The 57,671-nt window shown below is 65.0% G+C and carries 42 protein-coding genes and 2 riboswitches (2 of these 44 cut by a window edge); of the genes, 15 read left to right on the top strand and 27 right to left on the bottom strand.

Annotated elements, in window-relative coordinates:
• The 5 genes from C9F12_RS19385 to C9F12_RS19365 all read right to left on the bottom strand — a co-directional run.
• A protein-coding gene (locus C9F12_RS19385) for an LEPR-XLL domain-containing protein (protein WP_108449914.1) crosses the window boundary here: on the bottom strand, window positions 1–11,243 show its 5' portion. It extends 18,991 nt beyond the left edge of the window; only the first 11,243 of its 30,234 coding nucleotides appear in the window; it begins with the start codon at window positions 11,241–11,243; the stop codon falls past the left edge of the window.
• 71 nt (window positions 11,244–11,314) lie between these two features.
• Entirely contained in the window at window positions 11,315–12,118 is an 804-nt protein-coding gene (locus C9F12_RS19380) for a SapC family protein (protein ID WP_045994636.1), read from the bottom strand.
• A gap of 50 nt (window positions 12,119–12,168) precedes the next feature.
• Window positions 12,169–13,020: a hypothetical protein gene (locus C9F12_RS19375; RefSeq protein WP_108449913.1), complete on the bottom strand. Its 852-nt coding sequence runs from the start codon at window positions 13,018–13,020 to the stop codon at window positions 12,169–12,171.
• Entirely contained in the window at window positions 13,004–14,371 is a 1,368-nt protein-coding gene (locus C9F12_RS19370; protein WP_108449912.1) for a TolC family outer membrane protein, read from the bottom strand. Before C9F12_RS19370 ends, C9F12_RS19375 begins: the two co-directional genes overlap by 17 nt.
• Before the next feature lie 476 nt (window positions 14,372–14,847).
• Window positions 14,848–16,527 carry a diguanylate cyclase gene (locus C9F12_RS19365; protein WP_108449911.1) on the bottom strand — a complete coding sequence of 560 codons (1,680 nt, stop codon included), beginning with the start codon at window positions 16,525–16,527 and terminating at the stop codon, window positions 14,848–14,850.
• A 171-nt stretch (window positions 16,528–16,698) separates the two neighbouring features.
• Between C9F12_RS19365 and C9F12_RS19360 the strand changes: the two genes are divergently transcribed.
• Both C9F12_RS19360 and C9F12_RS19355 read left to right on the top strand, forming a co-directional pair.
• On the top strand, window positions 16,699–17,487 hold the full coding sequence (locus tag C9F12_RS19360) for a hypothetical protein (RefSeq protein WP_108449910.1): 789 nt from the start codon (window positions 16,699–16,701) through the stop codon (window positions 17,485–17,487).
• A 59-nt stretch (window positions 17,488–17,546) separates the two neighbouring features.
• Window positions 17,547–17,649, top strand: a riboswitch (TPP riboswitch).
• Window positions 17,650–17,729: 80 nt separating this feature from the next.
• Window positions 17,730–19,175 (top strand): sodium:solute symporter family protein, encoded by a 1,446-nt coding sequence (locus tag C9F12_RS19355; protein ID WP_108449909.1) that lies wholly within the window; start codon window positions 17,730–17,732, stop codon window positions 19,173–19,175.
• A gap of 115 nt (window positions 19,176–19,290) precedes the next feature.
• Here C9F12_RS19355 and C9F12_RS19350 read toward each other — a convergent pair whose 3' ends face one another.
• From C9F12_RS19350 to C9F12_RS19340, 3 genes are all read right to left on the bottom strand, one after another.
• Entirely contained in the window at window positions 19,291–20,580 is a 1,290-nt protein-coding gene (locus C9F12_RS19350) for an LLM class flavin-dependent oxidoreductase (protein WP_108449908.1), read from the bottom strand.
• Complete coding sequence (locus C9F12_RS19345) at window positions 20,580–21,389, bottom strand: 3-oxoacyl-ACP reductase (protein WP_108449907.1); 810 nt, start codon at window positions 21,387–21,389, stop codon at window positions 20,580–20,582. The genes C9F12_RS19350 and C9F12_RS19345 overlap by 1 nt, the downstream gene beginning before the upstream one ends.
• 47 nt (window positions 21,390–21,436) lie before the next feature.
• Window positions 21,437–21,535: riboswitch (TPP riboswitch) on the bottom strand.
• A gap of 98 nt (window positions 21,536–21,633) precedes the next feature.
• On the bottom strand, window positions 21,634–22,308 hold the full coding sequence (locus tag C9F12_RS19340) for an SOS response-associated peptidase (protein ID WP_108449906.1): 675 nt from the start codon (window positions 22,306–22,308) through the stop codon (window positions 21,634–21,636).
• Window positions 22,309–22,472: 164 nt separating this feature from the next.
• Between C9F12_RS19340 and C9F12_RS19335 the strand changes: the two genes are divergently transcribed.
• From C9F12_RS19335 to C9F12_RS19315, 5 genes are all read left to right on the top strand, one after another.
• The gene (locus C9F12_RS19335) at window positions 22,473–23,216 is read left to right on the top strand and encodes a thermostable hemolysin (protein ID WP_108449905.1); all 744 of its coding nucleotides are present in this window, start codon (window positions 22,473–22,475) and stop codon (window positions 23,214–23,216) included.
• A complete protein-coding gene (locus tag C9F12_RS19330; RefSeq protein WP_162816534.1) occupies window positions 23,209–24,843 on the top strand; it encodes an AMP-binding protein in 1,635 nt (544 codons plus the stop codon). Before C9F12_RS19335 ends, C9F12_RS19330 begins: the two co-directional genes overlap by 8 nt.
• Entirely contained in the window at window positions 24,840–25,610 is a 771-nt protein-coding gene (locus C9F12_RS19325; protein WP_108131729.1) for an iron-containing redox enzyme family protein, read from the top strand. The genes C9F12_RS19330 and C9F12_RS19325 overlap by 4 nt, the downstream gene beginning before the upstream one ends.
• Window positions 25,598–26,428 (top strand): SDR family oxidoreductase, encoded by an 831-nt coding sequence (locus C9F12_RS19320; protein ID WP_108449903.1) that lies wholly within the window; start codon window positions 25,598–25,600, stop codon window positions 26,426–26,428. Before C9F12_RS19325 ends, C9F12_RS19320 begins: the two co-directional genes overlap by 13 nt.
• 151 nt (window positions 26,429–26,579) lie before the next feature.
• Window positions 26,580–27,359 carry a glutaredoxin gene (locus C9F12_RS19315; protein WP_205254735.1) on the top strand — a complete coding sequence of 260 codons (780 nt, stop codon included), beginning with the start codon at window positions 26,580–26,582 and terminating at the stop codon, window positions 27,357–27,359.
• A gap of 85 nt (window positions 27,360–27,444) precedes the next feature.
• Here C9F12_RS19315 and C9F12_RS22665 read toward each other — a convergent pair whose 3' ends face one another.
• The 7 genes from C9F12_RS22665 to C9F12_RS19280 all read right to left on the bottom strand — a co-directional run bounded on the left by C9F12_RS22665 (window position 27,445) and on the right by C9F12_RS19280 (window position 34,290).
• A complete protein-coding gene (locus C9F12_RS22665; protein ID WP_124802262.1) occupies window positions 27,445–27,855 on the bottom strand; it encodes a hypothetical protein in 411 nt (136 codons plus the stop codon).
• 133 nt (window positions 27,856–27,988) lie between these two features.
• Window positions 27,989–28,759 carry a copper resistance protein B gene (locus C9F12_RS19305; RefSeq protein ID WP_108449902.1) on the bottom strand — a complete coding sequence of 257 codons (771 nt, stop codon included), beginning with the start codon at window positions 28,757–28,759 and terminating at the stop codon, window positions 27,989–27,991.
• Window positions 28,760–28,772: 13 nt separating this feature from the next.
• Entirely contained in the window at window positions 28,773–30,653 is a 1,881-nt protein-coding gene (locus C9F12_RS19300) for a copper resistance system multicopper oxidase (RefSeq protein WP_108449901.1), read from the bottom strand.
• A gap of 68 nt (window positions 30,654–30,721) precedes the next feature.
• Window positions 30,722–32,071 (bottom strand): ATP-binding protein, encoded by a 1,350-nt coding sequence (locus tag C9F12_RS19295; protein ID WP_240184301.1) that lies wholly within the window; start codon window positions 32,069–32,071, stop codon window positions 30,722–30,724.
• Window positions 32,058–32,753, bottom strand: a complete 696-nt coding sequence (locus C9F12_RS19290; protein WP_240184300.1) for a response regulator transcription factor — start codon at window positions 32,751–32,753, stop codon at window positions 32,058–32,060. Before C9F12_RS19290 ends, C9F12_RS19295 begins: the two co-directional genes overlap by 14 nt.
• Window positions 32,754–32,803: 50 nt before the next feature.
• Window positions 32,804–33,292, bottom strand: a complete 489-nt coding sequence (locus tag C9F12_RS19285; RefSeq protein WP_045994127.1) for a plastocyanin/azurin family copper-binding protein — start codon at window positions 33,290–33,292, stop codon at window positions 32,804–32,806.
• A 98-nt stretch (window positions 33,293–33,390) separates the two neighbouring features.
• Window positions 33,391–34,290 carry a LysR family transcriptional regulator gene (locus tag C9F12_RS19280; RefSeq protein WP_045994126.1) on the bottom strand — a complete coding sequence of 300 codons (900 nt, stop codon included), beginning with the start codon at window positions 34,288–34,290 and terminating at the stop codon, window positions 33,391–33,393.
• A 150-nt stretch (window positions 34,291–34,440) separates the two neighbouring features.
• Here C9F12_RS19280 and C9F12_RS19275 point away from each other — a divergent pair, with 150 nt between their 5' ends.
• The 5 genes from C9F12_RS19275 (at window position 34,441) to C9F12_RS19255 (ending at window position 39,904) form a co-directional block, all read left to right on the top strand.
• Complete coding sequence (locus C9F12_RS19275; RefSeq protein WP_108131724.1) at window positions 34,441–35,574, top strand: 4-oxalomesaconate tautomerase; 1,134 nt, start codon at window positions 34,441–34,443, stop codon at window positions 35,572–35,574.
• 127 nt (window positions 35,575–35,701) lie between these two features.
• Window positions 35,702–36,829 carry a tricarboxylate transporter gene (locus C9F12_RS19270; protein WP_108131723.1) on the top strand — a complete coding sequence of 376 codons (1,128 nt, stop codon included), beginning with the start codon at window positions 35,702–35,704 and terminating at the stop codon, window positions 36,827–36,829.
• Window positions 36,830–36,930: 101 nt separating this feature from the next.
• A complete protein-coding gene (locus C9F12_RS19265; RefSeq protein WP_108449900.1) occupies window positions 36,931–38,889 on the top strand; it encodes a tripartite tricarboxylate transporter permease in 1,959 nt (652 codons plus the stop codon).
• A gap of 455 nt (window positions 38,890–39,344) precedes the next feature.
• Window positions 39,345–39,611, top strand: a complete 267-nt coding sequence (locus tag C9F12_RS19260; protein WP_108449899.1) for a DUF4160 domain-containing protein — start codon at window positions 39,345–39,347, stop codon at window positions 39,609–39,611.
• Between the two features lie 11 nt (window positions 39,612–39,622).
• Complete coding sequence (locus C9F12_RS19255) at window positions 39,623–39,904, top strand: DUF2442 domain-containing protein (protein ID WP_108131746.1); 282 nt, start codon at window positions 39,623–39,625, stop codon at window positions 39,902–39,904.
• A 158-nt stretch (window positions 39,905–40,062) separates the two neighbouring features.
• On the opposite strand, the gene C9F12_RS19250 is transcribed toward C9F12_RS19255, so the two are convergent.
• The 4 genes from C9F12_RS19250 to C9F12_RS19235 form a co-directional block, all read right to left on the bottom strand.
• The gene (locus C9F12_RS19250) at window positions 40,063–40,758 is read right to left on the bottom strand and encodes a FadR/GntR family transcriptional regulator (protein WP_108131721.1); all 696 of its coding nucleotides are present in this window, start codon (window positions 40,756–40,758) and stop codon (window positions 40,063–40,065) included.
• Between the two features lie 167 nt (window positions 40,759–40,925).
• On the bottom strand, window positions 40,926–42,443 hold the full coding sequence (locus C9F12_RS19245; protein ID WP_045994120.1) for a tripartite tricarboxylate transporter permease: 1,518 nt from the start codon (window positions 42,441–42,443) through the stop codon (window positions 40,926–40,928).
• Window positions 42,443–42,913, bottom strand: a complete 471-nt coding sequence (locus C9F12_RS19240; RefSeq protein ID WP_108449898.1) for a tripartite tricarboxylate transporter TctB family protein — start codon at window positions 42,911–42,913, stop codon at window positions 42,443–42,445. Before C9F12_RS19240 ends, C9F12_RS19245 begins: the two co-directional genes overlap by 1 nt.
• A gap of 183 nt (window positions 42,914–43,096) precedes the next feature.
• Window positions 43,097–44,062, bottom strand: coding sequence for a tripartite tricarboxylate transporter substrate binding protein (locus C9F12_RS19235; RefSeq protein WP_108449897.1), 966 nt, complete (start codon window positions 44,060–44,062; stop codon window positions 43,097–43,099).
• Between the two features lie 454 nt (window positions 44,063–44,516).
• Between C9F12_RS19235 and C9F12_RS19230 the strand changes: the two genes are divergently transcribed.
• The gene (locus tag C9F12_RS19230) at window positions 44,517–45,293 is read left to right on the top strand and encodes an SDR family NAD(P)-dependent oxidoreductase (protein ID WP_045994118.1); all 777 of its coding nucleotides are present in this window, start codon (window positions 44,517–44,519) and stop codon (window positions 45,291–45,293) included.
• 222 nt (window positions 45,294–45,515) lie between these two features.
• Entirely contained in the window at window positions 45,516–47,096 is a 1,581-nt protein-coding gene (locus tag C9F12_RS19225) for an aldehyde dehydrogenase (NADP(+)) (protein ID WP_108449896.1), read from the top strand.
• Window positions 47,097–47,686: 590 nt separating this feature from the next.
• Here the strand turns inward: C9F12_RS19225 and C9F12_RS19215 are convergent.
• The 4 genes from C9F12_RS19215 to C9F12_RS19200 form a co-directional block, all read right to left on the bottom strand.
• Entirely contained in the window at window positions 47,687–49,216 is a 1,530-nt protein-coding gene (locus C9F12_RS19215; protein WP_108449895.1) for a tripartite tricarboxylate transporter permease, read from the bottom strand.
• 62 nt (window positions 49,217–49,278) lie between these two features.
• Complete coding sequence (locus tag C9F12_RS19210; protein WP_108449894.1) at window positions 49,279–49,806, bottom strand: tripartite tricarboxylate transporter TctB family protein; 528 nt, start codon at window positions 49,804–49,806, stop codon at window positions 49,279–49,281.
• A gap of 190 nt (window positions 49,807–49,996) precedes the next feature.
• Window positions 49,997–51,016 (bottom strand): tripartite tricarboxylate transporter substrate binding protein, encoded by a 1,020-nt coding sequence (locus tag C9F12_RS19205; protein WP_108449893.1) that lies wholly within the window; start codon window positions 51,014–51,016, stop codon window positions 49,997–49,999.
• Window positions 51,017–51,091: 75 nt separating this feature from the next.
• Window positions 51,092–51,838 carry a ribonuclease activity regulator RraA gene (locus C9F12_RS19200; protein WP_045994114.1) on the bottom strand — a complete coding sequence of 249 codons (747 nt, stop codon included), beginning with the start codon at window positions 51,836–51,838 and terminating at the stop codon, window positions 51,092–51,094.
• Window positions 51,839–52,232: 394 nt separating this feature from the next.
• Between C9F12_RS19200 and C9F12_RS19195 the strand changes: the two genes are divergently transcribed.
• A complete protein-coding gene (locus C9F12_RS19195; protein WP_108449892.1) occupies window positions 52,233–52,997 on the top strand; it encodes an SDR family NAD(P)-dependent oxidoreductase in 765 nt (254 codons plus the stop codon).
• Between the two features lie 247 nt (window positions 52,998–53,244).
• Here the strand turns inward: C9F12_RS19195 and C9F12_RS19185 are convergent, their stop codons facing one another.
• The 4 genes from C9F12_RS19185 to C9F12_RS19170 form a co-directional block, all read right to left on the bottom strand.
• Complete coding sequence (locus C9F12_RS19185; RefSeq protein ID WP_108131714.1) at window positions 53,245–54,525, bottom strand: TRAP transporter large permease; 1,281 nt, start codon at window positions 54,523–54,525, stop codon at window positions 53,245–53,247.
• Entirely contained in the window at window positions 54,522–55,133 is a 612-nt protein-coding gene (locus C9F12_RS19180) for a TRAP transporter small permease (RefSeq protein WP_052704555.1), read from the bottom strand. The genes C9F12_RS19185 and C9F12_RS19180 overlap by 4 nt, the downstream gene beginning before the upstream one ends.
• 18 nt (window positions 55,134–55,151) lie before the next feature.
• The gene (locus C9F12_RS19175) at window positions 55,152–56,126 is read right to left on the bottom strand and encodes a sialic acid TRAP transporter substrate-binding protein SiaP (protein WP_045995134.1); all 975 of its coding nucleotides are present in this window, start codon (window positions 56,124–56,126) and stop codon (window positions 55,152–55,154) included.
• A gap of 73 nt (window positions 56,127–56,199) precedes the next feature.
• Window positions 56,200–57,671, bottom strand: the 3' portion of a protein-coding gene (locus tag C9F12_RS19170; protein WP_204249013.1) for a GMC family oxidoreductase N-terminal domain-containing protein. The gene runs 220 nt beyond the window's last position; only the last 1,472 of its 1,692 coding nucleotides appear in the window; its start codon lies off the right edge, out of view; it ends in the stop codon at window positions 56,200–56,202.

Below are 57,671 nucleotides of genomic sequence, written 5' to 3'. Positions count from 1 at the left end.
ATCACCGTGGAGTTGAGGGTACGCGACAGCCTGGCCTCGGCGGTCACATCGCCCCCCGCGATGATCTGCGCACCATCCGCCACACTGACACGGGTCTGCTCGCGCAGCACCATGACGTCCACCGAGGCACCGAAGCCCGCCGCGCCGACGGCGGCAGCGCCGACCCCCTGCAGATAGCCGGCCGGGCCACTGCGCTCATTGACCAGGGTGGTGGTGGATGCTTCAAGCAGCACGTCATTGCCGGCGTTCAGCTCGCTATCGCCGGACACCAGCACCTGCGTCACCGCATCCGCCGTCATCACCGATACCGCGCCGGCTACACCGACCGCACCGCCACCGGCGGTGGCTACGGTGATCCCCAGATCCAGGCGCTGGCTTGCCGACACCGCGATATCATTGCTGGCAGTCACTATTGCCTTGTCCAGCGACACTCGTGCCTCGGGGTTGAGCAACCCCAGCGCCAGCGAGGCGCCAAAGCCGACGGAGCCACCGGCCACCGCACCGACGATAAAGCGGCCGTCCACGTCGTTGTCGGCACGTACCGCCACGTTGGTGCCGGCGACCTCCACGTCCTTGAGATAGGCCAGGGTCTCAAGCGACAGATCGACCACGCTGGCCGATCCCGCACCGGCGACGCCGTTGAGGCCCACCGCCGCCCCCATCACCGTGGACAGGAAGCTCACGTCGGCGCGGGCCTCCACCGCCACGTCGCCGCCAGCCTTGACCATCAGGCCGTCGCTTTCAGCCGAATGGTCGAAGCCGTCACCGCTGATGAAGGCCTCGGTCTTGTGCTGGAAAAGGGTGACATCGACACCAGCGGCGCCGGAGCTGCCTCCACTGACCGCCGCCGCGCCACCGCCACTGTCGGCGTCGCCACGATGCAAGGCCCGCACCACCACGTCCGCGGTGCTGTCGATGCGCGCCTTGTCGATGTAGGCGCGGGTCGCGCCGGTGACACCATCCACCACCACATTGGCCGCCAAGGCATTGCCGGCGGCGCCCGCCGCGGTCACCGCCACGCTGGTGAAGGACACCTCACTGGTGGCCAGCACCACCACACCCTTGTGGCTGTCTGTCGTCCAGCCATTGTTCCAGTCATCGCGCACCGATACGGCCGCACCGCCGGCGCCGGCGCTGACGCGCGCTCCACCACCAATCCAGGCTTCGGAGGTGCTGCCCAGCAGGTCGACCCCGACACCACCGCCCAGCGCCACCGCACCCACGCTGACGGTGCCCAGGGTAATAGTGCTGACGTCCTTGCTGTCGCTGACCACGCTGACGTTGCCGGCGGCATCGACGCTGCCGCCGTCGATGCGCGCGACGCTGGTGTTGTTGATCAACGAGCTGCCGGCGTTGCCGGCACCTGCGCCGAAGGTGCCATAGCTGACACCGGCTATCACGATCAGGTTGGTGGAGCGCGAGCGGGCATCAATGGCGATATCGCCGCCGCTCGAGTCGAGCGTGGCGCCCTGGCTACCGGCCAGGATGCTGTTGTCGATGTCCAGATAGGCCACCGAAAGACCGGCCGCACCACCCTTGACCGCCACGTTGACCTGGGCACTGGCCGCCGAGATCGCGCTGGTGTCGCTGGCGCTTACCGCGATGCCGCCGGCGCCACTCACCTCGGTGGCGCTGTCGCGAATATCGGCGACCACGTCCTTGCGGGTGAAATTGAGCGAGGTGGTACCGCTGAGTGCGGCGAAACCGGCCACGGCACCACCCAGGGAGTAGGCGCTGATGCTCGAGGATGAGACCGCTGAAAGGCTGACCTTGCCGTCGCTGGACGCCACGCTGGCGCCGCCCTTGATCAGCGCGTGGATACGGTTGGCGCTGTCGCTGGTGGGGTCGTCCGGATCACCGCCGATATAGTTGTAGGCCAGGTAACCGGCCAGGGCGAAGGCCCCGGCACCGGACCCCGCCACGGTAAAGGCATTGAGGCCGAGATCATCGCTGGCCGACAGGGCAATGTCTCCCGTCGCCGAGACCGTGGCCTGGTCGATCACCGCCGTGACGCTGCCGCGCAGCCAGTTGAGCGACAGCGCCCCGGCCACCGCCACCTTGCCGGCACCGGCACCGGCCAGCGCAAAGCTCCACACCTGGTCGCCCTGCCCAGGCGTCGCCGGGCGATTCTCGTCTGAGTCTTCTGGCGGTATCAGGCTGTCATCGACCTTGACCGAAGGCACATCGGTGATCCGAATCAGCTCGGCCTTGACGTCGACGCGCCCACCCGCCGTTACCTCGGTGCTCGCCCCGAGGATGCTCGCGCTCACCGCCGACGCCATGTCGTTGGTCGCCGAGGCGCCGGCAAGACCGACGGAGCCGGCACCAGCCGCCGCGCCGGCCACGTTGATCATGATCGGCGCCACCGAGGCATGCACGCTGACGTCACCGGCGCTGGCCCTGACCACGGCGCCATTGCCAATCGATGCCAGTACATCATTCTGCATGAAGTTGATGCCGATGGAGCCGGCCAGGGCCACCGCCCCGGCGCCCGCACCGCCGGCGGTAATGTTGAGCATGCTGGCTTCGGAACGGGCGTCCACCAGCACGTCGCCACTGGTGGCGGTCACACTGGAGGCATCGATCAAGGCGGCGATCTGGCCCACGCTGTAGCCGTGGTCGCTGCGCTCGCCCTGGAGAATGAAGGCGTCTTCGCTGGCGTCGACGTTCTGGTCGCTGGTGTTGTCGACGGTGCGCGAGGGATCGCTGGGGTCGCCTCCCAGATAGTTGAAGGCGATCGCCGCGCCCCCCGCCGCATTGCCGGCACCAGCGGCGCCGAAGGAGAAGTTGACCAGGCCCTTCTTGTCCTGGGCCAGCACGCTGACACTATCGGCGGCGGTGATACTGGCGCCGCCCGAGACTTCGGCCAGCACGCTGGAGCGCAGCCAGTTGAGCCCCACCGCAGCGGAGCCGGCCACGCTGCCGGCGCCCGCACCGGCGATGGTCAGGTTGATCACCCCGGCGGTCCAGTCCATGTTGGACATGTCCCGGGCGGCAATATCCGATGATCCCGTGCTCGGATTGGTCTCGGTGCCCTGGGTCGCCGGGTCCACCTCAAGTCCCAGTGCCGACAATTCCAGCGCGGCGCGACCGCTGCGCTCGGCCAGGCCCGCCCAGACGGCTACGTCACCACCGGCGATCAAGGTGGCCCCCGTCACCCGGGCCACAATGGCGTTGTCGACCTGAACGGTGCCGCTGCTGACCCCGCCGGCCACGGTGCCGGCGCCCGCGGCGCCGATGGCCACGACCACCACCTGGGCACTGTCGGTGGCCTGGATGCGAATATCACCGGTACTGCTTTCGACGCGACCGCCGTCGATCAGCGCCTCCACCTTGCCCTTGATCAGATTGACGCTGACGGCACCGGCGAGGCCCACCTTGCCGGCCCCGGCGCCTCCAAGGGCGACTGACACCACCAGGCTGCTGGCCTCGGCGTCCACCACCACATCGCCACCAGCTGTAACGGTGGAGTTCTGGATCAGCGCCTGGCTGTCGTTGTCGATCAGATTGACCGAGACGCTGCCGGCCAGGGCCACCTTGCCGGCACCGGCTCCTGCACCGCTGATCGCCACCAGCTCGGCGCGATCGCGGGTGGCCACCAGCACCTGGCCCACCGTCGAGACGTTGGCGTTGCTGATTGAACTGCGCAGGGTATTGGCGATCTGGTTGACCGAGACGCTGCCTGACCCGGCGAACTTGGTGCTGGCACCGATCCCCAGGGTCAGCGAGCGCACCAGACCGGTGTTGGCCGCTACCACCGACACCGCGCCGGCGTTGGCGATGACGCCGCCGCTGATCAGGGCCTGGGTCTGATTGGACAGGCTGTTGACCGACACCCCGGCGCCAAAGCCGGCGGTGCCGCCGACACCGACGGCGCCGGCCAGGGTCCAGACACTGCTGTTGTCCTCGGCGTTGATCTCCACTTTCGGCGCCGGCGCAAGGGCGTCACTGCCCTTGTCCAGAAAGCTGTCGACCACACGTGCCTGGGTGGCATTGTCGATCAGGTTGACCGCGGCGGTCCCCGCAAGGCCAACCCCCTTGGGTCCGGTACCGATGCCGGCCGAACCGGCCAGGCTAATGATCAGGGTATCGCTGAGCGCCTGAACCGAGAGTCTGCCGATCACCAGCGACTCGCTGGCACTGCCCAGCGCTTCGACATGGGCGTCGACGTCGTGGCTGATATCGGCGAAGGCCGCCGCCCCGCCGACACCGGCCTTGCCGGCGCCAGCCACCGCGCCGGCGATCAGTACCGCGTTGGCGGCGTCACGCGCCACCACGCTGACGTCCCCGAGATCACCGGACTGGATGTTCAAAAGCCCTGCATCGACGGTGCGAGCGGAGGTCAGCACACTGGCCGCCCCGGCCACACCAAAGCCCTTGGCGCCCGAAGCGACGGCGACACCGGCGGCAGCGACCACCGTCCAGCCCTCACGCGCCGCGCTGAGTGCCAGACCGCCCGTATCAAAGGAAGTGACGCGATCGATCCGCGCCCGGGTGATGCCGCTGTCGAAGGCCAGGGCAGCGGCCCCGGCCACCGCCACCTGGGTGCCACTGCTGCCCAGCGACAGCGCCGCGCCACCTGCCAGCATGCCAAGGTGGCTGCTGTCCTTGGCGGCCACCGACGTCTTGCCGGTAATCTTCAGCGTCTCGATCCCCTGGATCAGGGCTTCGGTACGATAGTCGGCGATATTCACCACCACCGAACCCGAGACACCGAGGCCGAAGCTACCCTTCTGGTCACCGCCGGACGAGGTGGAAGACGTGCCGCCGCTGCCGCCGGAAGACGCCTTGGCGGCACCGCCGAGCTTGCCACTCAACTCCTTGAGCACGCTGTCATAGTTGCTCTGGTTGTTGGGCCACTTGTTGGGGTCGTCCTTGGTGGCGCGGCCCCCAGCCGAACCACCACCAGCGCCCGAGCCGCTGGCGTCACCGGCCGAATCCAGCCCGCTGGTACCGCTGCTGCCCGCCTTGGCTCCGGCCAGGGCGAGGTTGGCTACCACCCCGCCGTTATTGGCCTCGACCAGCAGATCACCTCCTACGGTGATGCTACCGCTGGCGCTGGCTGGCGTGGTCACACCACCGATCACCGCTCGGGTGTCGCGCTCCATCACCGAGACCACCGCCGATACACCGACGCCAGCGCTTTTGCCGGAGGCGACGCTGCCGCCGATACCAAAGGCGTAGGTGTCGTCGTTGGCGCCGACCCTGAGCGCCGGCCCACTGGCCCCGTCCACCGAGACGGCACCAATGTTCAGCGATACCCCGTCCTGAATCTGCGCCAGGGTGGTGTTGTCGACGATATTGGCCACTGAGGTGGCGTTGAAGGCGACCTTGTCGGCCTTGCCACCGGACACCGCCGCCCCGATCAGCAGGGTGTCGCTGTCGGCGCGCACGTCCAGACTGCTGGCGACCAGCGCCACACCTGTCTCGATGACCGCACGGGTATCCGCGCCGAGCAGATGCACGCCGATGGAAGCACCGATGGCGCTGCCGTCGGACTGGATGCCGGCGAACCCGGACTTGATGGTATCGATATCGCTCTTGAAGGCGTCACGCCAGGCCTCGGCGCTGGCCTCGTCGGCGCCGGCAAAGGTCGGCAAGCTGAGATTGCCGACCAGCGACAGCAGGTGGTTGTCGCTGCGAGCGATGACCTCGACCTGCTGCTCGTCGCTGGGTGTGACGCTGGCCACATCGGTGGCGCCCCCCAGATTGATCCGGGCACCCTCGCGGATGCGGGCCTCGCTGTCCTGATTGACCAGGAAGACATTGGCGGCACCGGCGATGGCCAGCTTGCCCCCCTCGGCGGTGGCCACGGTCCAGCTGTCGAAGCTGCCGCTGATCCCCAGATTGCCGGTAGTGAAGGCGTTGAGCGCCTCGACGAATTCCTCGATACGGGTCTGCAACGGCGAGCTCAGGGCAGTCCAGCGGCTGTCGTCGCTGAAGTCTTCACTGGCGAGATCCACACCGCTGACGTCGGCCCCCTCGAACTGATAGATCAGGCCGGCCTCGCCCCCGCGCTGGTGGTCATCGGCCACCAGCACCTTGTCGCCGTTGGCCAGGTCTGCCGTACCTTCCGCGCTTGCATGGTCGTAGGTGCCATCGAGTTCACCCAGGGCCTTGCCCGCCACATACAGGTGACGCCCCCACAGGCTATCCATATCGACGCTGTTGAGGCTCTCGGCGGTGACGCTGATGGCATCGCCGGCGTCCAGGTCCACCAGGCCCTCGACCACCGCATCGGCATGGTTGTTCTGCAGCGCAAAGACGAAGCCGCCGGCGACACCGACATCGGCTACCTGGCTGTCTTCCTTCTGATCCTTGGCGCTGTCGGTGCCCTGGACCTCGGACTCCGCCGCGGCGTCTCGCAGCTTGCCGATCAGGGTGTTGCCCAGCACCTTGTCGGTGAAGCTCTCTTCCTTTTCCTTCTTGTTGGGGTCGACGCCGGTAGCGGAGCCCTCTGCACTGACCGCCGGGCGGTGGGCGCTGGTGGCGCTGACACTGACCGCGCCGGCCACCTCGATGTCGCTGCGCTGGGAGGCGATGGCGCCCAGTCGCGTCACGCTGGTGCCAAGGCGGGCCTCGGCACGATTGATGTCCACCGAGACCGCCAGGGCGGCGGCCACGTCCAGGGCGTTCTTCTGCTGGCCCTGGGATTCCTTGAAGTGCTCGCCGATGGAGGCAGGCCCGCGGTCGGCGATGCCTTCCTTGATCTTGTCACCGATGACGCCGCTGAGCGCCTCCTGAAAGTTGCCGATCACCGATGTCGGCGACAGGTCCTCGGCGCTGGCCGTGGCCCCGTCGACAAGGCTATCGGGGCCACCACCGGGGGCGGTACCGGCGCTGGCGCTGGTACCGCCGTGGTCTTCGCCCTGGGAGGTCTCGGCGCTCAGTGTCAGATCGCCGCCCACACTGACGTCACCGGCCAGTTGCGCCTCGGTGTTGCTGGTCTCGACGTTGATCGCCAGGGCGATGCCGACCTTGCCCTTGTCAGGGGCGGAACTGGCGGAGGTCTCGTTTTCCTCCACGCTGGTCGCCGCAACCACCAGATCATTGCCTGCACTCAGGCTGGCGTCTTCCCACACCATCACCCGGGAATCGCTGACCAGCACGCTGACCGCCACCGCGCCGGCCACGCCCTTGAGGCCATCCGGTTCAGCAGAGACGCTCTGGGCGGTGCTGACACTGCTGCTCAGGTTGATGTCATTGGCGGCGCTCAGGGTACCGTGGACGTGCACACTTGAGCGGGTGATCAGGGTGCTGACCGACACACCCAGGCCCCAGGCCTTGCTGGCGCCCACCTCGGTACTGATGTCGAGCTCGGAGGCGACGGTGATGTCCCCGCTGGTGGCGGTGATGACCGCGTCGGAGCCGATATCGATGGCGACCTCGGCCACCATCACCGAGACACTGCCAAACAGCGACAGTCCCTGAAGGAAGTCCAGCGCCGTATCGATGCCCTGGTCGAGGAAGGCCACGCCGGTGCGCAGGTTGAACCAGTCGCGATCGGGATCCACCAGACGCGCATCGATGGTTACGTCCCCGCCCTTGAGCGTGGCCTTGTCGATATCCACCGACAGGTCGAACAGGCCCACGTCGACCAGGCCATTGGCAGGCGCCAGCAGGGGTTGAAACAACTGCGCGCCAAGGTGCAACTCGCCGCTACCGGCATCGATCACACTATCGCCACCGATCGTCAGCTCACGCGCCAGGATCGACAGATCGTGTCCCAGCGTCGGATCACTCATGCTCAGATCGACGTTGTCCAGGGTCAAGGCACCGTCGGCACGTAACTCGACACTGCTGGAGAACGTTCTGGTCACGTTGGACAGGGAGGCGTCGCCATCCCAGTAGCCCACCAGGCTGGCGCCCTCACTGACGGTCACGTCGTCGAGCCGGGCGAGGCTCCCCGCCGCCAGTTCCACCTCGACCTGATCGCCAGGCTTGGCGTTCACGATGGTGTCGGTCGCCGCCTCGGCGATATCGATGGCCAAAGCGCCGGTAAAGGCAGTGGCCGTCAGGGTCTTGTCGGCGCCTCCGGTCAGGCTCAGGCGCGCCGCCTCGATCCCGGACAGCGTGGTTGTGGCCGAACCAACGACCAACCCGCCATCGGTCAGCGTCATGGAGTCGCCCGCCGCCGCCAGCAGGCTGTCGGTGCCGGCGCCGCCGTCGACACTGGCGGCGCCGGACACGACGACGATACGGTCATCGCCACGGCTACCGATCAGGGCATCGCTGCCGCCGGCACTGGCGTCCAGCACCACGCCGGCCCCGCTCAAGGCGGTGCTCTGCCATTTGTCGCCACTGACGCCCATGCCGAGTGCATCGGTCAGGATCTTCGCGGTGGCGTCGGCGCTGACGGCGAAGCTCGCGCTTCCCGTGGTGGTGTCGGTGACCACAAGACGCCCGCTGGCACCATCGAAGCTCGCGGTCAGGCCCTCGACACTGCCGAGCAGCACCAGCAGGTCGCCGAGGGTGCGGGCGTCGGCCACATTGAGCGCCCGCGTCACGCCATTCTGCAGGGTGAAGCTCAGGTGCGCGCCGGAGTTCTCGAGTTCGCTACCGGTGACGTAACGCGCCAGGTAGGACTCGTACTCCGCCTGGCTGGCAAAGTCTTCTGCACCGGGAATCGCATCGCCCAGCGCCGAGAGGAAGGTCTCGATCTCGGCGTTGGAGGCGCCGCCAGCGGCCATCAGCGCAGTGACCCGGGTCTGTTCGCCGACCCCGTGCCAGCCGCTGGCATCGAGGGTGTTGGCGCCGGCGTTGCCGACCAGCGTCAGCGCCTCGATATCGCGATAGCTCGACGCGGTCCCGCCATCGATGCTGAAGCTGTCCCCACTCACATTGACGGCGTTCTGGCCATCGGCCAGGACGATTTCCAGACGATCCTGGCCGACGCCGCCGCGGATCTCGTTCTGCCCAGCCCCGGCACGAATGACGTTATCCCCGGCTACCGCCACGAACTGGGTCGTGGCCTCGCCACCGATCATCAGGTCGTTGCCGCTGCCCCCCTGGAGATAGACACTGCCGGCAAAGCCGCTGGCGTCGAGCACGGTGTCGCCAAACTCGGCACGCAGCATGCCGTGCTCGATGCCGGCCAGGCTGTCACGCCCCGCTTCCCGAGCGCGCACCTGGGTCGAGGTCACCGTGGCGCTGGCCCCGGAAGCTCCCAGCGCCAGACCACTGCCGACCAGCGCCTTGGCGAAGGCACCATCGTCGGCCACGGCCATGAAGTCGCCGATAAAGCTGATGCGCCAGCGTACCTGCTGCTCACCAGCAGACTCGAACAGCTCGCGGGCCACCTGCAGGTTGCCTTCGCCCACCGCAGACAGCGCCTCGAGCGCCTGCTGTACCGCCAGGGCGTCGGCGTCCCAGGCCAACGCGTCTGTCTGCTCGCCGGCGAAGTGAAAGACCACCGTCTCGCCGGCGCTGCGCGACCACACCAGCTCGCGCTCCTCGGCGACGTCACCGCGCACCAGGGTGGCGCTGCCGCTGCCGCCGAACAGACGCAAGCTGTGGGAAGTACTGCCCAGCACCGAGTCGCTGCCGCTGCCACCATCGAGGCTGTTGCTGCCGCGATTGCCGAACAGCACGTCGTCGCCGACACCCCCGACCAGGGTGTCGTTGCCACTGCCGCCCAGGAGTACCGCGTCGCCGGCGCCGGCCTTGAGGGTGTTGTCACCGGCGACGCCTTCCAGCTGAACCGAACCGCTGAACGCAGAGGCGTCCAGCATATTGGCAGAAGCACCGCCCACCAGGGTGGCGAGTTCGACGTCGCCCAATACCCAGTTGGTCCAGCCGGTCACGCTCAGCGCGGTATCGGTCAGGGTCATGTCGGCGTCGGCGCTGGCCTCGATGCGGTCGTTGCCGCCACCGGCCTGGACACTGCCGCCCCCGGCGCTGAGCACGAATCGGTCATCCTGCGCGCTGCCGACAAGTTGGCTATTGCTGGCGCCATCCAGGCTCTGGAAGGTCACGCCAGAAAGCGAGTAGCCGCTGGCGTTCAGCGTCTGGCCGGTCCCCGCGGCGGACAGCACCAGTTCCACCGGCTGGCGCTGGAAGCTCAGGCTGCCGTCGCCGGTGGTGACCGTCGCGGTGGCGCCAGCGCTGGTCAGGTTGATGTCCCCGGATGCGCGCTGCACCACATAGGTCAGCTCGGCCTCCTCGGGGGTGAACTCACTGCCCAGCTCGCTCTGTTCGAAGCGATCGCTGCCGCTCACCGACACCAGGGTACTGCGACCGGCGCCGGCCTTCAGAGTATCGTCGCCGCCGCCCCCGACGATCAGGTTGTTGCCATTACCCCCGTCGAGGATAGTGTCGATCTGCGAGGTGACATCACCGATCAGGCGGTCGTCGCCGCCGGTCCCAATGATGTGATTGAAGCCGTCGATACCGACGAAGCCGGTGGCCTTGCCGGTCCCCAGATCGACCTCTACCGAGGTGGAGAAGTCGCTGAAGTCGAGGATCTGGCCGGCCCGACCATCGAGTCGGTCGATGCCGTTGAACGCGATATTGCCAAGCCCCAGACTGCCCTCGTCGTAAAGCGACCAACGCGCCCCGTCCTGGCTGCTCGAGAGCCGGTGCCGAGCGGCATCGTCCGTGGCTGACAGCACGCCGTCGTCGCCCTGGCGATAGGAGGCGGCGTTGACCGTCTCGATGCCCGTGAAGCTGAGCCAGCTATCGTTGCGCGCCGCTGTGGTGGTGCTCGACCAGTCCACGCTGCCCGCCCCATCGGCGCTCACCTGCCACTCGGTGTTGCCCTGGATGCCCTCGATGCGATCATCGCCCTCGCCCCCCGCGAAGGTGATGGTCAGCCCCTGGCTATGCTCGAGTGCCAGGACGTCGTCGCCGTCGCCGCCCTGGAAGCTCACCAGCAGACCATCCGCCTGGCCCAGCAGGCTCTGGTCCACGCGCAGGATGTCCTGGGCGTCGCTGCCCTGGATGACCACGCCGCCACTGGCCTTGGCCTCATCGAGACCGCGTGAGGCCACCACCTGACTGACGCCTTGCTCGTCGAGTTCGACCACCTGCAGCACCTGCTGCTGGTTCTCCTCGACCACCCGCAACGTCATCTCGGCGCCACCGGCCACGCTGGCAGTCAGCGGGTCCGCCGACATCAGCATGCGTGGCTCGAGTCCCTCGAACACGAACCGGGACGGCTCTGCCTGGGCACGACGAGCACGCCTGGGCTGGCGGAGAAGACGAGCGATCAATTCGGACAGAGGCTTGCGCTGGTGGCGACTCATGGGGGGACTCCGGTGGCGAAAAACGTCAAGAGGCGCATCGCGGCGACGATACGCCCCCTGATCTCGGTCGATCAGTGAACGGGAGTGTCCTGTTCGGCGTCGGACGCGACCGCCTCCTCGGCGGGGTCGCCCTTGGCCAGAGCACCCAGCCGCGAACCACCCTGCGCCTGACGGCTCAGTCGATTGAGATTGCGCAGCGACTGCAGGTGGACGTAGAGCAGCTCCAGTTCGTCACTGTCCAGCAGCGCCTTGAGGCTGTCCTCGGGCAGCGCCTTGAGCTTCTGACGGTTGACCGCCTGGAAGCCGGTCAGGGTGCGCTGACCACCTTCCGGCAAGCGAATCTGGGCCTCGACCGACTCGAGCAGGTCGAGCTCGACCAGGCGGGCGCAGAAGGCGCGGGTGCGCTGGAAGTGCGCCTGATAGTCCTGCAGGAAGTCCAGCACCTTGCCCAGGTACTGGGTCTGCTCACCGTCGGCGTCGAAGAAGCGCTCGCCGCGACCGTCACGGTTGAGCCCTTCGTAGTCATCATCGATGCACAGGGTGAAAGTCTTGTCGTTGTCGGCGGAGGCAAACACGAAGGGATAGCGGCGGAAGAAGGCCGGTACGTACTCACCGCGCCACTGGCCTTCACGGTCCACCAGCAGATTCTGGTCCTGCTCGAGTCCCAGCACGGCGACCGGCAGCACCCCGTCGTCGGCCTTGGTGAAGACGATCGGCAGGTCGGTGGCGGCGGTCGGAAATTCGGCCGCCATCAACGGCACCGAGTTCACCCCGCTGGCAAAGCCGAAGTCCTTGCCGACCTTGAGCGACAGCTCGCCATGCTTGTCGCGGGTGATCGGCTGAACGTTGCGATAGATCAGAAGTTGAGTCGCCATGAAAGAGTCCTCTAGTACTTGAGTGTCGTCCCTGGGCCTGGACGTCAGCGTCATTGCGCGGCCAGCGCGCCGGTGGAAGTCGGGGAGACCAGAGTCACCCCGTGGTAGAAGGTCACGAAGGGTTCGCCTTTCGCATCGAACCCCAGAGAAAGGTTGCTCAGCGGCTTGTCGCCGTGGGCGGCAATCCACTCGATCGCCTGTGCGCGCGACGTACAGCGCCACTCGCGAGCCAGCGACAACAAAAGGCCCGCCAGTTCGCCCAGACGTATCTCGGCCGGATGTAGATGCAGATTGAGGGAATCGCGGCCGGTATCGCGACCCTGGCGCCGTTCCTCGATCCTCACGGTCAACGGTGGCCAGGGCTTTCGTGCCAGCGCGTGGCTGACCTCGAGCTGTTCGATCACGTCGCCGACGAGCGGGGGCATCGCCGCAAGCGTGCTCGCCATTGCATGGCGCACCGCCTCGGCGCTCTCGAGCAGGACATAGTCGGAGACACTGGCGTCGACGCCAGGGCGCCACTTCCACGCCTGGTACAGCGGGAAGCGACGCCCCGGCAGGGCCTTGTCCGGCAGCGGCGCTTCCCAGTACACCTTGGTGGTCGCCTCCTCCAGCCCGAGATGCAGATAGTGCGCCATCGTCTGCGTCGACAGTCCGGCGACAAAGGCCCTCCGGTCGCCAGGCGCCAGCGCCAGCGACTCCAGCAACCCCTCGAGGCGCACCGCAAGATCGTCGGCGTCAACGCCGTCCAGCGGCACACTGTAGAGCCTGCGCTGATGTGCCCAGCGGGCGGGAGCGCACTTGACCGAGCGCTCGGCACTGTAGGGACGCGCGAGGCTATCGAGCCAGGACTCGATCAACGCCTGACGCTCGGCGAAGGGCCGGGGTTCAGTGCTGGAAGGCAAGGAGGTCCATCCGGTCATTCATATGGGCGTCGATCTCCGCCAGGTCTTCGCCATTGATGACGCCGGCGGCATGCTTCAGCCGCAGCACGCTGATCAGGTAGTCGTAGCGCGCACTGGCAAGTTCGCTGCGGGCGAAGAACAGATCGCGCTCGGCGTCGAGCAGTTCGAGCACCGGCATGACACCGGATTCATAGGCCACCTGGCGGTATTCGACGATGCGCTGGTTGGCGCTCAAGGACTCGCTCAGAGCCCTGACCCGGGACATGGCGGTGACGATACCCTCGAAGGCCGCACGTATCTCGCGGTCGAGTTCTCGCCGCACCTGTTCGAGTCGAGCCTGCCCTGCCTCGATCAGACGGGTTCCTTCGCGCACCTCCGACGACACTCGCCCACCGCTGTAGACCGGCACATCGAGGCCGACCCGAATGGTCTGGGTCTCGACCTCGCTGCCGCCGCCGAACAATGAGCCCTCGGTCTCGTCGTTGTCGTAGTCGAGACTCAGATCGAGGGTCGGATAGTGACCACCACGACTCACCTTGACCTGCTGATTGGCCACTTCCACCGCCAGCCGTGCGGCTGACAGACGAGGATTACGCTGCATCGCCAGCTCGATCCAGGCCTCGACTGACGACGGTTCCGGGCTCGCCAGGGTCAGGTCCTCATCGACCAGGCTAAGCTCCACCGGACGCACGCCGCTGACCTCGGCCAGGGCATTGAGGGCATCGCGCAGACGGTTGGCCACGTCCAGCTCCCGCGCCTCGACCTGCAGAAAGCGCGCCTGGGCGTCGAGCAGATCGATCTCGCGAATCAAACCGTCCTCGAAACGCGCCCTGACCTGCTCGAGATTGGTCTGGACCTGCTTCTTTTCGGCCTGCAGGAAACTCAGGTTTTCCGACAGGGCGAGTACCGCAAAGTAGCGTTCGGCCACCCGCAGGTAGAGATCCTGGCGCGAGACCTCGAGCTCGGACGCGGCCTGCTGGATCTCCAGCTTGGCCTGGCCAAAGGCCGCCCAGCGCGAATAGTCATAGATCGACTGCTCGAGCGAGACACCGTAGACGGTGGTCGGGTAGGACGTGCTGCCGCTGCCGTAGACCTCGTTGTCGGTACTGACGATGTCCTGGGAGATCTCGCTGCGCTCGACATTGACATTGATCTGCGGCAGCAGCGCTGAGCGCGCCTGATAGTAACGCTCATCGGTGGCCTGCTTACCATAAAAGTCGGCCTGAAACTGAGGATCGCTGTCCACCGCGAGCTCGTGAAGTTCCAGCAGACTTTCTGCCAGCACGGACGGAGCAAGCAGGCACGCCCACCCGCCCAACGCCAGGCCGAACGCAAGCTTGTTGAGATGCATGATGATTTTTCCCCTGCGCACCGGTGGGACAAACACCGGCATTACGCAACTGCTTTGTAATATTTTATTAACAACGGATGTACGATATTACCCACATCTTTTGTAGGAACACAGCTCCTATCTACTCTTTTGCAGGCAACATGATCAACGCAGTATCGACGCAGTAGGAAACTACATCGCAAAAGATGAGAAAGTTCATACTCGCTATCGCATTCCGCCACCGAAGGGAATCGGGTAACACATTGAAACCTGGAAAGTTCCGAAATTACGCGGGACAAGAGACCATCTTCAGGTACACGGGAGCGGCGGCAGCCATGCGCCAAGCAGGTTGCTTCAAGGCCTGGCAGCCGCTGTCACCTCAGCCCAGCCACCTGAGATTACCCAACCACTCACACTGATCCTTTCAGACTAGACCGAAAGAACGAGCAAAGTCCTACGTCAGCGATGATAACGCCGCACCTGGCGACACCTGGGCGCTATTCATCCAGGCTGGCAATGCGGTTGCGACCACTACGCTTGGCGCTGTACAGGCGCCGGTCGGCGCGCTCGAACAGCGGTGCAAACCCCTCCCCCTTGCGATACTGGCTGACGCCGATGCTGATGGTGATGCGAATCGTCTGTCCATCCGACAGGGTGATTTCCCCCCCTTCCACCGCGCGACGCACCCGCTCGGCCGCCTTGATCGCCTCGGGCAAGGCGGTTCGCCGCATGACCACCACGAATTCCTCGCCGCCGGTGCGCGCCACCAGATCGCCATCACGCAGGCAGTTGGCTACTGTTTGCGCCAGCCAGGTGAGCACCTGGTCACCGGCCGCGTGACCGAAACCATCATTGACCTGCTTGAAGAAGTCGATATCGACCGCGGCCAGCGAAAACACCATCCCGCCACTGTCGCATTCCTCGATCAGGCGGGTGACGTGGCGATCCAACTGGCTTCGGTTGGGGAGTCCGGTCAAGGCATCGGTCATCGCCTGGTCTTCCAGTTGATCACGTTCGAGGCGAATACGCTCGACCTCCATCTCGTTGGAAATGACACGTTCGACGGCCCCGACCAGTAGCCGGACCAACTCGATGTCGACCTCGCTGAAGGCGTGCCGGCGCACCGACGGACTGGAGAAGTTCAGGGTTCCCCATACCTTGCCCTGGATCCGCAGCGGTGCACCGATATAGGTCTCCAGCTGAAAGTTCTCGTAGCAGGGGTGGCCCTTGACTCGCTCGTCCTGCCCGGCGCGGTGGGTATGGAAGACGTCATCGGCGTCGAGGGTCAGCCGACAGTAGGTGTCACCCAGTGCAAAGCTATCGCCGGCCCCTACTGGCGCATTATCCGAGGCCGCCCAGCGCACCGTGTAACGCTCCCCCTCGACCTGACTGACAAGCGCGATATCCAGCCTCAGGTAGCTCAAGGCGTCACGCAGCAGCATGTCGACGATCTCTGATACTCCGATATCGGTGCGATTTACCCCGGTATGGACATCCCGCAACAACTGGATCATCGAGCGATACTCGGAGACGTCCTGGATGATGGCGTAGAAGCCCATCACTTCATCTTCCACCACGTCCGGCAGATAGTGGACCTTGAAGTAGATCTGGCGACCGTCCTGGAGCACCAGGGAATCCTCGTAGCTGACCTCCTGCCCCGCCAGCGCCAGATCGAAACGTGGCCGGATCTTGGCGTAGGAGTCTGCATCGAGCACCGAAGACACCGGCTGCCCCATCAGCGCCTCGGCAGGCTGGCCGATGAAGTCGAGGTAGGCACGATTGTTGAAACGGAAGCAGAAGTCGCGGTCGACGTAGGCCACCATCACCGGCAGATGGTCGGCCATCCGCGCGATGACACCGCGGCTTGCCTTCTGCCGAGCCGACAGTCGCAGCACCAGCCCACCATCGGCCAGGCGACAGCAGCTACCATCGCCCAGTTGCAGCGGCATCGAAGGCTTGGCAGCGTGAGCGGCACCCCGGGATGCCAAGGCTTCGGCGACCCTGGCGACCTCGCCAGGCAGCTCTGCCAGCCCCCGCCCGATCCAGACCTCTCCAGGCTCGCCCAGCACGCTCACGGCATCACCGACCACGTCGTACACCTGCAACTCCGGCGTCAGGCGTACCAGCACCGTTCCGGACGACACCAATGCCTCTTCCACCCAGGCAAAACGCTCCATGAGGACAACTCCTTGCGTAAGCCCTGCCCTGGACCGGCAGCAGGTCAATACCCTGGCGGCTCGCGTGCCGTCTTCTCTAGCCTATGAAAAGATGCTTATAGATGCCGGGTTATTTCGCTTGCCCGCTTCCACGTTATGCTGGCGTCGCCGACACCGCCGCGGGAGCTGCCCATGAACCACCAGGACCTTGTCGCCATCGAACACGCCCTGACGCTGGCCAATCGCGGGGATACCAGCTGGCTTTGCACGCGTCTGGACACCCTTGCTCCCGCCTTCCCCCACCTGAGCGTCACCAGCGATGCCGATGGCCCCGGGTACGCCGGACAGCCCATCTTGCTGCCCCAGGCCCGGGACGGCGGCGCCTGTCTGGTCAATATCGACAACAACGCCAACGATGGCACCCCCTGCCTGGTCGAGCGCCTGTCACCGAGCAGCGAGACCCTGGTGCACCTGGAGGTCATCCATGCAACGCTCGCCGGCCAGCCATCGCTGATTCGCCGCGTCAGCCTGGGCAGTACGTCCATGAACCTGCAGCGACCCACGCCAACCAGTCCGCTGGTCCAGATCGGCGACGACGTCGTCGAGGTGCTGATCCAGCCGGCCTTGCGTCTGGTGCTGACCGGCCACTCCCCGGTCAATGCCGACCTGGCGCGCCAGGGACAACGGCTCGGCTTCGAAGTCATCCTGTGCGCCCCGGACTACCCCGACACGCATCACTCGACAGCGCCCCTGCCGGCAGGCGTCGAGTTCCAGCGCGCGCCCGCAGCTCCCTTCCTGCGCGGCGGCGGCGGGCACCGACGCACCCTGGTGATGGACGCCACCGACGCCTCGACCATTGCGCGAGCGAGCCGCGAGGCCTGCTGTCATGGCTATCTGGCGATGACTGACATCGATCCAAGCCGAGCGGCGAACTGGCTTTACGATGGCTGGCACAGCCTGCGCACCTCGCCCACCGTCTGACGCCCCGTCGCTGCGGCCAAAGCGCCAATTGACAGCCATCGGAGGCGGTCCTACGCTGTGCGCATTCCTGGGGGAGCCTGACGGCTGAGATTCCGCATCACGCGGTAACCCTTTGAACCTGATCCGGGTCATGCCGGCGAAGGGAAGGATGGTTGCGTTATCTCCTCTTTCTTCCTGTCCGCCGCTCGTCCCGCCTGTCCACCGGTCCCTGCGGACAACGACAAGAAAGAGGTCTTCTTTCGATGATGCTCGATCCCACCTGGACGGCGCTGTGGCTTCTGCTGTGCGCCGCCATCTTTGCCATCCCCGGCCTGATCTATGCCCGACGTCGTCAGGGCGGCCTGGATGACTACATCTCGGCTCGCAACAGCCAGAACACCCGCGCCACGGTGTTGACCCTGGTGGCCACCACCCTGGGCACCTGGATCCTGTTCGGCCCCGCCCAGGCGGCCACCTGGGGCGGCATCGGCGCCGTACTCGGCTATGCGCTGGGTTCCATGGTCCCGCGCCTGGTGATGATCCCGCTGGGACGACGCATGCGTGAGCTGATCCCCGAAGGCCACGGCCTTACCGAGTTCGTGATCCATCGCTACGGGCGCACCATGTACGCCTTCACCCTGACGATCATGCTGTTCTATCTGTTCATCTCGCTGGCGGCAGGCCTCACCGCAATCGCCCATATGGTCACCCTGCTGGCGCCGATCCCGCTGTGGCTGACCGCCTGCGTAGTGATGATCGCGACCCTGCTCTACACCTTCTACGGCGGCCTGCGCACCACCATCTTCACCGACAAGGTACAGATGCTGGTGATCCTGCCGTTGCTGGCGCTGCTGCTGGTGTTCGGCTGGCAGGCCGCCGGCGGCGTCGCGCCGACGCTCGAGGGCCTGCAGGAACGTGCGCCTCAGTTGCTGGATGTCACCGATGCCGGTGGCCTGCGTGCCGGCCTGACGTTCTTTATCGCGGTGATGCTGACCGGCCTGTTCTACCAGGGTACCTGGCAACGCATCTACGCCGCCCGGGACAGCAAGGTGCTGCGGCGGGGCTTCTGGATCGCAGGGCTGTTCAACTTTCCGGTGATCGTGCTGATGGGCCTGTTCGGCCTGGCGTTCGTCGGCCTCGGGCTCGAGGGAGACGGCTCGGTGGCGCTGTTCAGCGTGCTGCTGTCCGAGGTGCCGCTGTGGTTCGCCCTGGCCCTGATTCCGCTGGGTCTGGCCCTGGTGATGAGCAGCGCCGACACCACCGTCAACGCCACCTCCAGCATCATCGCCGTCGACATGCACCGGCTGCTGCCCCAGGCCAGCGAAGCCACCCTGATGCGCCTGGCACGCTGGCTGATCGTCGCCGCAGCGGTGCCGGTGACCTGGGTGGCAGCCCAGGGCTACAGCGTGCTCTATCTGTTCCTGCTGGCGGACCTGCTGTGCTCGGCGGCGGCCTTCCCGGTGTTCTTCGGTCTGTTCAATCGCCGCTACGACGGGCGCAACGCGGTCCTCAGCACCGCTGCAGGGCTGGTCGCCGGGCTGGCGATGTTCCCGTCTCCCAGCGGCGGTACCGCCACCCTGCTGGAATCCTTCCTGCTGGCGGCCTTCGTGCCGGTGCTAGTCTCGCTGGTGCTGATGAAGCTGCTGCCATCCCGCCAGGACTATGACTTCACCCGCATGGGCAGTCTGGTGCGGCGTTTCCAGAGCTGACACCGCCACGCTGACAGCCTGGCAAGGCGTGATAAAAAACAGCGGGACGTGCTGACGCGTCCCGCTGTTGTCGTTTCAAGGCCTGGCGATCAGGGGCCCTGGCAGTTCCGGCTCATCAGCGCTCGGGACGCGCCAGCCCCAGGTGGTCGCGCAGGGTGCGGCCCTGGTACTCGCGTCGAAACAGCCCGCGGCGCTGCAGTTCCGGTACCACTTGTTCGACCACGTCCTCGATGCTGTCCGGCAGCGACGGCGGCATCAGGTTGAAGCCGTCCGCCCCGCCCTGCTCGACCCAGCGCTGCATCTCGTCGGCGATACGCTCCGGGGTGCCGACCATGGTGCAGTGGCCGCCACCGGCGGCGAGCCGTCCCAGCAACTGGCGCAGCGTCGGTCGTTCGCTCTCGATGATCCGCAGAATCGTGGCGTAGCGCCCCTTGGGCCCGCTGAAGGCCTCCAGTGGCGGCAACTCGGGCACCGGGGCATCCAATTCCCAGTCGCTCACGTCCTGACCGATGAACTGACTCAACTGGCGCCGGGAGCTGTCCACCGGCAACAGTTCGTCGAGCTCCCTCTGCTTGCGTCTGGCCTCCTCTTCGGTGGAGCCGACGTAGGTGACAAGCCCCGGCATGATCGCGACCTTCGGTCTGCCCGCGGCCTTTACCCTGGCCTGAAGATCGCTGTAGTAGGCCTGGGCCGAGGGCAGATCGTAGGCCACCGCGTAGATGGCCTCTGCGTAGCGCGCGGCCAGGTCACGGCCCTGATCCGAGGCGCCGGCCTGGAACAGCACCGGGTGGCCCTGGGGCGGACGCGGCACTGTCAGCGGGCCATCCACCAGAAAGTGCTCGCCGTGATGGTGAACGGGACCGACCCGGCTGGCGTCGACGTAATCGCCCTGGCGATCCCTCACCAGGGCGTCGTCACTCCAGGAGTCCCACAGCGCCAGCACGGTATTGGCGAATTCCTCCGCCCGGGCATAGCGCTCGGCGTGGCTTGGCATGGCCTCGAGCCCATGGTTGCGCGCCTCGCTGTCGAACATCGAGGTCACCAGGTTCCAGCCCAGGCGTCCGCCGGAGATATGGTCCAGCGAGGCCAGCATGCGCGCAGCATGAAACGGCGTATAGAAGGTGCTGGAGACGGTCGAGATCAGCCCGATGTGTTCGGTGGCCCGCGCCATGGCCGCCAGCATGGTCAGTGGCTCCAGGGTCCACAGCGGGCCGTCGGCGACGCTGCCCACGGCGTGACCATCGGCGAAGAACACCGCATCGAAGCGACCCCGCTCGGCGAGCCGCGCCAGCTCCTCGTAGTAGCGGATATCGGCCAGGCGCTCGACGCTGGAACGGGGATGACGCCAGGCCGCCTTGTGGTGGCCACAGCCCATGATGAACAGATTGAGGTGCATGCTGGCCATCAGTCCTTCACCAGTCCGCCGTCGACCACCAGGTTCTGGCCGGTGACCGCTCGCGACCAGGGCGAGGCGAACAGTAGCGCAGCGTCGGCAAACTCTTGCGGCGTGGTCACCCGTCTCAGCGGCGTGCTGGCGGCGATCAGATCGAACACCGCCTCCGGCGTGGCGCGGGAGGCATCGGTGGTGCGCAATAGGCCCCCGGAGATCATGTTCACGGTGATGTTGTCCGGGCCCAGATCGTGGGCCAGGGTGCGCGTCAGCGACAGCAGCGCCGCCTTGGCGGCGGTGTAGTCGTGGTAGGGCACCACCGGGTTCTGGAACAGGTTGGTACCGATATTGACGATGCGACCAAAGCCGGCCTCACGCATGCCGGCAAGCGACGCCTGCACCGTGTTCAGTGCTCCCCGGGCGACGCCCTGAAGCTGATGATCGAGGTGCTCCCAGGTCAGCTCGTCGGGACCGGGACGGGCGTCGCCGTTGAAAGCGAAGTCCGGCAGCGCATTGTTGATCAAGGTGGTGACCGGTGCGCCGAAGTGCTCGCGGGCACGCGCGAACATGGCATCGACGGCGCTGCGATCACAGACGTCGGCGGCCACCGCCAGGGCTTGCTCGGGATAGTCGGCTACCAGCGCGTTGGCGCCCTCTTCGCTGCGTCGATAGTTGACCACCACCCGCGCGCCCTGCTCGAGGAAGCTGCGCGCCAGGCTGACACCGAGGCCACGTCCGGCGCCGGTGACGACGACCAGCTGGCGGGAAATAGGAAGCGCGGGCGGGCTTGCGGAGGTAGCGCGTGAGGCGTCGGAAAGGGTCATCTGGCGGGTCCTTGGTCGAGGCGAGGAACGCACGCCGACCCCTGGACTGACGACTGCGCTGACATCCCTTCGCCGGTATGAACTGGATCAGGTTCGACGGGTGTTTCTCAGCCCCGCTATCGTGCGGGACACCCCGTGCCATGCGCCTTCGACCTTAGCCCATCGGCGCGGGGCGGACAAGCCGCGCAGCACCTGGAACATCACCGCAGCCAGGGCATGCAGATGGGCGCTTCAGATCCGACGGTCAGCCCGGTGCCTGGACGGCTTGCATCAAGTCACTTCCTTCCTCTCCCGCCCGATTGACCCTGGTCGAGACCGGCCATGCCTCGAAGGCGCCAGCGGGTAGATGCCGCACCGTCTGGCGCATGACGTCGCGATCACTCAGGGCAGGATCGAGCCAGGGTTCAAGGCTGCCGTCGTCCAGCGCCAGCGGCATCCGAGCGTGCACCTGACTCGCGCAGCCCCGGGCGGGTTCGGTAAGGATGGCAAGGCCCGGCCTGCCGTCGGCCCTTTCACTGAAGATTGCCGCCAGCCACAGCGGCGCGCGATCTTCACGACATAAAAAATAGGGCTGCTTGCCGGCCTCGCCCGGCAGCCACTCGTACCAGCCGTCCGCCGGCACCAGGCAGCGATGGCGAGCAAAGGCCCCACGAAAATAGCGCGAGGTGGCGACCTTCTCCACGGTGGCGTTGATCGGCTCCGGCGCCCCGGCCTGGGCCCAGTGGGGTCGATAGCCCCACCACATCGAGGTAAAGGAAGGTACGCCCTCCCCGTCCATGGCGAGCGAGGTGATCCAGGTGCCCGGCGCGACATTGTAGCGAGGTGGCGGCTCCTGCTCGGGCAGGCGCGGCGCCACCGGCAAGCGCATCAGCGCCGCCAGCTGAGCAAAAGGTGTGTAACAGGCGAAACGGCCGCACATGGATACCTCCTTTACCGGACCCTGCAGGATCAGCCTAGCACCATCTCTTGCGTCCACTCAGGCCACCTGTGCGCGCTACAGGTTAGTCATCTGCGAACGTTAAGTTTTCGCTAAGCTAGGCAGCCTAGCCTTGCCATCAACTCCTCTTTCAAGGACGCGATGACATGGCCCCGGCAATCGCAGCATCGGCCTCGAAGACGACAGCCCACACGGATGCTCCCGAGCCGAACATGCCCTCCGGCCTGTGCTGGGCGTCCCCGGAGCGGCTGGGTGAGGCAAACGCCTTCATCTCCGACGTCTATCGTCTCCATCACAATGCCTCCATCAGCAACCCCTACCAGCGCTTGCTGACACTGCGAGACCCCCATGGCGCGCTGGTCGCCACCACGGGGCTCAGGCGTGCCGATGAAGGCCCTCTCATGGTGGAACACTACCTCGAGGCACCTGTCGAGATGGTGCTCGCCACTCGTGGCCTCTGCGACCTTGCGCCGCCGCGCCACCAGGTCATGGAGGTCGGCGCCCTGGCCAGCGCATCGCCAGGCGCCGGCCGACGGCTGATGCTGTCGCTGGTGGTGGTGCTCGAGCGACTGGGTATCGACTGGCTGGTGGTGACCGCGTCCAGGGACGTGCGCAACGGCCTCGCCCGGCTCGGCATCGAGATGCACACGATCGGTCGCGCCCATCGCCACTGCCTGGACAACCCTGTGGACTGGGGACGGTATTACGAGCGGGACCCCAGGGTCGTGGTGATTCGCCCCCTCGAGGTGGCCAACAGCATGCGCGCCACCCCGCTCGGCGCTTTGCTTCTCGCCGGCGCAGCACAGCTTGCCCCGGAGGCGGCAGATCCCGTACCGGGGCTACCCCATGTCCACGCCTGCTCCGCGGCCGGGGACATGCCCCATGGATAGGCTACACCAGCGCCTGCGCCAAAGGGCGAGGCTGTCGCCGGATGCGGAGAGCCTGATCGGGCAATCCCCGGATGGCGCCGACATCCGACTTACCGCCCGGCAACTGGAGGCCGCCACCGACGCTGTCGCGCACCAACTCGAGCAGTCGGGCGTTTCCCACCTGGGCCTGCTGGGTCACAACTCTCCTGGCTGGCTGGTCGCCCAGCTCGCTGCCTGGCGGGCTGGCCTGCCGATCACCCCGATACCTGCATTTTTCAGCGAACAACAGCTCAACCACCTGCTCGATACCACCGGGCTGGACGGGCTTCTGATCGCGCAGGACAGCCCGCTGGACGCCTGGCTGCCCTCCGACTGCGCAAACGACTTCAAGCGCCAGCCACTCGACGCTCCGGCCGGCCTGTCCATCGCCTTGTTCCGGCGCCCCTCGACACCCGCACCACTGCCGGACGGAACGCGACTGATCACCTTTACCTCCGGTACCACCGGCACCCCCAAGGGGGTCTGCCTGTCCGGGCCTCATCTCGAGTCGGTCATCGAAGGGCTGGAACAGCGCCTTGCAGGTGTTCCCCTCCATCGTCACGGCGTGGTGCTGCCCATGGCGGTGCTGCTCGAACATCTGGCCGGCGCACTCTTCGCGCTCTGGCGGGGAGCCGCGATCGTTATCGATACGCCCGATCTTGCCGGGCTCCATGGCAGCGGTACGCTAGACCCCGACCAGTGGCAACGCTGGCTGGCCAAGCGCCGACCCGACAGCCTGATTCTGGTACCGGCGCTGCTCAAGGCGCTAACTCACCTGGCCTCACATCATTCTGCGGCAAACGGTTGGCAACAGGTGTTGTCGCTAGTCGCCGTGGGCGGGGGCCAGGTGCCCCGCCGCCTGCTCGAACAGGCAACCCAGTTGGGACTCCCTGTCGCCCAAGGCTACGGCATGTCCGAGATGGGCTCGGTGGTCTGTCTAAGCCGCCCGGACGAGCCCCAGGATGGCCGTGTCGGGTGCCCCCTCAAGGGATTGCGCCTAAGCACCGATGAGCAGGGGCAACTGCTGGTCCACGGTCGTCGCATGCTGGGCTATCTGGCGTCCGATCATCAGGTTCCGTCACCCGAGATGCCCTGGCCCAGCGGAGATCTCGGTCACCGCCTGGCGGACGGTCATTGGCGCCTGGACGGGCGTCAGCGCAACGTCATCATCCTGTCGAACGGACGCAATCTCTGTCCCGAGTGGCTCGAGGCGGAGCTCGAGCTCATCGACGGTATCGATCGTGCCTTCGTCTTCGGCGAAGGCTTGCCGGGGGTGCTGGCGCTCCTTAGTCCTTCAGCCGCTATCCAGCCCCCCCGCCTGGAAGCCCACATCACCGCGCTCAATCAGCGCCTGCCCGACTACGCCAGGGTCCGCGGCTGGCAGTCGTTGATGCGGCAACTGCCAGGCGTCGCCGAGCCGCTTTCGATCGCCAGCAACGAACTGACCGCCAACGGACGCCTGCGCCGGGCCAGCATTCAGCTCCGCCGTCGCTGCGACATCGAGCGGCTTGTCGCCAGAACCTTCCCCGGCCATGAGCAGGTGTCAGCAGCGCTTTCCTCCGCCGCCGACGGCCTCCCTTCATACCCACAGGAACCCCCACCCCCATGAACACGCTGACCGATACCCCGATCGTCACCTCGCCACCTGTCGACAACGGCAAGCCCGACGGTTTCTACCGCCACCTGCTCGCTGCCACCGAAGACGAACGCCAAGCCTTGATGGGAGGGGAACTGATCGGGCGCGCCCAGGGCGGCAAGATCACGCTGCCCGAATATCGCGCCTTTCTCGCCCAGGCCTATCACCATGTGCGTCACACCGTCTCACTGATGATGGCCTGCGGCGCCGAGTTGTCCGCTCCGAACTTCGTGCTGCGCGACAACCTGCGCATGGCCATCGCCGAGTACATCGACGAGGAAAAGGGCCACGAACATTGGATACTCGATGACCTCGAGTCCACCGGCGTCGATCGGCACCACGCGCGTTCACGCCCACCGCTGTTCGAGACGGAATGGATGGTGTCCTACGCCTACGACAGCATCAGACGGCGCCATCCGCTGGCCATGTTCGGCATGGTACTGGTGCTCGAGGGTACCAGCACCTCGGCGGCCAGCGCCGCCGGCAGGGCCATCCGCGATAGTCTGGGCCTGACCGATGACGCCTTCCACTACCTGTTTTCCCACGGCGAACTGGACATCTCCCATATGGCCTTCTTCGCCGAACTGATGGACACCATCACCGACACCGAGGAGCAGGCCCAGATCGTCCATTCGGCCCGCGCCTTCTATCGCCTCTATGGCGCGGTCCATGACGCCGCCCTGCGAGACGCCGAGCACTGGACGGACGAAGCGCTGGAGGCAAACTCATGCCATCACTGAGCGAGCGCAGGATTCTGGTGACCGGCGCCACTGGCGGCATCGGCTCGGCGCTGGTGAAGCGGCTTGACGCCGAAGGCGCCAGCCTGTGGCTGGCAGGGCGTGATGAGGGCAAGCTCAGCGCCCTGGCGGGCGAGCTTGGCAAGGCTGCCTCGAGACACACCCTCGTCGCTGGCGTCGATCTGACCACCGCGATGGGCCGCCAGCGGCTACTCGACCAGCTAAGTCAGGCAGCACCCGAGCAGCGCCCTTCGACGCTGGTCCACCTGGCCGGCATCAATCATCTCGGCTGGTTTCGCGAAACCTCGCCAGACGACGTCATCCGGGTGCTCGATACCAATCTGAGCTCGACCCTGCTGCTGACCCAGGCCCTGCTGCCTTTGTTTCTCGGCCAACCCAGCGCTAACCTGCTGTTCGTGGGCTCACTGCTGGGGCATATCGGCCACCCGGGCTATGTCGCCTACTGCGCCAGCAAGGCCGGCCTCAAGGGCTTCGCCGAAGCGCTGTCCCGGGAACTCGAAGACACCTCGGTCCAGGTGCAGTACCTGGCCCCCCGCGCCACCCGGACCGCCATGAACGGCCCCGACGCCGAGGCCATGAACGAGGCCCTGGGCAATACCGTGGACAGCCCCGAGCGCGTGGCAGATGCCATCATCAAGCAGCTGACAAGAGGCCAGCGTCGCGCCGTCCTCGGCGGCAAGGAGCGCCTGTTCGCGCTGATCAACGCCATCACCCCCACGCTCGTCGATCGCGCTATCGCCCGGTCCCGAGCCGATATATCCCGCCAACTGGATCCCCCTGCGCAGGTTGTCCAGGACTGACCAGCAGACGTCCTTATCGCCTTGACCCTTGTGCTGCACAAGGGTTTTAGTCTGTGGTGAAGATGCTCGAACTTGCATAGTAGTGACGGAAGCTTCAGGGGCCACCACCCTGGCCTGTCTGGGCTTTTCTCAACCACCACAGGGAGAGGAAATGAGCACGAACACAGCAAGCCCGGCGCAGCGGGCCTCATCCAGCACTGCCCGCCTCTATCGTATGAAGACCGCGGAGCACCTCTGCCCCTTCGGCCTCAAGACCTTGTCGCTGCTCAAGCGCAAGGGCTACCAGGTCGACGACCACACCCTGACATCACGTGAAGCCATCGACCGCTTCAAGCAGGAAGCCGACGTGGACACCACACCCCAGGTGTACATCGGCGACGAGCGCATCGGCGGCTACGAGGAACTGCGCCGCTACCTCGGCATGAGCGTGCCCGGCGACAAGGAAGTCAGCTACCGTCCTGTCATCGCCATCTTCGCCACGGCCCTGCTGATCGGCCTGGCGGTGGGCTGGGTGTCCGGCCAGTCGCTGGTCTCAGTGCGCACCATCGAGTTCGCCGTCGCCTCGGCCATGGTTCTGCTGGGCCTGCAGAAACTGCAGGACGTGGAAAGCTTCAGCACCATGTTCCTGAACTACGACCTGCTGGCCCAACGCGATGTACGCTACGGCTACATCTACCCCTACGCCGAAACACTGGCCGGCATACTGATGCTGGCAGGCAGCCTGATCTGGATCGCCGCGCCTGTGGCCCTGTTCATCGGTACCGTGGGGGCCATTTCGGTGTTCAAGGCGGTCTACATCGACAAGCGCGAACTCAAGTGCGCCTGCGTCGGCGGCAACAGCAACGTTCCCCTGGGCTTCGTTTCCCTGAGCGAGAACCTGATCATGCTGCTGATGGGCCTGTGGATGCCGGCCAAGGCACTTCTGATGTAGAGCGCGCCTGATCTGGCCGTTCCAGACGCGTAGCAAAAACCCGCCAGGTATTGCCTGGCGGGTTTTCTCTGGCACGATGCAACGTTTATTCGAAGCCGACATGCAGACTGTAGCGACCACTGTTTTCATTGGCGCTGCCAAGCACACTGCCTCGCACTTCAAGCTCATAGTTTCCGGGAGTGACAGGCTCCTCCAGCAGGAAGTGGCCGTTGTTGTCCGCGTCGCTGGCCACCAGCTGCCCCGCGGGGGAATACAGCCTTCCCTCGATACTCATCGACTGACTCGAGTCGCTGGCAAGATGTTCACTGCTGACGACGATCATTCCTTCCTCTTCGATCGGCAACCGGTAACGCACGGGTGCACCACGAAGCTGTTGGGTGGCAGACACACCTTGCCGCAAGATTTCGGCTTCCTGCGAATGGCCCTGCGCAGCCCATACCGGTAGAGAAACGCCCACGAGGACAGCTACACCCATCATGTGTTGCCACAATTTCATAACGATTACCTCCTTTGAATGTTGGCACCTTCATGATGTGTCATCTGGCTTAATCTACGCTGAAACATTGAAAAACGGCGTAGTGAAGCAGATCCCGCCAGCGGCCTGAATGGCAACCGTAGGCGCAGAGGCATCAAAACCAGACGCGCAGCCCGGCAACCACTGCGGTGTCCTCCACTTGATCGCCTTCATCACGCGCCATATCGGCAGTATCACCATAAAGTTTCTGCCAATAGGCGCCGATATAGGGCGCGAACTTGCGATGTAGCTCATAGCGAAGGCGCAGGCCGGTGCGCAAGGAATTGAATCCCTCCCCTACACCGAACTCCTCGGCATCATCGAACGCCACTTCCATTTCCAGGCGAGGCTGCAGATAAAGCCGCTGGGTCAGTCGCAGATCATATTCCTGCTCCAGACTCAAGGAGGTGTCACCATCGTCACTGACACGAAGATCCAGCTCGGTTTCCAACCGGTAGGGCGCCAGCCCCTGCAGACTGATCACGCCGAAATAGCGCTCGGGATGGTCATCGCTGCCAAGCCCGCCCTGGTAGCCAAGCCCTCCCTGTAGCTCCCAGAAGTCGGCGATCAGTCGGCTATACAGCAGATCCAGTGATTCAAATTCCGCATCTTCGCCATCCCCTTGGGTGTTATCCCCTTCCCCCTTCAGGTAGACGCGATGAACGTCGCCTCCGTACCAGGCCTGAAAATCCCAGGTTACTGCCTCGCTGTCTTCAGACGGCCAGACGTATTCCAGACGGTCGACCAGCACCGAGCCACGCAGATGTTCCTGCATCGGCGACGGCCAGTGATCTGGCGCGTCGTAGCCATCCTCAGCCAGCGCCAGCGACGACAACCCAAGGCCCGATAGCGCTGCCAGGCAAATACGGCCCACACGAATTTCCATGCGTCATCTCTCCTCAGGCAACCTTGACGACGCGGAACATGCCGGCGTCCATGTGATAAAGAAGGTGGCAGTGGAACGCCCAGCTGCCCTCGGCATCCGCCGTGATCAGTGCAGAAAGGCGCTCGCCAGGCTTGACGTTCAGGGTGTGCTTGCGCGGAATCAGCTCGCCGGCACCATTCTCCAGCTCCATCCACATGCCGTGCAGGTGGATCGGGTGCTCCATCATGGTGCGATTGACCAGGATGAGGCGCAGACGCTCGCCCTTGTCGAAGTGGATCGGCCCCGAGACCTCACTGAATTTCTTGCCGTCGAAGGACCACATGTAGCGTTCCATGTTACCGGTCAGATGAAGCTCGAGTTCGCGACCAGGAGGACGACGGTCAGGCCATGGCGCGATGGCCTTCAAGTCCTGATACACCAGCACACGACGCTCGCGGGCATCCAGGCCGATTCCAGGCTGATCGAGGCGGGAGCCAGGCTGCGCCACGCCCACCGGTAGCATGGCTGTACCAGTGGCGCTCTCCGTACTGTCCATCTGAGCGTGATCCATTCCCGCCATGCTCGAGTGGTCCATACCGGTCATCGAGCCATGATCCATGCCGCCCATGTTCGAGTGATCCATACCGGCCATCGAGCCATGATCCATGCCCGTCATGCTCGAGTGATCCATACCGGCCATCGAGCCGTGATCCATGCCCGCCATGCTCGAGTGATCCATACCGGCCATCGAGCCGTGATCCATGCCCTCGTGGGCTCCCATGGCCTCCATTCCTCGATCGGCAATACGTCGGCGTTCCGGCAGCGGCGCCACCATCCCCATACGCGGCGCCAGGGTCCCCCTGGCAAAGCCGCTTCGGTCCATGGACTCGGCAAAGATGGTGTAGGCCACATCGTCTTTCGGCGTCACCAGAACGTCATAGGTTTCCGCCACCCCGATGCGGAACTCCTCGACGGGCACGGGCCGAACCGGCTGGCCGTCGGCCGCCACCACCGTCATTTCGAGCCCCGGAATCCGCACGTCGAAGTAGCTCATGGCGGAGCCATTGATGACACGTAGCCGCTGCGTCTCGCCGGGGCGAAACAGGGCAGTCCAATTGTCATCGGGTGAATGACCGTTGAGCAGATAGGTGTAGGTGGCGCCGGTAACATCGGCGATATCACGGGAGCTCATGCGCATCCGGCCCCACATGGCACGCGCTTCCCAGGTGGAGGCGAGCCCCTGACGGTCCACATCGGCGATGAAGTCTCCCAGGGTGCGCTCCTGGAAGTTGTAGTACCCCTCCCCGGTCTTCAGGTTGTGGAAGATGGTCGAGGGGTCCTCGAAACTCCAGTCGGTCAGCAGCAGCACGTGCTCGCGGTCATAGCGAAAGGGTTCGCGCTGTTCGGCGTCGATGACCAGGGGGCCCACATGGCCAATCTGCTCCTGCAGTCCTGAGTGGCTGTGGTACCAGTAGGTGCCGCTTTGACGGAGGGGAAAGCGGTAGGTAAAGGTTTCGCCCGGCATGATGCCGGCAAAGCTCACGCCGGGGACGCCATCCATCTCAGGCGGCAGGAGAATGCCGTGCCAGTGAATCGAGGTGGGCTCGTCCAGCAGATTGGTCACCCGCAGCGTCACGTCCTGCCCTTCCTTGAGCCGGATCAGGGGGCCAGGGCTGGTGCCGTTGAGGGTAATCGGCCGTGCAGACTGGCCAGCGATGGGCACGCTCTGGCGACGAATGGCCAGCGAGATATCCGGACCGCTTTCCACTCCCTTGGGGTAACTCGAGGTCTGCCCCCAGGGGTTGGCCCAGGCAGGCGCCAGACCGAGGGCGGCGGTGCCGATTCCCAGGGCCGCGCTTCCCTTGATGAATCCTCGTCGTGATAGCCGATGTGGCGGCAGAAGTGTCGTCGACATGGGTGCTGTCTTCCTGTGCGATGAACTTCTGCCATCTTCCATCGCCAAGCTGAAAGCCAGCTGAATCCTTAACGCACGGCCTCTCTCTCGGAGGTTGACGCCAGCGCCAACGGCAAGCGGATGGTCACCTCGAGTCCACCGCTGGGCGCCGCCCGAAAGCCGACCTCTCCCCGGTACTGCTCGACCAGTTCAAGCAGAATCGACAGGCCAATGCCGTTGCCTGGCCGCCCTTCATCCAGCCTCTGCCCTCGCCGGCCCAACAACGGCAGCAACTCCGCCGCCACTCCGGGGCCATCATCCTGGATCTTCAGCTCTAGACATCGCCCCAACGTCAGCGCGAGCCACACCGACTGGTTGGCCCACTTGCCCGCGTTGTCGAGCACGATGCCGATCATTTCCAGGAAGTCCTGTCGCTCCATCTCGATGCAGGCATCCTCGGCGTCCCCGAGCGCCATGACGAAGCGCTTGTCGGGGTAGAGGCTTCGAAACATGTCGAAAAGCTGGTCAAATTCCCGCTTGACCCGGGTGTGCTGGCCGCCACCGGGGCCCGCCAGACGCGCCTGACGCAGATGGGATTCCATCAACTCCTGCATCAGCGTCAACCGCTCCAGCAGACGCTCACGGCGGGATTTATCAAGCTCACGCTTGCTGCGCAGCGCCTGCATCACCGCTGTCAGAGGGGTCTTGAGCGCATGGGACAGGTCTGCAACGGCGTTACGCGAACGCACCAATCGGCGCTCCTGGCTGTCCATCAGACGGTTGAGCTGCGAGACCAGAGGGCGGAACTCCTGCGGCACCTTCATTCTGAGACGCTGTCGCTGACCACTTCGCAGCTCGGCCAGCTGGCGCTGCAACAGATCCAGTGGCCGCAGGGCGGCATTGACCGCCAACCCGTTAAGCAGCGAAAGAGCCAGCAGCACCAGACCTGCGATGGCGCCAATCCACCAGTGCAGGGCCGCAAGGCCTTCCTCGACGCTGTCGAAGGATTCTCCGATGAGCAGCACCCCAGGCCTGCCGTCCACCGTAAAGGTTCGCCTCAACACCAGCAGGTGACGTCCCTCCAGGTGTACATCCAGCAGCGACCTGTCAGGCCCATCCAGGTGGGGCGTCAGCGCCGACAACCAGCTCGGATGGGAGGTGGTGACGAGCTCGCCGCGCTTGAGCACGTACAGGTGATGAAAGACCTCGGCCGACAGGCTCGAGGGCAAGGTGGGGGCCGGTACCGGGTCTGCGGCTTGACGCAGTTGCGCCAGGCGATACTCCGCCTCCTGACGCAGTCGGTCACCCAGAAAGTCCCGCGCGGTCTCGCGCAGCAGCAGGCCATGCATGAACCAGGTCAATCCCATGACCAGCAGGGACACCGCCCCGAGGCTGACCAGCAGGCGCAGACGGAGACTATTGCGTCTAATGCGAAACAAGCACGTACCCCTGGCCTCGGCGGGTCTGGATGACATGCTTGCCCAGCAGACGCCTCAGGCGCGCGATATAGACCTCCACCAGGTTGGGCGCCGGGGCATCCTGCTCCAGGGCGTAGAGCTGATCGAGCAGCTTCGTCTTGGAGTGCACCCGGTCAGGGTGGTGCATCAGGTAGCGCAGCAGGCAGAACTCGGTGGCGGTAAGCGTCTGCCATGGGCCTCCCGCGCAACTGACCTGGCGCTGCTCCTCGTCAAGGCGGATGCCATTGACGATCAGCCGCGCCGTCAATTCGGTACGCCGCCGCAGCAACGCCTGTATCCGCGCCAGCAGTTCCTGTTCGTGAAAGGGCTTGGTGAGGTAGTCATCAGCCCCCCGACGAAGGCCGTCCACCTTGTCCTGCCAGGCATCGCGAGCCGTCAGGATCAGCACCGGGAGGCCTAGGCCGTGTTCACGCTGGAATTCGAGCCAGTCGAGCCCCGAACCATCGGGCAGGCCGATATCCAGGATCATCAGTGCATACTCTTCGCTGTGCAACAGCGCCTTTGCCACGCTCAGTCGCTCGGCAACGTCGACGCGATAGCCATGATCATCCAGCGTATCCTTCAGACTCTCGCAGAGCAGGTCATCGTCCTCGACCAGCAACAGCTTCATCACCATCATCTCCCTGCCAGCGGGCCCAGGCATGCCACGCCTCACTCGAGCCGGACGGGGTGGCCCCGTCCCAGGCTTGCCGCCTATTCTCCCACACTCAGGGTGCCATGCATGCCCGCTTCAAAATGTCCGGGTACATTGCAGGCGAAGGTCAGCGATGCCCCCTGCTCCGGCGCCTGCCAGACAAGCGTCCTGGTCTCTCCCGGCGCCAGAGTCACCGCCGGCATGTCCATGGCGCCTTGCATCTGACTCATGTCGTGGCCGTCACCTTGCATGCCATGCCCTCCTCCCGAGGCCATCTCACGCATCATCTTGCGGTGTTCGTTCTGAGCCTCGGCGGAGCCGATCACGAACTCATGCTCGAGCTGACCGCTGTTGGTGACCTCGAAGGCCACCACCTCCCCGGGGGCAACGCTCAAGCTTTCCGGGTCGAACCAGATATCGCCGGCCTCGACGGCGATGGTGCGATCCGCCTGATCGGGGTCCATGGCGTCCGATTGAGCGTGGCCGGGACCTGCCAATGCCTGGGTCGACAATAGGCCAAGAGCGACCACCATCAGTGTGCTGCGCATGACGTCATCCTTCCGTTTTGGGTGTGTCCCTCTGTTTGTAGCGCAAGAACCTGAATCCATACTGAATCGGCGATAGATGGCTATGCGGTTCGCTGCGCCTACGAATGCTTCCACTGTTCCAGCAGCAGATCGATAAACAGCTGGGCGGTGCCCGAGATACTGTGCACGTTGCTGCGTACCAGGCCGATGGTGCGCTGGATGCGTGGCTCCGGCAGCTCCCGCGAACACAGGATCTCGTGATCCGGGCCCGGCATGGTCATGCGCGGCAGAATCGCCACTCCCAGGCCCGACTCCACCAGCCCCAGCGAGGTCGACAGATGCTGTACTTCGTAGAAGCTGTTGAGGTGGATGCCCTCGGCGGACAGCGCATTGTCCAGCAGGGTGCGATTGCCGCTGTCGCGACTGACGGTGATCAGCCGCACCTGCTCGAGGTCTGACCACTCGATCTGCTCCCTGGCCGCCAGCGGGTGATCGGAGCGCAGCGCCAAGACGAAGGGGTCTCTCATCAACTGGGTGAAAGACACCTCGGGCCGCTGGGCGCTGAACATGTTGATGCCGAAGTCGGCCTCGCCGCTGATGACCTTCTCGAGACCCTCGTTGGCGCTGACATCCAGAATACGAATACGGATGCCCGGCCAGGCCTCGCTGAACCCCCTGATCACGCTTGGCAGAAAGTAGAAGGCAGCGGTCGGCAGGCAGGCGATGGTCACGGTGCCGGTCTGGTGGGTGGCCAGCTCGCGGATACCGAGGATCGAGGACTCGTACTCTTCGATCATCCGTCGCGCCCGAGGCAGAAAGTCGGCGCCTATCGGCGTCAGCCGGGTACGCCGGGTGGTGCGCTCGAGCAGGCCCACCTCCAGCAACTCTTCGAGCTTCTGGATTCGCCGTGACAGCGCAGGCTGCGACAGGTGCAGGCGCTGAGCCGCCTCATGGAAGGAGCCCAGCTCCGCGACCTGGATGAAGGCCTGCAGATCGAGAAATTCAAGACGGTGCTGCATCGGGTCACTCTTGCATGAAGGCTTTTGGACTAATAACCATAGCGCATTAATCCTCATTTCGCATTGATAGACGCCAAACTTTGCATTTGAAGCATCAATAGACGCCTGACAAGCTGATACCACGACCTCCAACAACGGCGTGGCATCACGATGATGAACAGCATCCCCTGCATGATCATGCGCGGCGGCACCTCCCGCGGGCCCTTCCTGCGCATGAGCGACCTCCCCGACGACGAGCCCGCCAGGGCGGAAATCCTGATCAGCCTGATGGGCTCCGGCCACGCCCTGCAGATCGACGGGATCGGCGGCGGCGACCCGCTGACCAGCAAGGTGGCCATCGTCGAGCGCTCCAGCCACCCGGACGCCGACGTGGACTACCTGTTCGCCCAGGTGGACGTGCTCAACCGCCGTGTCGACTTCAACCCCAACTGCGGCAACATGCTGTCTGCCGTCGGCCCCTACGCCATCGAGTCCGGCCTGGTGGAGCCGCAACCGGACTACACCCTGGTGCGGGTACGCAACCTCAACACCCAGCGACTGATCGAGTGCCACGTACCCACCGACGCCGGCCAGGTCCGCTACGACGGCGACACTCGCATCAGCGGTGTCCCCGGCAGTTCCGCCGCCATTCAACTGAGCTTTCTCGACATCGTCGGAACCAAGACGTCGGGACTACTCCCGACCGGCCAGGCCGCCGACACCATCGACGGTGTCACCGTATCCTGCCTGGATGCGGCCACCCCGATCATCATGATCGACGCGCGAGAGCTTGGACTGAGTGGCCGCGAGACGCCGCTCGAGCTGGACGCCGACAGCGACCTGCTCAAGCGTCTGGAGAGGATCCGTCGTCATGCAGGAGAGCTGATGGGGCTTGGTGACGTCAGCGACAGCGTGCTACCGAAGCCAGTGCTGGCCTCGCCCGCCGAGGATGCCGAGCGCACCCTGTGCACCCGCTACTTTGTCCCCCATCGCTGTCACAAGGCGATCGCTGTCACCGGTGCCATCGCTGTGGCGAGCGCCGTCAGCGTCCCTGGCACCGTCGCCAATCGCATCGCCATCGATGCAGGGCAACTCAAGGCCGGTGACCTCAAGGCGGCCGTCAGCCTGGAGCACCCGTCGGGCTTCATCGACCTCCAGGTGGAACACCGCGACGGCGACCCCGGCGATATCGCCCGGGCCTCATTGATCCGCACCGCCAGAAAGATCATGAGCGGCACCCTGTTCTACGCCCTGCCCGACCCTACTCTGCCCGGCACGTCTTCCAGCCGCCCCGGCCCGGACTGATCTGCACCGACAAGGACGCTGCCGGCTGCGCCGAGCGCCGCCGCGCCCGACAACCACAACCGCCATAACAATCACCACCTCCCCAACCGACATAACAATCGTCACAACGACCGTCAGGAGACACGCCATGAAGACCCGTAAACCTTCCTCGTTCACCGCATCACGCCTCGCCTTGTCCCGCGTTACCAGGGCCGCGGCACTCGGCATCGCCATCGCAGGCGCCAGCCTCGCCGGCAATGCCCAGGCCGCAGAGGTCGAGGTACCCGCCAATATCAAGTGGACCGTGCCGTTCGGCGTCGGCGGCGGCACCGATGTGTGGGCGCGCTTCTTTTCACCCTGGCTCAGCGACTATATCTCCGGCGAGCCGACCATCATGATCGACAACGTCCCGGGAGGCGGCTCGATCAATGGCGCCAATCTGTTCGCCATGCGCGCCAAGGCCGACGGTTCAAACTGGCTCGGCACATCGGCATCCACCCAGTACCCGGCGATGCTGGATGATCGCCGCGTACGCTATGACTACAGCGAATGGACGCCGATCCTGGCGACCCCCACCGGCGGGGTGGTTTATGGCCAGCCGAGCCTTGGCGACACCGCCGACGCGGCGATCGATGCCCTGCTCAGCCAGCCGGTCAAGCTGGCCGCCCAGAACCCGACCGGTCTCGAGCTGCCCGTGCTGATCGCCCTCGACCTGCTCGGCGCCGACGTCCAGGCGGTGTTCGGTATGCGTAGCCGCGGCGAGGGACGACTGGCCTTCGAACGCGGCGAAGCGGACATCGATTTCCAGACCAGCTCGGCCTACCTGAGCAACGTCACCCCGCTGGTCGAGTCCGGCAAGGCAGTGCCGCTGTTCTCGCTGGGCCTGCTCGACGACGACGGCAAGATTGTTCGCGACCCGGCCTTCCCCGACCTGCCGACCTTCAACGAGGTCTACCAGGCGCGTCACGGCGAGGCGCCCTCCGGGCCTGCCTATGAGGCATTTCGCAAGTTCTTCGCCTCTGGCTTCGCCCTGCAGAAGCTGATCATGGTGCCCAGGGACACCCCTCAGGAGCTGGTCGACGCCTACCGTGACGCTGCCCGCGAGTTCGTCGCCACCGATGAGTTCAAGCAGGACGCAGAAGCCCAGCTCGGCCCCTATACCCCGGTCATCGGTGACGTCATCCAGCGCCACCTGGAAGACGCCATGTCGATCGATGAGGCGACCCGTGAGTGGCTGGCCAAGTGGCTCGAGGAGAAGCACAACGCCAGGATCTGACACCGTTCGGGAAGCGCCGGCCACGACGGCCGGCGCCTCCTGGCTCAACGACTTCAACAAGACGCCCTCGGGCGTCACCAACAACTCGAGAGCCACACGCCATGCTTGATATCCTTCTTTCCAGCCTGGGACAGCTGTTTACCCTGTCCCATCTGCTGTTCATGACGCTGGGGGTGCTGGTCGGCCTGGTCGTCGGCATCATTCCAGGCCTCGGCGGCATCGCCGGCATGTCACTGCTGCTGCCCTTTCTCTACGGCATGGAGCCCACGGTCGCACTCGGCATGCTGATGGGCCTGGTGGCGGTCATCCCCACCGGCGACACCTTCGCCTCCGTGCTGCTGGGCATTCCCGGCTCCAGCGCGTCACAGGCCACCGTCATCGACGGTTTCTCCCTGGCCAAGAAAGGCCAGGCCGCACGGGCCCTGTCCAGCGCCTTTCTGGCATCGATGATCGGCGGCCTGATCGGTGCCGTGGTACTGACCGGCTTTATCCTGATCGCCAGGCCGCTGGTGCTGTCGTTCTCGTCATCGGAACTGTTCATGCTGACCCTGCTCGGGCTTTCCATGGTGGCAGTGCTGTCGGGTGCGGACCTGTTCAAGGGTCTGGCCGCCTGTGGCCTGGGTCTGCTGGTGGGCGGTATCGGCATGGCACCGGCCACCGGAGAATTTCGCCTGAACCTCGACATCGACTACCTGTTCGATGGCCTGCCGCTGGTGGTCGTCGGCCTCGGCATCTTCGCCCTGCCGGAGATCATCGATCTGCTGGTCAAGCGAGGCGCCATCGCCGAAAAGCCCTGCCGTCTCGGCGAAGGCTGGCGTCGCGGTATCCAGGACGTCGGCGAGCAGCGCGGGCTGGTCGCACGCTGCGCCGCCATCGGCAGCCTGGTCGGCACCATTCCGGGGCTCGCTGGCTCGGTGGTGGACTGGCTGACCTACGGCCATGCGGTGCAATCGGCCAAGGACAGCTCCGAGTTCGGCAAGGGGGATATTCGCGGCGTCATCGCCCCGGAGTCGGCCAACAACGCCTGCGCCTGTGGCGCGATGGTGCCGACCTTGCTGTTCGGGGTGCCCGGCTCGGGCACTGCGGCGGTGTTCCTCGGCGGCCTGCTGCTGCTCGGCCTGCAGCCCGGGGTCGGCATGATCGAGACCCATCTGGACCTGACCTACACCATCATCTGGTCGCTGGCCCTCGCCAATATCCTCGGCGCCGCGCTATGCCTGATCCTGGCCCGTCCCGTGGCCAACCTGACCCGGGTGCCCTTTGCCACCCTGGCGCCACTGATCACGGTGCTGATCATGTTCGCCGCCTTCCAGGCCACCCGCGCCACCGGCGATCTGCTCGCACTGGGTGCCATCGGCGTGCTGGGCGTGCTGTTCAAGCAGGCCAACTGGTCACGTCCGGCCTTCCTGATCGGTTTTGTGCTGGCACCGGGCGCCGAGGCCTACTTCTACCAGGCGGTCCAGTTCCAGGGCACCGACGCCTTCCTGCGCCCCGGCGTGCTGATCATCGGCGCCATGATTCTTGCCGCCATGTTCATTCCGGTGATCGGCAAGCAGATCAAGAAGCGGCGTCAGCCGATGTCGGTGGGCGCCGCGGCCACCGAACCGAAGCCCGACGCTGAATCCCATCGTCTGGGGATCATCGATATCGTGCTGCTGGGAGCCCTGCTGGTGCTGGCGGCCAGCGCCTGGGTCAACGTCTCGGAGCTGTCACTGATCGGCGGCATCATGCCACGGCTCGCGATTGCCATCATGGCCCTCGCCTGCCTGGCCGAGATCGTCCGCAGCGTGGTACGTCGCCCCCGCTGGGAGCGTCAGACCTTCGCCCGAGAAGCCATCTGGCTGGTCGGCTTCTTTGCCCTCGTCGCCGCCATGCTGACGCTGGGCTTCATCACCACGGCCACACTGTTCACCCTGGTGTTCCTGCTGGCCATCGCCAAGCTCAAGCCCTGGGTCGCGGTGCTGATGGCGCTGGGGGTACTGGCATTCCTGCTGGCCATGGCAGAGTTTCTGACCCTGACCTATCCCCAGGGCATCCTCGACCCGCTGTTGTTCTACTGACCCCCGAAGCGACCCGCAGCAGCCCTGCGAGTACGAAAGCCACCGCTGTACACCGTTGTAAAGAGATAAGCCCCGCCTCGGCGGGGCTTATCCTGTAAAGACGTGCGTGAGGGGAACACCATCGAGGTCGACGAGCATCGTCGACGGGGCTCGCTCGCTGGCCGGGCTATCGAGCATAGCGAGAGCCACGAACTTGGCCTGAGCCACCTCGAGATTCACCCGCGTCGGCAAGATCCCCTCTGGCGGCAACGAGCCTTAGGAAAACGACTGACTGTCAGCCGCCTGGTGGCTACGATTGGACTCGGGCGTGCCATCTGGACATGACCGCCGCGCCCCGGCTAGCTTCACAATAGGCCGCCTGAGCTCGGAGCTGCTATTCACACTACTTCCTGTCAGGCCTCTCGCACACCATTGCCACGAGAGCAGCACCAGCATATTCGGGAAGGAGAGGTTGAATGCCTACAATTTCAATGTTTTATGGCATCATCATTCGGATGTACTATGCTCCAAAAGAACACCCGCCGCCGCATTTCCATGTCTACTACGGCGAACACAAGGGAACGATCAATATCCGTACATGTGAGATTATTCAAGGAGATCTGCCAAGGAAGCAAACCAAGCTTGTCCTGGCATGGGCCGAGCTTCATCAGGACGAATTGATGGCAGACTGGCGACTGGTCATGAACGGCGAAGAACCCTTCAAGATCCAGCCGTTACAGTGAGGGGGGAAATCATGTACCCATCTGTGAAAAAGGTTACACCGATTGACGACTATCGCCTCTCGATCCATTTTGACAACGGAGAGAATGGCGTCCTGGATATGAAACCCTACCTGGATTTTGGAGTGTTTCAGAAGCTAAAGGATCGCAAGGCATTTGATCGCGTTCGGGTATCATTTGACACCATCGAATGGGAATCAGGAATCGATCTTGACCCAGAGTTTGTCTATGCCAAAAGCCAGCGTACTGACGTGCCACATGGAGAGACAAGCGAAGAACAGGGCACACACAGCTAAGCACGCCACCAGGCCAGACAGCTGGGCTGTCCATGTGCAGATAAAGAACACTCGCTCGGGAATACCTTCCTAATCTTCCGAGTCCCGAGCCACTCAGCGACCCACTTCAAACTATCCTGGAGGGCCGCGCTCGGGCACGCCAGCAGTCCCCCGCACCCCTATTGGCTCCCCTCGAACATGCGATGCCGGGCGTTGTCGATATGGGCGCGCATGGCGGCTTCGGCGCGCTCGCCATCCTTGTCGCTGATCGCCTCGACGATCGCCAGGTGCTCATCCTGGACCAGCTTCAAGCGCTCCTGAGAGGCCATCAATGACAGCCCCCGGGTCAGGTTCATGCCTTCCTTGATGCTCTCGTTGAGCGACTTCAGCACGGTGATGTAGTAGTGGTTGCTGGCCGCCTCGGTGATCGCCAGGTGAAAGCGATAGTCCTCGTCGGTGGCCAGATCGTGGCGGGCGTTGGCCTCATCGATGATGTCGTAGCAGCGACGGATCTGGTCGAGCTGGTCCTGGGTGCGTCGCAACGCCGCCAGGTGCGCCGCCCGCGCCTCGACATTGGTACGAAACTCGAAGCAGCGCTGGATATCGGCGATGCTCGAGATCGGCGCGAACTTGAGCACCGCACTGTCGGGCTGACGGATCACGAAACTGCCGGAGCCCCGCCGGGATACCACCAGTTCGTCTTCCTTGAGCCGGGCCAGGGCATCACGCAGCACCGGCCGGGACACTTCGTAGCGCTGGCACAGTTGCGCTTCGGTCGGCAGCTTCTTGTTGACCGGATACTGGCCCTCGATGATCGCTTCCAGAATCTTCTCGTAGACCGCCGAAGCCAGTGAAAATTTTTCGTCTTGTGCCATCTTGCCCTGCTCCGGTTCTCTGTTCCCTGGAAGCCGCCTGGCTTGTACCATCAGGCGCCACCTCCCTTTTACCACTGCAAAAGGCGCCCCGCATTGGGCCTTTAGGCCACACAGGGCGCCTCTCGCCTCTTCCTGCCCTGTCCGGGCGGATCACCACCGCCCGCGGATCAGGACGCCTCGGTGGAGACTCCGCCGCCCTTGCCGGCCTTGCGGCCCTTCCACACGCCGTTGGCGATGATCAGGGTCCAGGTCAGGATCGCCAGCCCCGCCAGCACCATGGCGATGGGCCGGTCGACGAAGGCCATCAGGTCACCGTCTGACTTGAGGATCGAGCGCATGAAGTTGCTCTCGATGATCGGGCCGAGAATAAAGGCCAGAATCAGCGGGCCCAGCGGGAAATCGTTCTCCATCAGGAATACGCCGACCAGCCCCAGGCCGAGCATCACCCAGACATCGAACATGCTGTTGTTGGCGGAGAAGGCCCCCACGATACAAAACATCAGGATCAATGGGTAGAGAACGCCAGTGGGCACGGCCAGCAGCCTGCCGGCGCCCTTGATCGCCATCAGCCCCAGCGGCAGCAGCAACAGGTTGGCCAGCACGAACACCATGAAGATGGCGTTGACCAGAGCCCCCTGCTCGGTGAAGACGTCGGGGCCCGGGGTGATGCCCTTGGTGGTCAGCACACCGATGATGATGGCGGTGACGGTATCACCCGGAATGCCGAACACCAGGGCCGGGATATAGGCGCCGGACAGGGCCGCGTTGTTGGCGGCGCTGGCCGAGACCAGCCCTTCCGGATGGCCGGTGCCGTACTTCTGCGGCTCCCGCGACAGCTTGCGGCTGATGGCATAGCTGATCCAGGAGGCGATGTCGGCGCCGGCGCCCGGCAGTGCACCGATCATGGTGCCGAGCAGCCCGCCACGGGCGACGCCGCCCTTGTAACGCCAGGTGGTACGGGCCACGCCGTCGAGCAGCTTGCCCTTGGGCGTTTCCACCCTTGAGGCGCGCTGCCCGGCGTTGGGCAGGCTGCGCAGCAGCTCGGTGATGGCGAACAGGCCGATCAGCACCGGCAGCAACGAGATACCCGCGAGCAGGTCATAGCTGCCCATGGTGAAGCGCATCTGGCCGGATACACTGTCCATGCCGATCATCGCCAGCGACAGGCCGATCAGCATCGAGATGGCGCCCTTGAGCGGATCACCGCCGGCGACCAGGATCGCACAGGACAACCCCAGCAGCGCCAGCCAGAAGTACTCGTCGCTGGTGAACTGCAGGGCAAATTCGGCGATCCGCGGGGCAAACAGCGCCAGCACCGCGACCCCGATGATGCCGCCGAGCATCGAACAGGTGACGTTGATACCAAGTGCCAGGCCGAGCTTGCCCTTCTTGCCCATCAGGTAGGCTTCGTCGGCGTAGACCGCCGACGCTGGCGTCCCCGGCATGCGCAGCAAGGCACCGGGAATGTCACCGGCGACGATCGCCATGGCGGTGGCGGAGACGATGGCGGCGATGGCCGGCAGCGGCTCCATGAAAAAGGTCACCGGCACCAGCAAGGCGGTTGCCATGGTGGCGGTGAGACCAGGGATAGCCCCCATGAAGAGTCCGAACAACGAGGCGGCGACAATCACCAAAAGCACCTCGCCGTCGAGCACCATGGCAGCGGCTTGCATCAATTCATTCATCAGTAGAGCACCCGTTCAAGCAGTCCTGCCTCCAGCGGCACGTGCAGAAGCTGTGCGAACAGCATCCAGATCACGGTCGTGGCAATCACCGCGATCAACAGCGCACGCCCCCAACCACGACGGTGATAGGCGCGAAACAACAGCGTCAGAAGCGCCACCGCAACGATCGGAAAACCCAGCAGCGGCGTGAGCACCACGTAGGCGATGACACTGGCGACCACCGCCGCCAGCGCCAGCACAAACGCACGGCCGGATACCTTGGAGGTCCAGCGCGCCCAGGGCTGGCGTTGGCGCAGGCCCTTGACCACCAATAACCCTCCCATCAACAGCAGCAGGGCCCCCACCACCTTGGGGAAGGTGCCGGCGCCATAGACCTGGCGCGGCAGCGGACTCAAGTCCGCGGAAGCGACGATGAGGGCGGCCCCCAGGGCCGCCGCCATGGTTCCCGATACCGCGTCACTGGTACGCATGATGACGATCTCCCGGGCGTTACCGCACCTTTGTCAGTGCGCCGCCGATGCGGCGCTCAATCGGGTGTATTGCAGACAGTGCCAGTCGACCGCTCGGTGAGCTTTCTGTCACCGAGCGATCTGTCACTGGGCTCTCGTTTACTGGGCCTTCAGTTTCTGGACTCTCGGTTACTGGGCCTTCAGTTACTGGGCTAAGCCAAGCTTGTCGATGATGGAGGCGTTGTTGGCGTCCTGTTCGGCCATGAAGGCCTCGAAGCCTTCCGGTCCTTCCCACACGGCGCCGAAGCCGCGGCCTTCCATGAACGACTGGAAGTCCTCGGAGTTCCACACCGTCTCGGCTGCGCTCAACAGACGCTCGGAGACGTCTTCAGGCAGACCCTCGGGGCCCACCAGTCCACGCCAGGAACCGTGGGACCAGTCATCACCGGTCACCTCGCCGGCCGCCGGGATATCCGGGAAGGCTTCTTCGCGTTCACTGGACAGCACCGCCAGAGTGCGGACGCGGTCGGATTCACGCATGGACTCGGTTTCCGGCAGCGACGAGAAGACGATGTCGACACCGCCCGCCGCCAGCTCCTGCAGGCCCGGCGCGGCGCCTTCGCTGGGTACCAGATTGACGGTATTCGGATCGATGCCCTGCTGGTCGAGGAAGCCGGCAAACGACAGGTGGTAGGCAGCACCTGGCGCAGAACCCGACACGGTGTACTCGTTGGGCGACTCGGCCAGGTCAGACAGGGCGTCTTCCAGGTTCTGCCAGGGCGACTCGGCGTTGACAGTGAAGGCCGCATAATCGAGGTTGAGCAGCGCGATCGGGGTAAAGTCCTCGTAGGACAGGTCGGCGGTGCCGATATGGCGATAGGTCGCGATCTCGGCGGTGCCCAGGCCCAGGGTATAGCCGTCGGGACGCGCCATCTTCATCGCCATGTGGCCGACCACACCGGAGCCACCGGTACGGTTGACCACGTTGACCGGCTGCCCCAGCTCTTCCTGCAGACCGGCGGCAAACTGACGACCGACGGCGTCGGTGCCGCCACCGGCGGACCAGGGCACGATCAGGGTGATCGGCTTGGAGGGATAGTCGTCACCGACGGCAACCGTGGAGGTGGCCACCAGCAGGGAGGCGCAAAGCAGGCGTGGGAGCGTTCGCATGAGTTATCTCTCTTGTCGTCGAGCGTCTGGGGATCCGGTCAAGGTCGTAGCGACCCGCCACCGGAAAGAACGCTTGCAAGAGTGCCGCCACGGCGCCAACTAGACAAGTTATTACAACTTATACTTTATGCTAACGGGCCCCGGAGACGAGCCGTCACCGCCACCTGTCGAGAGGAAAAGTCGATCGCCGACGCCCCACTAAAACCTTTTATTTTCAATACTTTAACAAACTTATCAATCGTAAGCACCGCGCTTTCCAAAGTTCTCTTTGACAGCAGTTCCCTGCCCACAAGACCAAAGTACCATGCTCACTTGTTAGTATTTGTTTGAAGTCCATCAGGCGCTAGGCTAAGGTTTATCCCACAATCCCAGGCTGGTCGCGCTGCGCCCTCCTTTCTCCTATCAACATCCATGATGCGGCCTGTTGCAGGCCCGATTCGTTCAGGAGCACTTCATGTTCGCCGATCTCAACGACAAGACCGTCCTTATCACCGGCTCCACCAAGGGTATCGGTCGTGCCGCCGCGGTGGCCTTCGCCCGCCAGGGTGCCATCGTCGGCATCAACAGCAGCCAGAAGGACAGCGCCGCCGAGGAGCTGATCGCCCAGCTGGAGTCCGAGGGTGCGCGCTTCGCCTACTATGAGCGCGACCTGACCAAGAGCGGCGAGTGCGAGACCCTGGTCAACGAATTTGTCGATCAGTTCGGCAGCCTTGACGTGCTGGTGAACAACGCCGGCGGCCTCGGCGTGCGCAAGGGCCTCGAGTCCCTCGAGGACGACGACTTCAACCTGGTGATGGACCTGAACCTGCGCTCGGTGATCATGACCACCCGCTTCGCCATGCCGCACCTGAAGGCCTCCGCCGAGAAGCGCGGCGAGACCGCCAGCGTCATCAGCACCGGTTCCATTGCCGGTCGCGAAGGCGGTGGCCTCGGCGCCTCTCTGTACGGCGGCTCCAAGGCCATGCTGCACAACCTGCATCGCAACTGGGTGAAGGAATTCACCAAGGACAACGTGCGCTTCAACATCGTCGCACCGGGCACCATCGACACCGCCTTCCACGCCGACAAGAGCGCTGAGGTGAAAGAGAAGATCGCCTCCACCATCGCCATGGGCCGCCTTGGCACCTCCGAGGAGGTTGCACCGTCCTTCCTGTTCCTGGCCTCCCACGCTGCCAGCGGCTACATCACCGGCCAGGTGATCGACGTCAACGGCGGCCAGATGTGCCCCTGAGGCATATCGCAGCATCCCGGGCCACCGGCGTGACGGCGCTATCGACGTCTACCCCTTGAGCCCCGAGCGGCCGGACATGCTTCCGGCCGCTTCGCTATCCACTCCCCTACTCGGCGTTCGTGCGTACTGCGATCGCAGGTTTCGTGCGCGTCGACCCCGGTTTGGCAGCGGCCGCCCCTTGCCACCTTTCATCATCTTCACTGCGCAATAACAGGAGTCCCCATGACACTCGAAGGTCATCATCTGATCGGCTTCGCCTCGGTGGCCGGTTCCACCGACGGACGCACCATCTCGGCGGTCAACCCCGCCTCCGGCGAGACCCTTGCCCCGGCCTACCCCCTGGCGGGCCAGGCCGAGGTCGAGCGCGCCTGCCAGCTGGCCGAGGACGCCTTCCTGGCCTACCGCCGCCTGCCGCTTGCAGACCGCGCGGCCTTTCTCGAGGCGGCAGCCGACAATATCGATGCTCTCGGCGACACCCTGACCGAGCGCGCCATGGCCGAGACCGGCCTGCCCAGGGCACGCCTTGAAGGCGAGCGTGGCCGCACCTGCGGACAGCTCAGACTGTTCGCCGAGGTCCTGCGCAGCGGCGACTATCTCGACGTACGCATCGAGGACGCCCTGCCCGAGCGCGCCCCCATGCCGCGTCCCTCTCTCGCCCAGCAGCAGGTGCCGCTGGGTCCGGTGGCGGTGTTCGGTGCCAGCAACTTCCCGCTGGCGTTCTCGGTGGCCGGCGGCGATACCGCCGCCGCGCTGGCCGCAGGCTGCCCGGTGATCGTCAAGGCCCACTCCGCCCACCCCGGCACCTCGGAGCTGGTCGGACGCGCCCTGCAACAGGCCGCCAAGAGCAGCAACATGCCCGAGGGCGTGTTCTCGCTGCTCTATGGCAGCGGCAGCGAGCTCGGCCAGGCCCTGGTCAAGGACCCACGCATCCAGGCGGTGGGCTTCACTGGCTCGCGCAACGGCGGCACCGCCCTGCTGCGCACCGCCCAGGCACGCCCCCAGCCGATCCCGGTCTACGCCGAGATGAGCAGCATCAATCCGGTCCTGCTGCTGCCGCAGCAGCTGGAAGCCAACGCCGAGGCCCTGGGCGACGCCTTCGTCGCGTCGCTGACCATGGGCGCCGGCCAGTTCTGCACCAACCCGGGGCTGATTCTGGCACTGTCTGGTGCCGCGCTTGAGCGCTTCGTCGAGCAGGCCGGTGCCGCGGTGCGCGAAGCCGCCCCCCAGCTGATGCTGACCCCCGGCATCCACGCCGCCTATGAGCAGGGAGTCGCCCAACTCACCGACCAGCCGGGCGTCAGCCTGGTCGCCAAGGGCAAGGCCACCGGCCATCTTGCCTGCCCCTGCCAGCCGCACCTGCTGCGCACCAGCGCCAGTGACTTCATCGGCAACGCCGCTCTGCATGACGAGGTCTTTGGAGCCTGCGCGCTGATCGTCGAGTGCGACTCGGTGGCACAGATGCAGCAGGTGCTGACCGCGCTGGAAGGCCAGTTGACCGCCACGGTCCACCTCGAGGAAGCCGACTACGCGCTGGCCGACCAGTTGCTGCCGCTGCTTGAGCGTCGCGCCGGTCGCATCCTGTTCAACGGCTGGCCCACCGGCGTCGAGGTGTGCCACTCCATGGTCCATGGCGGCCCCTGGCCCTCGACCTCCGACTCGCGCACCACCTCGGTGGGCAGCGCCGCGATCCAGCGCTTCCTGCGCCCGGTGTGCTACCAGGCGATGCCCGAGGCCCTGGCCCCGGACAGCCTCAAGGCCGACAACCCTCTGGGGCTGACCCGCCAGGTGAACGGCAAGCGCTAGCCCAGCGTTCTTTCTTTTTCTCCTTCTCTCCTTCTCTCCTTCTCTACAACAGGCGACGCCAGCCCACCGGCGTCCCTGGCGCACCATCAACGAGGCCCTCGCCACCGGCGAGGACCTTTTTTGATGATATCGATCTACACTCCAGCGGGCCCCGGCTTGTCGCGTCTGCCCTGAACTGCCCCCAAGATGCCCCTGAGACACCCCGGAGATGCCCTTTAACGAGCGAGCTCGCCTAGGCTAGGCACATCCTTTACATACAAGAGACTCGCGACGATGAGTAAAGGCTACGTCTTTCCATCCAACCGTTCCCAGGCGATACGCCTGCCAGAGGCAGCCGCCTTTGCCGAGGACGCAAACAGGAGCGTTATCGTCTCCACAGCTCAAGGAGGCGCTCGCACTCCTGCCGGTGAGACCTGGGACGATTGGTTTGACGCGGGGGGAGCGAGCGAAGACTTCATGGAGGATCGTGGCCAACCAGGCCACTCGCCCGACCCTTCCGCTCGGCATCATGAACCAAAAAAAGCGCCTGACCCGGGCGATATGCCGTCGGACAGGCGCTGAAGTTTCCTGCTCTGGAATCTGTACGGGCCTCAGGTCGTGTTCTGGCTACCCTTCAACTGCACCGGCTTGCGGATCGCCAGGAAGTACACGAACACCCCGGTCAGCACGATGAAGAACAGACTGTCGGGCTGGGTCACGAAGACCGTCAGGTCACCGTTGGACAGGGTCAGGGAACGGCGCAGGTACTCCTCGAGGCCCGGGCCGAGGATAAAGCCGAGCAGCAGCGTTACCACCGGATAGCCGTGCTTTCTCAGATAGAAGGCCAGCACCCCCATGACCAGCGTCATCATCATCTGGAAGGTCGAGTAGGTCGCCACGTAGCTGCCCACCACCGCCAGCATGGCGATCGAGCCAAACAGCACATCACGGCGAATGCGCACGATGCGGATAAAGTAAGGCCCGAGCAGGTACATGGTCAGCGGAATCAGGATCAGCGCGCTGAAGATCAGTGCCGCCAGCATGGGCGCGATCAGCCCAGCCTGGGATTCCATCAGCTGCGGCCCCGGCTGGATGCCGTTGATGACCAGCACACCGAGCACGATGGCGGTGATCGGGTCACCCGGGATACCAAAGGTCAACATGGGCACCAGGGCGCCGCCGCAGACCGCGTTGTTGGCGCTTTCCGCCGCCGCGATCCCCTGGGGATTGCCCTTGCCGAAGCTGTCCGGCTCACGCGAGGTACGCACCGCTTCCACGTAGGCCAGAAAGCCACCCATGGAGCCCCCGGCCCCGGGCAGCGTGCCTACCAGATAGCCGATGGTGGAAGACTTCAGATAGCAGGCCGCGCCGATACGACGGATCGCCGAACGCGACGGGATGAAGTCGCGGCGACGAATCTTCGCCACTCCCTTGAGCTTATCGCGAATGGCCTGGGCCTTGTCGTTCTCGGCAAGCTGGGTCAACAGCTCACTGATGGCGAAGGTACCGATGATCACCGGCATCAGGTCGATTCCCGCCGCCAGGTCACCCATGCCGAAGCTGAACCGGGCCACCGGCACCATGGCGTCTAGCCCCACGGTGGCGAGCATCAGCCCCAGACAGGCGGCGATAGCCGCACGGCGGACATTGCCCCGCTGGGCGATGACGATGACGATCAGCGCAAACAGGATCAGCGCACACTTGCCGGTGGTCTGCACCAGCAGCGACAGGTCGGCGATCAAGGGCGCCAGCAGCACCAGCAGTACCGCCCCGAACACGCCGCCGATCATCGAGGCGAAGGAGGCATGGCCCAGCGCCAGAGGCCCTTCGCCGCGCTGCTGCATTGGGTAGCCTTCCAGCGCCGTCATCATCGACGAGGGTGCACCGGGAATATTAATGGTGGTGGCGGTGATGCTGCCACCGCACATGCCGGCCATATAGATGCTGGCACAGGCCATCAGCGCCGTGGTCACGTCCAGGCTGTAGGTCAGCGGCAGCAGCAGCGCCAGCGCCAGGGTCGCGGTCAGACCGGGAATCGCCGAGAACACGGTGCCGATCAGAAAACCGGCCACCACATAGAACAGCACCGTGGGATTGAGCAGCAAACCGAAGCTCGCCAGCACCTGGGTCAGGAAGTCCATGGGTCACCCCCGGCGTGTCGCCCGGCAGCGAGCGCCGAGCGGGTTGCATCAGTCATCATGGCTCACCCCCAGAGTGTCGGTAGACGGACGTTGAAGACCTGGTTGAACAGCACGAAGCCCACCGCGGTGATGGCCAGCGCGATCAGGGCCTTGCTCAACCACTTGTCGAGCCCCGAGAACAACAGCATCACTCCCAGTACATAGACCAGGGTGGACAGCACATAGCCGAGTGACTGAAACACCAGTACATAGACCAGAGTCGCCAGCATCAGGGTCAGCTCCGGCGAAAGACGACGGCCCCTCGGCCTATCGCCTTCATCGGCCGCGTTGTCCCGATCCAGGGCAGCGGCGCTGCGCACCGAGGACCACCACTGCAGCACGCACAGCACGGTGGCCAGCACACCGATCAGCAACGGAAAGAAGGATGGCGTCAGCTTGCCGGCCTCCAGCGGAGGCCCCATCGCAAGGCCACCGATCAGGTAGCCCAGGGCCAGCAGCGCCAGCACGCCGTGGAAACGGATCGCGCCAGCACTGGAGCCAGGGCCAAGGCCAAGCGCACGCGCCAGCAGAGATGAAGATGAACGAGACATGCGAAACCTCTCTCGGCCCCCAATGACGGGAGACCGACAACACAGTGTTCGTTGGAAGGGAAGTGAAGCGGGCCGGCAGAGGCAGGTGCTCTACCCGCCCGCTCCAGATGGAGGCAGGAAGCGGAAGGTCGCTGCGTGAAGCTCAGACATGTTTCACCGGACCTTCCTCCCCGGACCTTGCACCCCGGACTTACAGGTCCAGCTCATCCATGGCGGCGAAGGTCCGCTCCTGGTAGCTGCCGATCCACTCGTTGACTTCCTCGCTGCCGAGCCAGCCCGGCGTGACACCGATACTGGTGACCCACTCTTGGAACTCGTCGCTCTGGTAAGCCTCGTGGTAGGTCGACTCCAGGGTCTCGATGGCGTCTTCCGGGGTATTGGCCGGCGCCGCCAGCACGATGAAGCTGCCGGTCTCGAGATCCACGTCGAATTCGGAGATCGGCGGCACCTCGGGATAGGCCGGGTTCTGCGAACCGGACAGCTCGACCACGCCAAGCGCATCACCCGAGGACAGGATTCCGGAGAAGTCCCCCAGGCTCGAGATGGCGGCGTCGATCTCGCCGGACAGCAGCGCCTCGGCCTCGGCGGTGGACGACCCCGGATAGGAGATCACGTTGAAGGTGACCCCGGTGGCCGCCTCCAGGCGACGTACCGCCAGGTAGGGACCAGAGCCCTGGGGCGCCACACCGATGCGCACCGTGCCGGGATTTTCCCTGGCCGCCTCGATCAGCTCCTCGTAGGAGGTGAAGCCCGACTGCTTGGATACCACGATGGCGTCGGCTTCCTGGGTCACGCGGGCGAACGGCTCGAGCTTGTCCAGCGAGTAGCCGGGCACCATGTTGCCCCGCGGCAGGGTGACGACGCTGTCGTAGGTCAGCACACCGATGGTGTGGCCGTCGGGACGCGCCTTGGCCAACTGCATCAGGCCGGTGGCGGTCACCGCCCCGCCGATGTTCTCGACGTAGATCGAGGTCGGCAGCGACTGCTCGGCCAGGTTGCTGATCTTGCGCGAGATGGCATCCGCGCCGCCGCCGGCAGGCCAGGGCACGATCATGCGGATGTCACGCTGGGGGAAGTCGGCCTGGGCCGTGGGCACGGCGACGACCGCGGCCAGCGCCACACCGGCCAGGGTAGCGCCGGTCGCGCCCTTGATCAGACGCTTGCGCAGGGTCGTGCTGAGGGTGGCGTTGAGGGGGGTAAGAGCAAACATGGCGACTCCTGGAATTATTTTGTGATTGTGTGGGGATAGATGAGGCGGCGCTTGTCTGGCCGCGCGACTCCTGCTTCAGCCGCGAGATTTCTGCTCGCGCAGGTAGGCCTGGTATTCCTCCTGGGCCTGTTCGTTCGGCGGATAAAGACCGATGACCGCCGCGCCGTTGTTGACCTTGTCCAGCACGTAGGCTTCGAAGGCCTCCATGCCACTGGCTTCTTCGGCGATCTCGTCGGCCAGCTCGAGCGGCACCACCATGACGCCGTCGCCGTCGCCGACCAGCACGTCGCCGGGATAGACCGGCACGCCGCCACAGCCGATGGGCTGCTGGATATCCACCGCGTGGTGCTTGGTCAGGTTGGTCGGGGCGCTGGGCTTGGTGCAGAACACCGGCATCGACATGCTCTCGGCGTACTCCGAGTCACGCACACCGGCGTCTGACACAAAGCCCGCGCACTCGCGCACCTGCAGGCGGGTCAACAGGATGCTGCCGGCACTCGCGGCGCTGGCATCCTGACGGCAGTCGGACACCAGTACGCGGCCAGGCGGCACACTCTCCACCGCCAGACGCTGGGGGTGCTCCGGATCACGGAAGGCGGCCACCACGTCCAGGTCTTCGCGGGCCGGGATATAGCGCAGGGTGTAGGCCTGCCCCACCATCTTGACCTGGCTCTTGTTCATGCGACCGACGTTCTGGATATAGGTGTTCTTCAGACCCCGCTTGTGCAGCAGGGTGTGCAGCGACGCCGTCGAAGCCCGCATCAGTCGCTCGCGGGTCAGGTTGGACAGCTCTGCGTGGGGGTAATCGTTGATGATGCTCATGGGCTCCGCCTATCGCTGGCAAACTGGGTTGTTCGTTGACGGAGTCACTATAGGAAGCGCCGGAAGGCTTTTCAAACAACTTTTTACAACTTGGCTTTTGTCTTGACCTCCACACGACACTAGAGACCATATCGAGAACCCAAAACAGTCCACTTAATCGTTTATTTTCAATTGCTTGAAAAACCCTTTTCACTCAGGATCGGTCAATACACCCGCCCCTTAGACATAGGTCTAATAAGAAAGAATTTGTATTTAAAAGGTACAAGATGTGGTCGAGACGGAGCACTGCCATCCGCACGATGCCCCTCCCCGGCCTTTCCCGCGCCCGGGATGCCCACTAGGCTGATACCCCCCGTTGCTATACATGCCTGTCCGATCACTCAGGAGATTTTCGATGGCTGTACTGACGACCTTTGCACTCGACGGCAAGACCGCCCTGGTGACAGGCGCGAGACGCGGCATCGGCGCGGCCATGGCGCTGGGCCTGGCCGAAGCCGGTGCCGACATCATCGCCGTCAGCACCAGCATGACCGCCGACGGCGGCGACCTGGGCGAGCGAGTTCGCGCCCTGGGGCGAGACTGCACAGGGATCGCCTGCGACCTGTCGGACCGCAGCGCGCTGATGGCGATGGTCGAGCAGCTTGCCGACCGGCGTATCGATATCCTGGTCAACAACGCCGGCACCATCGAACGCGCCCCCGCCACCGAGCACACCGATGCGCTGTGGGACAGGGTCATCGACGTCAATCTGAGCGCCCCCTTCGTGCTGACCCGGGAGATCGGCAGGCAGATGGTCGCGCGAGGCAGCGGCAAGGTGATCTTCACCGCCTCGCTGCTGTCGTTTCAGGGCGGCATCACCGTGCCCGGCTACGCCGCCAGCAAGGGCGGCATCGCCCAGCTGGCCAAGGCCTTCGCCAACGAATGGGCCGCCCACGGGGTCAACGTCAACGCCATCGCTCCGGGCTACATCGCCACCGACAACACCCAGGCACTGCGCGACGATCCCGAGCGTTCCCGCGATATCCTCGCGCGCATCCCCGCCGGTCGCTGGGGCGACGCCGATGACTTCAAGGGACCGGTGGTGTTTCTGGCCTCCAGCGCCTCGGACTATATGCACGGCAGCGTGATGACCGTGGACGGCGGCTGGATGGGGCGATAGGCAGGAGGACGCACCATCGCCCCCCCCTCAAGCAAACGCCCCCGACGAAGACGTCGGGGGCGTGGGTTGTCAGGGGCACAACGTGTCCCCTTGCCTGCTCGATGCTAGGGCTTGTCTGAAAAGTGCCTGCGCTCGGTAATACGGCGTTAAAAATCGGATCAAAATGCTCATTTACACCCCGTAAACTGCGCTTTCTCACCGATTTTTGCCTTGTCTAACCTTCGCTCGTCGACTTTTCGGACAGCGCCTAGCGATAGATCAAGGTCGGCAGCCACAGCGAGATGGAGGGCACGAAGGTGACCAGCATCAACACGATCAACAGCGGGATCAGGAACGGCAGGGTCGCCGAGGCGCAGCGTTCGAAGGGCACCTTGGACACCTGCGAGAGCACGTAGAGCACCAGTCCCACCGGTGGCGTCAGCAGGCCAATCATCAGGTTCAGCACCATGACGATACCGAACTGCACCGGGTCGACGCCGAGGTTGACCGCGATCGGCAGCAGGATCGGCACCAGGATGGTGATCGCCGCGATGGTTTCCATGAAGCAGCCCACCACGAACAGGATCAACGTCATCAACAGCAGGATGATGGTGGGGTTGGAGGTGACCGCCAGCATCCAGTTGGCGAAGTTCTCGGCCACATGGTGACTGGTGAGCAGCCAGGAGAAGATCGACGAGGCGGCGATGATCATCATGATGATCCCGGTGGTCTCGATGGTCTCCATGGTGACCGCCAGCAGTCTCTTGAAGGTCAGGGTGCGATAGACCACCGCCCCCAGCAGCATGGCGTAGATCACCGCAGCGATGGCGGCCTCGGTCGCGGTGAAGATGCCAAGCACGATGCCGCCGACGATGATCACCGGGGTGAGCAGCGACAGAAAGGCACGACGGAAGGTCAAGGCGATCCAGCCCAGGGCGAAGCCGACGTCACGCGGATACTGATAACGCACCGCGTACCAGGCCACCATCAGCATCAACGAAAGCGCCATCAACAGTCCCGGCACCAGGCCGGCGGCGAACAGCTGACCGATCGAGGCCGAGGCCATCACGCCGTAGATCACCAGCGGCAGGCTAGGCGGAATGATCGGCCCGATGGTGGACGAGGCAGCGGTGATGCCCACCGAAAAGCCAGGGTCATAGCCCGCCCGGCGCATCGCCTTGATCTCGATCGCGCCGAGCCCACCGGCGTCGGCCACCGCGGCACCGGACATGCCGGCAAAGATGACCGAGGCGCCGACGTTGACGTGGCCGAGCCCACCGGGCATCCAGCCCACCAGGGCCCTGGCGAAGTCGAAGATGCGACTGGTGATGCCGGCGGAGTTCATCAGCGCACCGGCCAGGACAAAGAAGGGAATCGACAGCAGCGGAAAGCTGTCCATGCCACCGACCATACGGTGCAGCACGATAAAGTCGGGGACGCTGCCATCGACCAGGATCGCCGCCAGCGACGAGGCGCCAAGCGCAACCATCACCGGGAAGCCCATCACCAGCATCAGCAGCAGGCCGCCGAACAGGACCAGTAGCGTCATGATGCCTCCTCGCCGGTGGTGTCAGCTCGCTGCGCCGCCAGCCACTGCTTCGGACCGCTCGCCCGCACCAGCTGCCAGGCCTGACGCAGCGCCATGATGGCGATGCTCAACAGCACCACGCTGTAGAGGGTGTCCATGCCGACCGCCATCGAGGTCATCTTCTGTGCGCTCATCAACGGCAGGATCTTCCAGGTGACCCACCCCAGCAGCACGAAATAGACGAGCTGGCCCAGGTCAACCAGCCAGATCATCGCCGCCGAGGCACGCAGGGGAAGGTAGCGATACAGCAGTTCGAGGCGGATGTGGCTGCGCTTGCGCACCCCCACGGTCGCCGCCAGAAAGCCGACGCAGATCAGCAGATAGCGGGCGACCTCCTCGGTCCAGCCCAGCGGCGAGCCAAGCACGTAGCGGCTGAAGAACTGGGCGAACACCACCGCAGCCATGGTCCAGAAGACCACCAGGGTGAGCGCGTCCTCAAGCCCGATGTCGCGCCAGGCGAAGGTCGGGCCGTCGTCGTCAAAGTCGATATCCGGGCCTTGCGGCCCCTCACGGGCACCCTCCTCGGGTGCCCGTGCGGAGCCCAGAGCCTCGCTGTCGGTGTGGTTCATAGCGTTTTTCCCGAGGCGTTACAGCGCCTGCAAGCGATCGAATTGTTCCTGGGTCCAGGTCGCCTCGTCGCCGTTGAGCACCGGCAACGTCTTCTCGCGGAAGGCCTCACGCTCGACCTCCAGCACCTCCACACCCTGCTCCTTGAACCAGTCGATGGAAGCCAGCTCCTGCTCGCGTACATCGTCGGAGACCTTCCTGGCCACCTCGCCGAGCACCTCGCGGAAGATCTGCTGATCCTCCTCGGACAGGCCGTTGAAGAAGGGACCGCCGGCAACGATCAGATTGGAGCCGGTAACGTGGCCGGTCAGGTTGATGTAGTCCTGGACCTCGTAGAACTTCTTGGCGCGGATGGTCGGCAAGGGGTTCTCCTGGGCGTCCACCACCCCCTGCTGCAGGGCCAGATAGACCTCGGAGAAAGCCACCGGTGTCGGCTGGGCGCCGACCGCACGGGGGAACAGGCTGTAGATGGGCGCATTGGGCACCCGAATCTTGAGGCCTTCCATGTCGGCGGGCTCGACGATCGGCGTATTGGAGGTCACGTGGCGCTGGCCGTAGTAGCAGTCACCCAGGATCACGTTACCGCCGGAGGCATCACGGTAGCCGTCGGCGAATTCCGCGAACAGCTCGCTGTCGGCGTAGGCCTTCCAGTGTTCGTAGTCACGGAACACGAAGGGGGCGTCGGACAGCGCCAGCGGCCCGTAGGTCTGGGCGGCAAAGCTCTGGCCGGTGTAGATGATGTCGACGGTGCCGAGCACCAGCCCCTGGTTGATCTCGACCTCCTTGCCTAGGGTCGAGGCGGGGAAGACCTCCACTTCGTAGCGACCGTCGGTGCGCTCGGCGATCTGCTCGGCGCCCCACTCGGCCCAGTGATGGTAGGCCTCGGAGGGTTCGTACACATGGGCCCACTGGACGGTGTCGGCAGCCTGGGCAGCACTGGCTGCGGCGGCGAGACCTACGCTCAGGGTCAGCGGCAGAAAAGTCAGGCGTGTCATCGGATGCTCCTTTTTCATTGTTGCTATTGGTTGCTGTCGGTTGCTGTCGGTGCTTGAAAATCCGTTCAGTAGATCAATGCATCGCCGCCCCGGTGGCCTTCGCCTCGGGCGCTGCAGCGTCGCGCCGGGCGTCCTGCCCCAGGCCCGCATCCTCGCCGATAAAGTCGGCGCAGCGGCTGCCCAGCATCATCGCCGGGGCGGTGGTGTTGCCGGCGGGTATATCGGGCACCGCGGACATGTCGCAGACCCTCAGCCCGCGCACCCCACGAACCCGCAGTCGCGCATCGAGCACCGCCATGGGGTCGTCATCGGCACCCATGGCCGCAGTACCGGCCGGGTGGTAGTTGGTCTTGACGAAGCGTCGGCAGTGTTCGAGCAGCTTATCGTCGCTGGCGCCGCTTCCGGCGAAGGGCAAGGCCACACCGTGCAGGTTTTCCTTGAGCGGTGACTGCTCGAAGGCCCGCAGAAAGAACTTCTGCCCCTCCACCATCGCCTGCATGTCGTCGGGATGGCCGAGCAGGTTGGGCGACACCCGCGGCATGTCGCCGGGGTCGGCCGAGCGCAGGCAAACGCTGCCTCTGGCCTTCGGCTTGACCACCACAGTGGTCACCGTCAGGCCGTAGTCGTCCTTGAGCGCGTCCCGGGTATCCCGGTCCAGATAGACGATCGGTACGCAGAAGGCCTGGATGGTCGGTGCCGCCTGAGGATCGACGGGATTGACGAAGGCGCCCGCCTCGACCCCGGCCGAGGTCACCGGGCCACTGCCGAACAGCTTGAACTGGAGCCCGTTGGCCAGCATCCGCCAGCCGACGCCCTGGCGATAGTAGCCACACGGGGTCCTGGCGTAGGCGGTGATCGGCACCTCGGGATGGTCGATCAGGTTCTGCCCCACCCCCGGCAGGTCCGCCTTCACCGCAATGTCGTGCTGCGCCAATTGCTCGGCCGGCCCGATACCCGAGAGCATCAGAAGCTTCGGGGTCACCAGCGCACCCGCCGCCAGGATCACCTCGCCCTGCGCGCGCACCCGGTGCACCTTGCCCTTGCGGTCGCGGTACTCGACGCCCACGGCGCGTCCGTCTTCAACCAGCACCTGCTGGACCTCGCAGTCGAGCGCGACCTCGAGCCCCGGGTGCTCGCGCAGCGGCTCCACGTAGGCGTAGGCGGCAGAGCAGCGCTTGCCCGCTCGATTCATGAACTGATAGAAGCCGACCCCGGTCTGACGCTCGCCATTGAAGTCGCCGTTATAGGGCAGCCCCGCCGCCTGGGCGGCCTGGATAAACCAGCGCGAGGCCACATCCACATGACCGGGATCAGAGACCTTGAGTGGCCCGCCGCGCCCGTGGCGATCATTGACCAGACGGTCGTTGTCCTCCATCCGGCGAAAGTGCTCGAGCACCCCTTGCCAGGACCAGTCGGCCCTCGCCGCGTTGCCGGCGAGTCGCCGATCCCAGTCGTCGTAGTCCTCGGGCCGCCCGCGCATGTAGACCTGGGCATTGACCGAGGTACCGCCGCCGAGCACGTGACCCTGGGGAATGTCATGGACCC

It is taken from the genome of Halomonas sp. BN3-1, from assembly GCF_003056325.1.
GTDB lineage: Bacteria > Pseudomonadota > Gammaproteobacteria > Pseudomonadales > Halomonadaceae > Halomonas > Halomonas litopenaei.
The sequence above is the reverse complement of the archived record's forward strand: the minus strand, read 5'-3'. Positions and strand labels throughout refer to the sequence as shown.

Bases quoted from the DNA above. Each gene is read 5' to 3' on its own strand.
- C9F12_RS19380 (WP_045994636.1), bottom strand. From the start codon at position 12,118: ATGGCGACTCAACTTCTGATCTATCGCAACGTTCAGCCGATCACCCGC.
- C9F12_RS19370 (WP_108449912.1), bottom strand. From the start codon at position 14,371: ATGCATCTCAACAAGCTTGCGTTCGGCCTGGCGTTGGGCGGGTGGGCG.
- C9F12_RS19365 (WP_108449911.1), bottom strand. From the start codon at position 16,527: ATGGAGCGTTTTGCCTGGGTGGAAGAGGCATTGGTGTCGTCCGGAACG.
- C9F12_RS19360 (WP_108449910.1), top strand. From the start codon at position 16,699: ATGAACCACCAGGACCTTGTCGCCATCGAACACGCCCTGACGCTGGCC.
- C9F12_RS19355 (WP_108449909.1), top strand. From the start codon at position 17,730: ATGATGCTCGATCCCACCTGGACGGCGCTGTGGCTTCTGCTGTGCGCC.
- C9F12_RS19350 (WP_108449908.1), bottom strand. From the start codon at position 20,580: ATGGCCAGCATGCACCTCAATCTGTTCATCATGGGCTGTGGCCACCAC.
- C9F12_RS19345 (WP_108449907.1), bottom strand. From the start codon at position 21,389: ATGACCCTTTCCGACGCCTCACGCGCTACCTCCGCAAGCCCGCCCGCG.
- C9F12_RS19340 (WP_108449906.1), bottom strand. From the start codon at position 22,308: ATGTGCGGCCGTTTCGCCTGTTACACACCTTTTGCTCAGCTGGCGGCG.
- C9F12_RS19335 (WP_108449905.1), top strand. From the start codon at position 22,473: ATGGCCCCGGCAATCGCAGCATCGGCCTCGAAGACGACAGCCCACACG.
- C9F12_RS19330 (WP_162816534.1), top strand. From the start codon at position 23,209: ATGGATAGGCTACACCAGCGCCTGCGCCAAAGGGCGAGGCTGTCGCCG.
- C9F12_RS19325 (WP_108131729.1), top strand. From the start codon at position 24,840: ATGAACACGCTGACCGATACCCCGATCGTCACCTCGCCACCTGTCGAC.
- C9F12_RS19320 (WP_108449903.1), top strand. From the start codon at position 25,598: ATGCCATCACTGAGCGAGCGCAGGATTCTGGTGACCGGCGCCACTGGC.
- C9F12_RS19315 (WP_205254735.1), top strand. From the start codon at position 26,580: ATGAGCACGAACACAGCAAGCCCGGCGCAGCGGGCCTCATCCAGCACT.
- C9F12_RS22665 (WP_124802262.1), bottom strand. From the start codon at position 27,855: ATGAAATTGTGGCAACACATGATGGGTGTAGCTGTCCTCGTGGGCGTT.
- C9F12_RS19305 (WP_108449902.1), bottom strand. From the start codon at position 28,759: ATGGAAATTCGTGTGGGCCGTATTTGCCTGGCAGCGCTATCGGGCCTT.
- C9F12_RS19300 (WP_108449901.1), bottom strand. From the start codon at position 30,653: ATGTCGACGACACTTCTGCCGCCACATCGGCTATCACGACGAGGATTC.
- C9F12_RS19290 (WP_240184300.1), bottom strand. From the start codon at position 32,753: ATGCCTGGGCCCGCTGGCAGGGAGATGATGGTGATGAAGCTGTTGCTG.
- C9F12_RS19285 (WP_045994127.1), bottom strand. From the start codon at position 33,292: ATGCGCAGCACACTGATGGTGGTCGCTCTTGGCCTATTGTCGACCCAG.
- C9F12_RS19280 (WP_045994126.1), bottom strand. From the start codon at position 34,290: ATGCAGCACCGTCTTGAATTTCTCGATCTGCAGGCCTTCATCCAGGTC.
- C9F12_RS19275 (WP_108131724.1), top strand. From the start codon at position 34,441: ATGATGAACAGCATCCCCTGCATGATCATGCGCGGCGGCACCTCCCGC.
- C9F12_RS19270 (WP_108131723.1), top strand. From the start codon at position 35,702: ATGAAGACCCGTAAACCTTCCTCGTTCACCGCATCACGCCTCGCCTTG.
- C9F12_RS19265 (WP_108449900.1), top strand. From the start codon at position 36,931: ATGCTTGATATCCTTCTTTCCAGCCTGGGACAGCTGTTTACCCTGTCC.
- C9F12_RS19260 (WP_108449899.1), top strand. From the start codon at position 39,345: ATGCCTACAATTTCAATGTTTTATGGCATCATCATTCGGATGTACTAT.
- C9F12_RS19255 (WP_108131746.1), top strand. From the start codon at position 39,623: ATGTACCCATCTGTGAAAAAGGTTACACCGATTGACGACTATCGCCTC.
- C9F12_RS19250 (WP_108131721.1), bottom strand. From the start codon at position 40,758: ATGGCACAAGACGAAAAATTTTCACTGGCTTCGGCGGTCTACGAGAAG.
- C9F12_RS19245 (WP_045994120.1), bottom strand. From the start codon at position 42,443: ATGAATGAATTGATGCAAGCCGCTGCCATGGTGCTCGACGGCGAGGTG.
- C9F12_RS19240 (WP_108449898.1), bottom strand. From the start codon at position 42,913: ATGCGTACCAGTGACGCGGTATCGGGAACCATGGCGGCGGCCCTGGGG.
- C9F12_RS19235 (WP_108449897.1), bottom strand. From the start codon at position 44,062: ATGCGAACGCTCCCACGCCTGCTTTGCGCCTCCCTGCTGGTGGCCACC.
- C9F12_RS19230 (WP_045994118.1), top strand. From the start codon at position 44,517: ATGTTCGCCGATCTCAACGACAAGACCGTCCTTATCACCGGCTCCACC.
- C9F12_RS19225 (WP_108449896.1), top strand. From the start codon at position 45,516: ATGACACTCGAAGGTCATCATCTGATCGGCTTCGCCTCGGTGGCCGGT.
- C9F12_RS19215 (WP_108449895.1), bottom strand. From the start codon at position 49,216: ATGGACTTCCTGACCCAGGTGCTGGCGAGCTTCGGTTTGCTGCTCAAT.
- C9F12_RS19210 (WP_108449894.1), bottom strand. From the start codon at position 49,806: ATGTCTCGTTCATCTTCATCTCTGCTGGCGCGTGCGCTTGGCCTTGGC.
- C9F12_RS19205 (WP_108449893.1), bottom strand. From the start codon at position 51,016: ATGTTTGCTCTTACCCCCCTCAACGCCACCCTCAGCACGACCCTGCGC.
- C9F12_RS19200 (WP_045994114.1), bottom strand. From the start codon at position 51,838: ATGAGCATCATCAACGATTACCCCCACGCAGAGCTGTCCAACCTGACC.
- C9F12_RS19195 (WP_108449892.1), top strand. From the start codon at position 52,233: ATGGCTGTACTGACGACCTTTGCACTCGACGGCAAGACCGCCCTGGTG.
- C9F12_RS19185 (WP_108131714.1), bottom strand. From the start codon at position 54,525: ATGACGCTACTGGTCCTGTTCGGCGGCCTGCTGCTGATGCTGGTGATG.
- C9F12_RS19180 (WP_052704555.1), bottom strand. From the start codon at position 55,133: ATGAACCACACCGACAGCGAGGCTCTGGGCTCCGCACGGGCACCCGAG.
- C9F12_RS19175 (WP_045995134.1), bottom strand. From the start codon at position 56,126: ATGACACGCCTGACTTTTCTGCCGCTGACCCTGAGCGTAGGTCTCGCC.